Origin of the sequence: Natronococcus sp. CG52, from assembly GCF_023913515.1 — an archaeon.
GTDB lineage: Archaea > Halobacteriota > Halobacteria > Halobacteriales > Natrialbaceae > Natronococcus > Natronococcus zhouii.
In genome coordinates, this window is the sequence record NZ_CP099391.1 from 111,346 (window position 1) to 166,418 (window position 55,073).

General features: G+C 65.7%; 59 protein-coding genes and 1 tRNA gene (2 of these 60 only partly in view). 32 read left to right on the top strand and 28 right to left on the bottom strand.

The genetic code is table 11. The annotated features are described in order from the left end of the window. The 4 genes from NED97_RS00555 to NED97_RS00570 form a co-directional block, all read left to right on the top strand. Positions 1-1,151 carry the 3' portion of an MFS transporter gene (locus NED97_RS00555; RefSeq protein WP_252488800.1) on the top strand. 22 nt of this gene lie to the left of the window's left edge, so 1,151 of the gene's 1,173 nt are visible here — the last part of the coding sequence; its start codon lies beyond the left edge, outside the window; it ends in the stop codon at positions 1,149-1,151. Between the two features lie 126 nt (positions 1,152-1,277). Then, entirely contained in the window at positions 1,278-1,430 is a 153-nt protein-coding gene (locus NED97_RS00560) for a hypothetical protein (protein ID WP_252488801.1), read from the top strand. Between the two features lie 66 nt (positions 1,431-1,496). Further along, the gene (locus NED97_RS00565) at positions 1,497-2,285 is read left to right on the top strand and encodes a TrmB family transcriptional regulator (protein WP_252488802.1); all 789 of its coding nucleotides are present in this window, start codon (positions 1,497-1,499) and stop codon (positions 2,283-2,285) included. A 173-nt stretch (positions 2,286-2,458) separates the two neighbouring features. Further along, positions 2,459-2,782: a 4Fe-4S dicluster domain-containing protein gene (locus tag NED97_RS00570; protein WP_252488803.1), complete on the top strand. Its 324-nt coding sequence runs from the start codon at positions 2,459-2,461 to the stop codon at positions 2,780-2,782. A 25-nt stretch (positions 2,783-2,807) separates the two neighbouring features. Here the strand turns inward: NED97_RS00570 and NED97_RS00575 are convergent, their stop codons facing one another. Both NED97_RS00575 and NED97_RS00580 read right to left on the bottom strand, forming a co-directional pair. Further along, positions 2,808-2,972 carry a DUF6757 family protein gene (locus NED97_RS00575; protein WP_187432865.1) on the bottom strand — a complete coding sequence of 55 codons (165 nt, stop codon included), beginning with the start codon at positions 2,970-2,972 and terminating at the stop codon, positions 2,808-2,810. A gap of 59 nt (positions 2,973-3,031) precedes the next feature. Beyond that, on the bottom strand, positions 3,032-3,808 hold the full coding sequence (locus NED97_RS00580; protein ID WP_252488804.1) for a PHP domain-containing protein: 777 nt from the start codon (positions 3,806-3,808) through the stop codon (positions 3,032-3,034). Between the two features lie 155 nt (positions 3,809-3,963). On the opposite strand from NED97_RS00580, the gene NED97_RS00585 reads away from it, so the two are divergent. Beyond that, entirely contained in the window at positions 3,964-4,251 is a 288-nt protein-coding gene (locus tag NED97_RS00585; protein ID WP_252488805.1) for a DUF5789 family protein, read from the top strand. Between the two features lie 305 nt (positions 4,252-4,556). Here the strand turns inward: NED97_RS00585 and NED97_RS00590 are convergent, their stop codons facing one another. Then, complete coding sequence (locus NED97_RS00590) at positions 4,557-5,564, bottom strand: DUF5784 family protein (RefSeq protein WP_252488806.1); 1,008 nt, start codon at positions 5,562-5,564, stop codon at positions 4,557-4,559. A gap of 181 nt (positions 5,565-5,745) precedes the next feature. Here NED97_RS00590 and NED97_RS00595 point away from each other — a divergent pair, with 181 nt between their 5' ends. Beyond that, complete coding sequence (locus tag NED97_RS00595) at positions 5,746-5,919, top strand: DUF5786 family protein (RefSeq protein ID WP_252488807.1); 174 nt, start codon at positions 5,746-5,748, stop codon at positions 5,917-5,919. Between the two features lie 110 nt (positions 5,920-6,029). Here NED97_RS00595 and NED97_RS00600 read toward each other — a convergent pair whose 3' ends face one another. Continuing rightward, positions 6,030-7,001, bottom strand: coding sequence for a YkgJ family cysteine cluster protein (locus tag NED97_RS00600; RefSeq protein ID WP_252488808.1), 972 nt, complete (start codon positions 6,999-7,001; stop codon positions 6,030-6,032). A gap of 80 nt (positions 7,002-7,081) precedes the next feature. Between NED97_RS00600 and NED97_RS00605 the strand changes: the two genes are divergently transcribed. Then, the gene (locus tag NED97_RS00605) at positions 7,082-7,327 is read left to right on the top strand and encodes a DUF7561 family protein (protein ID WP_252488809.1); all 246 of its coding nucleotides are present in this window, start codon (positions 7,082-7,084) and stop codon (positions 7,325-7,327) included. Positions 7,328-7,419: 92 nt separating this feature from the next. Here the strand turns inward: NED97_RS00605 and NED97_RS00610 are convergent. After that, positions 7,420-7,507, bottom strand: a tRNA-OTHER gene (locus tag NED97_RS00610). A 200-nt stretch (positions 7,508-7,707) separates the two neighbouring features. Here NED97_RS00610 and NED97_RS00615 point away from each other — a divergent pair. Further along, a complete protein-coding gene (locus tag NED97_RS00615) occupies positions 7,708-9,552 on the top strand; it encodes a helicase C-terminal domain-containing protein (protein ID WP_252490666.1) in 1,845 nt (614 codons plus the stop codon). 253 nt (positions 9,553-9,805) lie between these two features. On the opposite strand, the gene NED97_RS00620 is transcribed toward NED97_RS00615, so the two are convergent. The 5 genes from NED97_RS00620 to NED97_RS00640 form a co-directional block, all read right to left on the bottom strand. Next, complete coding sequence (locus NED97_RS00620; protein WP_252488810.1) at positions 9,806-10,612, bottom strand: helix-turn-helix transcriptional regulator; 807 nt, start codon at positions 10,610-10,612, stop codon at positions 9,806-9,808. A gap of 107 nt (positions 10,613-10,719) precedes the next feature. Continuing rightward, positions 10,720-10,833 carry a surface glycoprotein gene (locus tag NED97_RS00625; protein WP_252488811.1) on the bottom strand — a complete coding sequence of 38 codons (114 nt, stop codon included), beginning with the start codon at positions 10,831-10,833 and terminating at the stop codon, positions 10,720-10,722. Between the two features lie 26 nt (positions 10,834-10,859). After that, positions 10,860-12,056: a class I SAM-dependent methyltransferase gene (locus NED97_RS00630; protein ID WP_252488812.1), complete on the bottom strand. Its 1,197-nt coding sequence runs from the start codon at positions 12,054-12,056 to the stop codon at positions 10,860-10,862. After that, on the bottom strand, positions 12,049-13,185 hold the full coding sequence (locus NED97_RS00635; protein ID WP_252488813.1) for a 60S ribosomal export protein NMD3: 1,137 nt from the start codon (positions 13,183-13,185) through the stop codon (positions 12,049-12,051). Before NED97_RS00635 ends, NED97_RS00630 begins: the two co-directional genes overlap by 8 nt. Positions 13,186-13,278: 93 nt before the next feature. Further along, positions 13,279-14,685 carry an outer membrane protein assembly factor BamB family protein gene (locus NED97_RS00640; protein WP_252488814.1) on the bottom strand — a complete coding sequence of 469 codons (1,407 nt, stop codon included), beginning with the start codon at positions 14,683-14,685 and terminating at the stop codon, positions 13,279-13,281. Between the two features lie 415 nt (positions 14,686-15,100). On the opposite strand from NED97_RS00640, the gene htpX reads away from it, so the two are divergent. The 5 genes from htpX to radA all read left to right on the top strand — a co-directional run bounded on the left by htpX (position 15,101) and on the right by radA (position 19,850). Beyond that, positions 15,101-15,982 carry a zinc metalloprotease HtpX gene (gene htpX / locus NED97_RS00645; protein ID WP_252488815.1) on the top strand — a complete coding sequence of 294 codons (882 nt, stop codon included), beginning with the start codon at positions 15,101-15,103 and terminating at the stop codon, positions 15,980-15,982. An 82-nt stretch (positions 15,983-16,064) separates the two neighbouring features. Continuing rightward, positions 16,065-16,622 (top strand): metal-dependent hydrolase, encoded by a 558-nt coding sequence (locus tag NED97_RS00650; RefSeq protein WP_252488816.1) that lies wholly within the window; start codon positions 16,065-16,067, stop codon positions 16,620-16,622. 72 nt (positions 16,623-16,694) lie between these two features. Then, positions 16,695-17,300 carry a PspA-associated protein PspAB gene (gene pspAB, locus NED97_RS00655; protein WP_252488817.1) on the top strand — a complete coding sequence of 202 codons (606 nt, stop codon included), beginning with the start codon at positions 16,695-16,697 and terminating at the stop codon, positions 17,298-17,300. A 271-nt stretch (positions 17,301-17,571) separates the two neighbouring features. Continuing rightward, positions 17,572-18,651 (top strand): outer membrane protein assembly factor BamB family protein, encoded by a 1,080-nt coding sequence (locus NED97_RS00660; RefSeq protein ID WP_252488818.1) that lies wholly within the window; start codon positions 17,572-17,574, stop codon positions 18,649-18,651. A 167-nt stretch (positions 18,652-18,818) separates the two neighbouring features. After that, positions 18,819-19,850, top strand: coding sequence for a DNA repair and recombination protein RadA (gene radA / locus NED97_RS00665; protein ID WP_252488819.1), 1,032 nt, complete (start codon positions 18,819-18,821; stop codon positions 19,848-19,850). A 124-nt stretch (positions 19,851-19,974) separates the two neighbouring features. Here the strand turns inward: radA and sufU are convergent, their stop codons facing one another. From sufU to NED97_RS00680, 3 genes are all read right to left on the bottom strand, one after another. Next, positions 19,975-20,394, bottom strand: coding sequence for a Fe-S cluster assembly sulfur transfer protein SufU (gene sufU / locus NED97_RS00670; protein ID WP_252488820.1), 420 nt, complete (start codon positions 20,392-20,394; stop codon positions 19,975-19,977). A 147-nt stretch (positions 20,395-20,541) separates the two neighbouring features. Beyond that, complete coding sequence (locus tag NED97_RS00675; RefSeq protein WP_252488821.1) at positions 20,542-20,799, bottom strand: hypothetical protein; 258 nt, start codon at positions 20,797-20,799, stop codon at positions 20,542-20,544. Between the two features lie 101 nt (positions 20,800-20,900). Beyond that, positions 20,901-21,533, bottom strand: a complete 633-nt coding sequence (locus NED97_RS00680) for an HD domain-containing protein (protein ID WP_252488822.1) — start codon at positions 21,531-21,533, stop codon at positions 20,901-20,903. A 164-nt stretch (positions 21,534-21,697) separates the two neighbouring features. Between NED97_RS00680 and NED97_RS00685 the strand changes: the two genes are divergently transcribed. After that, entirely contained in the window at positions 21,698-22,357 is a 660-nt protein-coding gene (locus NED97_RS00685; protein ID WP_252488823.1) for a helix-turn-helix domain-containing protein, read from the top strand. A 93-nt stretch (positions 22,358-22,450) separates the two neighbouring features. Next, positions 22,451-22,774, top strand: a complete 324-nt coding sequence (locus tag NED97_RS00690) for a DUF7344 domain-containing protein (protein WP_252488824.1) — start codon at positions 22,451-22,453, stop codon at positions 22,772-22,774. A 321-nt stretch (positions 22,775-23,095) separates the two neighbouring features. Here NED97_RS00690 and NED97_RS00695 read toward each other — a convergent pair whose 3' ends face one another. The 5 genes from NED97_RS00695 to NED97_RS00715 form a co-directional block, all read right to left on the bottom strand. Beyond that, the gene (locus NED97_RS00695; RefSeq protein ID WP_252488825.1) at positions 23,096-24,343 is read right to left on the bottom strand and encodes an aminotransferase class V-fold PLP-dependent enzyme; all 1,248 of its coding nucleotides are present in this window, start codon (positions 24,341-24,343) and stop codon (positions 23,096-23,098) included. 329 nt (positions 24,344-24,672) lie between these two features. After that, complete coding sequence (locus NED97_RS00700) at positions 24,673-25,533, bottom strand: hypothetical protein (RefSeq protein ID WP_252488826.1); 861 nt, start codon at positions 25,531-25,533, stop codon at positions 24,673-24,675. A gap of 61 nt (positions 25,534-25,594) precedes the next feature. Beyond that, positions 25,595-25,888 (bottom strand): DUF424 domain-containing protein, encoded by a 294-nt coding sequence (locus tag NED97_RS00705; protein ID WP_252488827.1) that lies wholly within the window; start codon positions 25,886-25,888, stop codon positions 25,595-25,597. Between the two features lie 3 nt (positions 25,889-25,891). Further along, a complete protein-coding gene (locus NED97_RS00710; protein WP_252488828.1) occupies positions 25,892-26,746 on the bottom strand; it encodes a tetratricopeptide repeat protein in 855 nt (284 codons plus the stop codon). Positions 26,747-26,822: 76 nt separating this feature from the next. After that, on the bottom strand, positions 26,823-28,238 hold the full coding sequence (locus tag NED97_RS00715; RefSeq protein ID WP_252488829.1) for an FAD-dependent oxidoreductase: 1,416 nt from the start codon (positions 28,236-28,238) through the stop codon (positions 26,823-26,825). A 107-nt stretch (positions 28,239-28,345) separates the two neighbouring features. Between NED97_RS00715 and thpR the strand changes: the two genes are divergently transcribed. Next, entirely contained in the window at positions 28,346-28,903 is a 558-nt protein-coding gene (gene thpR / locus NED97_RS00720; protein WP_252488830.1) for an RNA 2',3'-cyclic phosphodiesterase, read from the top strand. A 142-nt stretch (positions 28,904-29,045) separates the two neighbouring features. On the opposite strand, the gene NED97_RS00725 is transcribed toward thpR, so the two are convergent. Further along, complete coding sequence (locus NED97_RS00725; protein ID WP_252488831.1) at positions 29,046-30,029, bottom strand: TackOD1 domain-containing metal-binding protein; 984 nt, start codon at positions 30,027-30,029, stop codon at positions 29,046-29,048. Between the two features lie 366 nt (positions 30,030-30,395). Between NED97_RS00725 and NED97_RS00730 the strand changes: the two genes are divergently transcribed. The 3 genes from NED97_RS00730 to NED97_RS00740 are packed head-to-tail and all read left to right on the top strand — an operon-like array spanning position 30,396 to position 31,497. Continuing rightward, positions 30,396-30,548, top strand: coding sequence for a 50S ribosomal protein L39e (locus NED97_RS00730; protein ID WP_148856948.1), 153 nt, complete (start codon positions 30,396-30,398; stop codon positions 30,546-30,548). 2 nt (positions 30,549-30,550) lie between these two features. Further along, complete coding sequence (locus NED97_RS00735) at positions 30,551-30,829, top strand: 50S ribosomal protein L31e (RefSeq protein ID WP_252488832.1); 279 nt, start codon at positions 30,551-30,553, stop codon at positions 30,827-30,829. Positions 30,830-30,831: 2 nt separating this feature from the next. Then, positions 30,832-31,497 carry a translation initiation factor IF-6 gene (locus NED97_RS00740; protein WP_252488833.1) on the top strand — a complete coding sequence of 222 codons (666 nt, stop codon included), beginning with the start codon at positions 30,832-30,834 and terminating at the stop codon, positions 31,495-31,497. 235 nt (positions 31,498-31,732) lie between these two features. Here NED97_RS00740 and NED97_RS00745 read toward each other — a convergent pair whose 3' ends face one another. Beyond that, entirely contained in the window at positions 31,733-32,044 is a 312-nt protein-coding gene (locus NED97_RS00745; RefSeq protein WP_252488834.1) for an ASCH domain-containing protein, read from the bottom strand. Between the two features lie 196 nt (positions 32,045-32,240). On the opposite strand from NED97_RS00745, the gene pfdA reads away from it, so the two are divergent. From pfdA to NED97_RS00780, 7 genes are all read left to right on the top strand, one after another. Further along, positions 32,241-32,696, top strand: coding sequence for a prefoldin subunit alpha (gene pfdA, locus NED97_RS00750; RefSeq protein ID WP_252488835.1), 456 nt, complete (start codon positions 32,241-32,243; stop codon positions 32,694-32,696). A gap of 23 nt (positions 32,697-32,719) precedes the next feature. Further along, entirely contained in the window at positions 32,720-34,072 is a 1,353-nt protein-coding gene (gene ftsY, locus NED97_RS00755) for a signal recognition particle-docking protein FtsY (RefSeq protein ID WP_252488836.1), read from the top strand. A gap of 110 nt (positions 34,073-34,182) precedes the next feature. After that, positions 34,183-35,025 (top strand): NmrA/HSCARG family protein, encoded by an 843-nt coding sequence (locus NED97_RS00760; protein ID WP_252488837.1) that lies wholly within the window; start codon positions 34,183-34,185, stop codon positions 35,023-35,025. Between the two features lie 398 nt (positions 35,026-35,423). Further along, complete coding sequence (locus NED97_RS00765; protein WP_252488838.1) at positions 35,424-37,139, top strand: nitrite/sulfite reductase; 1,716 nt, start codon at positions 35,424-35,426, stop codon at positions 37,137-37,139. Beyond that, positions 37,129-38,733, top strand: coding sequence for a Coenzyme F420 hydrogenase/dehydrogenase, beta subunit C-terminal domain (locus tag NED97_RS00770; RefSeq protein WP_252488839.1), 1,605 nt, complete (start codon positions 37,129-37,131; stop codon positions 38,731-38,733). Before NED97_RS00765 ends, NED97_RS00770 begins: the two co-directional genes overlap by 11 nt. 96 nt (positions 38,734-38,829) lie before the next feature. Next, a complete protein-coding gene (locus NED97_RS00775) occupies positions 38,830-39,720 on the top strand; it encodes an alpha/beta fold hydrolase (RefSeq protein WP_252488840.1) in 891 nt (296 codons plus the stop codon). A gap of 65 nt (positions 39,721-39,785) precedes the next feature. Then, positions 39,786-40,400, top strand: a complete 615-nt coding sequence (locus tag NED97_RS00780; protein ID WP_252488841.1) for a GNAT family N-acetyltransferase — start codon at positions 39,786-39,788, stop codon at positions 40,398-40,400. Positions 40,401-40,452: 52 nt separating this feature from the next. Here NED97_RS00780 and NED97_RS00785 read toward each other — a convergent pair whose 3' ends face one another. Beyond that, positions 40,453-41,142, bottom strand: coding sequence for a haloacid dehalogenase type II (locus NED97_RS00785; protein WP_252488842.1), 690 nt, complete (start codon positions 41,140-41,142; stop codon positions 40,453-40,455). 335 nt (positions 41,143-41,477) lie between these two features. On the opposite strand from NED97_RS00785, the gene NED97_RS00790 reads away from it, so the two are divergent. The 4 genes from NED97_RS00790 (at position 41,478) to NED97_RS00805 (ending at position 44,904) form a co-directional block, all read left to right on the top strand. Continuing rightward, complete coding sequence (locus NED97_RS00790; protein WP_252488843.1) at positions 41,478-42,623, top strand: S8 family peptidase; 1,146 nt, start codon at positions 41,478-41,480, stop codon at positions 42,621-42,623. A gap of 66 nt (positions 42,624-42,689) precedes the next feature. Beyond that, positions 42,690-43,358: a thiamine phosphate synthase gene (gene thiE / locus NED97_RS00795; protein ID WP_252488844.1), complete on the top strand. Its 669-nt coding sequence runs from the start codon at positions 42,690-42,692 to the stop codon at positions 43,356-43,358. Then, entirely contained in the window at positions 43,355-44,185 is an 831-nt protein-coding gene (thiM, locus tag NED97_RS00800; protein WP_252488845.1) for a hydroxyethylthiazole kinase, read from the top strand. Before thiE ends, thiM begins: the two co-directional genes overlap by 4 nt. A 305-nt stretch (positions 44,186-44,490) precedes the next feature. Further along, positions 44,491-44,904 (top strand): response regulator, encoded by a 414-nt coding sequence (locus NED97_RS00805; RefSeq protein WP_252488846.1) that lies wholly within the window; start codon positions 44,491-44,493, stop codon positions 44,902-44,904. Positions 44,905-44,995: 91 nt separating this feature from the next. On the opposite strand, the gene NED97_RS00810 is transcribed toward NED97_RS00805, so the two are convergent. Next, positions 44,996-45,625 (bottom strand): rubrerythrin family protein, encoded by a 630-nt coding sequence (locus NED97_RS00810; RefSeq protein ID WP_252488847.1) that lies wholly within the window; start codon positions 45,623-45,625, stop codon positions 44,996-44,998. A gap of 221 nt (positions 45,626-45,846) precedes the next feature. On the opposite strand from NED97_RS00810, the gene NED97_RS00815 reads away from it, so the two are divergent. Next, entirely contained in the window at positions 45,847-47,064 is a 1,218-nt protein-coding gene (locus NED97_RS00815; protein ID WP_252488848.1) for a polysaccharide deacetylase family protein, read from the top strand. A gap of 71 nt (positions 47,065-47,135) precedes the next feature. Here the strand turns inward: NED97_RS00815 and NED97_RS00820 are convergent, their stop codons facing one another. Further along, positions 47,136-47,996, bottom strand: coding sequence for a sulfurtransferase (locus NED97_RS00820; protein WP_252488849.1), 861 nt, complete (start codon positions 47,994-47,996; stop codon positions 47,136-47,138). 283 nt (positions 47,997-48,279) lie between these two features. Between NED97_RS00820 and NED97_RS00825 the strand changes: the two genes are divergently transcribed. After that, positions 48,280-49,095, top strand: a complete 816-nt coding sequence (locus NED97_RS00825) for a sulfurtransferase (protein ID WP_252488850.1) — start codon at positions 48,280-48,282, stop codon at positions 49,093-49,095. Between the two features lie 36 nt (positions 49,096-49,131). Here NED97_RS00825 and NED97_RS00830 read toward each other — a convergent pair whose 3' ends face one another. The 5 genes from NED97_RS00830 to NED97_RS00850 form a co-directional block, all read right to left on the bottom strand. Next, entirely contained in the window at positions 49,132-50,754 is a 1,623-nt protein-coding gene (locus NED97_RS00830) for a sensor histidine kinase (protein WP_252488851.1), read from the bottom strand. Positions 50,755-50,786: 32 nt separating this feature from the next. Continuing rightward, entirely contained in the window at positions 50,787-52,211 is a 1,425-nt protein-coding gene (locus NED97_RS00835) for a dihydrolipoyl dehydrogenase (protein ID WP_252488852.1), read from the bottom strand. Between the two features lie 241 nt (positions 52,212-52,452). Then, positions 52,453-53,493: a DMT family transporter gene (locus tag NED97_RS00840; protein WP_252488853.1), complete on the bottom strand. Its 1,041-nt coding sequence runs from the start codon at positions 53,491-53,493 to the stop codon at positions 52,453-52,455. Positions 53,494-53,797: 304 nt separating this feature from the next. Beyond that, positions 53,798-54,016 (bottom strand): type II toxin-antitoxin system HicB family antitoxin, encoded by a 219-nt coding sequence (locus NED97_RS00845; protein ID WP_252488854.1) that lies wholly within the window; start codon positions 54,014-54,016, stop codon positions 53,798-53,800. 206 nt (positions 54,017-54,222) lie between these two features. Then, positions 54,223-55,073: the final stretch of a PQQ-binding-like beta-propeller repeat protein gene (locus tag NED97_RS00850; RefSeq protein WP_252488855.1), read on the bottom strand. It continues 853 nt past the right edge of the window; 851 of the gene's 1,704 nt are visible here — the last part of the coding sequence; its start codon lies beyond the right edge, outside the window; it ends in the stop codon at positions 54,223-54,225.

The following is a 55,073-nucleotide window of genomic DNA, read 5'->3' on the forward strand; positions in this document are numbered from 1 at the left end:
CGGTTCTCGCGCTGTGTACGCTCGCGTTCTTCGCGACGATGGCCGGCCGGCTGGCGATCAGCCCGGTCGTCGGACAGATCACCGCGGAGTTCGACGTCTCCAACTCGCTGATCGGCGTCGCGCTGACGGGGATGTGGATGTCCTACTTCGCCTCCCAGTACCCGAGCGGCATCCTCGCGGACCGGTTCGGCGAGCGCCCGGTCATCCTCGTCGCCGTCGGCGGAACGGCGGTCGCGTGTCTCTTCCTCGCCGTCGCGCCGGTGTTCGCCGTCTTCGTGGTCGGAACGATCCTCCTCGGCGCCGTCGCCGGCCTCCACTACAGCGTGGCCACGACGCTGTTGACCCGAACCTACGACGAGATCGGCGCGGCGATCGGGGTTCACAACAGCGGCGGCCCCGCGGCCGGCCTGATCGCGCCGCCCATCGCGGCCTGGGTCGGCGTTCGCTACGGCTGGCGGCCCGCCGTCGCGATCGCGGTCCCGATCGCGGTCCTGATCTTCGTGCTGTTCACCTGGCGCATCGAACCCACGGAACCGCGCCGGCCCGACCAGCCGATGGGCGATCGCGTCGATCTCGAGGCCATCCTCGAGTTGCTCTCGCGACCGCAGATCGCCTTCCCGGTCGCGCTCGCGATCGGCGGAGCGTTCGTCTGGCAGGCGACCTCCTCGTTCCTGCCGCTCTTTCTCATGGAACACCGGGGCCAGTCGGAGGAACTCGCCGGCCTGGTCTTCGGCGGCTACTTCGTCGTCCAGGCGACGACCCAGGTCGGCGTCGGCGCGGTCTCCGACCGGTACGGGCGGGACCTCGCGACCGCAGGTTGTATGATTCTCGCGTCGGCCGGGTTCGTCCTGCTCGTCACCGTCCCCGGCACCGCTGCCATTCTGGCGGCGGTCGTGCTGGTCGGAACCGGCCTCGGCTGGGGTGCGGCGCTCCTCCCGCGATTCATGGACGTCCTCTCCGACGCCGAGCGCGGCGCCGGATTCGGTCTCATTCGAACGGTGTACGGCTTCATCGGCGCGCTGGGTTCGGTCGTCACCGGAGCGCTGGCCGACGTCTTCGGCTGGGGCGTCGCGTTTACGGTTCTGGCAGGGCTGCTCGCACTGGTCTTCTGTGCGCTCGTCGTCAACGGGCTGCTCTCGCTCGGTTACTGACCGGTATCCGGTCCACGTCAACGCGTTTCGGCGCGCCGAACGCTGTTGTTACTGCCGGAGTAACAGCACGTGTGTCCCTGTTGTATTCACAAATCCCCTAAATACCTGTATAAACTACCGCTAATCATGTCCAGTGAGTCTCGACAGAAAGCGGCGGCGTGCTGTACCGACTGCGGTCGGGCGCTGGCCGTCTGGCTGTCGCCGTCGGGTGAGATGAATCCGATCGGAAGCGCGGAGGGCTGTCCCTGCGGCGGAACCGAATTTCGGATACTGGAGTGAGAGCGACCGATCCGAGGTCGGCTCCGAAACGGCTGACTTTTACTCGTCAGGTCCCGTGGACACAGTATGTCTAAAACTGAGGAGGCAGTCTCAGCGCTGGCGGAACTCGGGCTCACGGAGTACGAGGCCCGCTGTTTCGTCGCGCTGACGAAAATCTCGACGGGGACGGCGAAGGAGATCAGCCAGGTCTCGGACATTCCTCGGTCGCGGGTCTACGACACCATCGAGCGACTCGAGCGAAAGGGGCTGGTCAGTGTTCAGCAGTCCGACCCCCGCGAGTACCGGGCGACCGAGATCGAGACGGCCTGCGAGCGCATCCGGGAGGATTACGACTCGCGAATCAACACCGCGGAGAACGCGCTACAGCAGATCGAGACGCCCGACTACACGGAGGACGAGGGTGTCTGGTCGATCTCGAGCACAGACCACGTCACCGATCGCATCGTCTCCTTCCTCGAACTCGCCGAGGAGTCGATCCACCACATTATCGCGAACGACGAGGTAGTCATGGACGACATCCGCGCGGCCCTGCGCGAGGCTACCGGCCGCGGCGTCGAAGTCGTTCTCGAGGTGCCGACCGATGAAGACCGCGACGAGCTTCGGGAGGCGATTCCGGACGCGACCGTCGTTGTCGCACCGGACCTCGAGACGACGAATGCCGTCTACTCGGAGTGGCCGGCTCAGCTCCTGCTCATCGATCACGAGTCGGTCGTCGCGGCCGCGACCAAAAACAGCGACCTTCCGGACGTGGTCCAGGAGACGGCGATCTGGACGTACGGTCACGACCACGGCTTCGCCGTCTGGATCCGCGAGTTGCTCGACGACCGGCGCGCCTTCAAGGATCGAGACGAGTGAGTCCGGGTGTGATCCCTCGCTCGTCTATATATACTTTCGATACGGATCGATACTGTCGTCTCGAGGACCACAACTTCGTTTCGTCCGCTGAATTTCGTCGCTTCCCGGTCCCGAAGCCCCGAGAAACCGGTACATACTTTTAAGTGTTCACCGCACGTTTGCAACTGTTAGCAATGGCCATAGATCCACAGTTCACCGAGAACCGGGAGAACGTCGACGAGCACAACGGTCACGCCGTCTGGGGTCCCGTCGACGAACCCGACGAACTCGGTATCCACGGCACCCACGTTGCGGTCGACTTCGATCTCTGTATCGCCGACGGCGCCTGTCTCGAGGACTGCCCCGTCGACGTCTTCGAGTGGGTCGACACGCCGGGACATCCCGAGAGCGAGGAGAAGGCAGATCCCGCGAACGAGGCGCAGTGTATCGATTGTATGCTCTGTGTCGACGTCTGCCCGGTCGACGCGATCGACGTCGACGCCGGACGAACCGCCTGACGAGTACAAAACGCGGAGACCGAAACTATTCAGCGCGGTCGACGTCCACTTGCTCCTTGAGCGTCTCGAGTCCGTCGGCTTCGGCGAGTTCCTGCAACCGCTCCCGGAAGTGTTCCTCGCAAAGACCGACCTTGAGCCCGTCCGAATCGGCGGCGAAGGCGGCCTCACGGTCGCAGTAGTGGCAGTTCATGTACGCGTGTACGGGCCACGGTGCATTGAACCCTCCGCTATCGGCCGTCTTCGCCTCAGTCAGCTGTCAATATTCAGCCGTCGATACGCGTCCCGCGAGAGTCCCGCAACGCCGAGCCTGTCGTCGTGAGCGTCGCTGCCACCGGTCGCGAGCAGGTCGTAGCGGTCGATCGCGCGCTCGACCGGGCGGCGGTCGACCTCGCGGCCGTACGGGTAGTGTAGTTCGACGGCGTCGAGGTCGGCCGTCAGCTCGAGCGCGCGCTCGGAATCGCGGTACCGCAGGGGGTGAGCCAGGGAAACGAGTCGCCCCGCTTCGGCGAGCACCCGTCGGCCGCGCTCGAACGACGGAACGTCCCGCGGGACGAAACAGGGGTCGCCGTTCCCGATGAGGCGGTCGAACGCGCCCTCGTAGTCGCAGTCAGCGTCGGGGTGGTCGGCGATCGCTCGCGCGACGTGCGGTCGGCCGAAGCCGTCGTCGACCGTCACGCCGAGATCGATTCCGAGCCGATCCTCGACGCAGTCGACGATCGCCTGCCCGCGTTCGACGCGGTTCCTCTGGATCCGTTCGGTCACCGCCTCGAGTTCGGTCGTCGGTTCGATTCCGTAGCCGAGCAGGTCGACGCGCTGTCCGCACTCGGTTTCGACCCGGAGCTCGATTCCGTGAACGATCGTCACGCCGTCGCGTTCGATCACCGACTCATCGAACGGCTGTCGCCGGTCGTGGTCCGTGAGCGCGACGACGTCCACGCCGTCGCGGCGGGCGGCTTCGGGGACGTCCGTCGGCTCGAGTTCGCCGTCGGACCGCGTCGTGTGGACGTGCAGGTCGGCGTAGGGCATGCCTTACTCGAGCCAGCGCGGGGTGGTAAACGCACTGTTCTCGCCGTCTCCACCTCGTCTCGAGCGCTCCGTTCTAGGTGTATAAGGTGTAGGTGAGTGCTAGTAATCGATTATGGAAAATGTTTATAATCATTGTTCACGCAGGATGTGGTGTAATGTTGCTAAACGGCACCGGCGAGGTCATCGACGACCACGAGTACCCCGCGACCACCGAGGAACTGATCGCAGATTACGGCGACCGCACCCTCGAGCTCCCGAACGGGACCGAGACGGTCGAGGAGGTACTCGCCCGCCTCGCGTCCGAGACCTTCGAGAATCCGGAAGAGGCGCGGTTCGCCGTCTACTCCGCGGTGAGCAACAAGGCGGTCGGCCGCGTCGGCTACAGCGACCGCGATCCGACGCCGCCCGGCAGCCCGTACTCGCCCGAGTCGGTTTCGTTCTAAGAACGAACTTTTTTACTCTCGGATCAGCCTCCGGCCGACCGCGTGGCGGCGAAGCCGCCACGGACTCGGTTGCGGGCTAACGGCCCGCAACCCGCTCGAGCAAAAACTTCGATGAAAAACGCCGGGAGAGCTTGCTCTCCCGAGCTCTCGTCCGCTCCTCCGGAACTCACGAGAAACGCCGAGCGCGCCATCGGCGCGCTCGGTACTTCCGTGGACCGCTGACAGCAGTGAGGTCCGGCGATGTACAAAGCGCTTGCTACGGGCTATTCACGGTCTGGAGTCTCCGTCGGCGAAAGAGTACCCGTTCAGTCGACGAACTCGAGTTCGTCGTCCAACTCGAGCGGCACCGAACCCTTCGTGTAGCCCTCGATCCGTCCGTCCGGTCGGGCGCGGTAGACGACCGCGGGGCGGTGGCGGACGTCGGGCTGTTCGCCGCGAACGGCGTTCCAGGCGTCGTCGCGGAAGCTCGAGCAGTCGACGAACAGCACGGCGCCGCCGCCGTGTTCGGCGAGCTGGCCGTTGGTCTTCGTCTCCGCAGTGTCTCGGACCGCGGCGACCGGACCCGCCGCGGCGCGATTCGCCGGCGGCTGGGGTCGCGTCACTTCGACGAGCACGTTCGTCTCGTCGTCTTCGGCCCGGTAGTCGAGCGAGTGACCGGTCGTCACCTCGATCTCGGGCGTGACCTCGTAGCCGGCGTCGGTGAGGAGCTTCGCGGCGATGAACTCACCCATCGCGGCGCTCATGCGCACGCGGTCGACGTGGTCGCTGGTACCGAGTTTTCCGGCCATGGTCGGCCGGTACTCGTCGAACACGCCCGTCTCGAGAAAGGCCTCGAAGTAACGCGTCGCCTCTCGACGACCGGCGTCGGGGAAGCCGGCCGCGTGCTCGCGGAAGAACGCGCGCGTCGACTCGCGGCCGTCCTTGGACATGAAGACGGGGAGGAAGAACCACGAGAGGTGCGGGTAGTCGGCGAGCCAGGGATCCTCCTCGTGGAGCGTTGCGAGGAGCTCTCGCTGTGCCCATCGGGTGATATGGTAGGGAACTTCCTCCCAGCCGAACTTGTCGGTTCGCCACAGCGACGAGGGCGTTTCCGTGTTTCCTAACCAGTAGGCCTCGTCGTCGTTGCGGGCGAAGAGCGCGATATCGCCGTTCTGCATCTCGAAGCGGTGCGTCTCCCAGTCGGCGCCGATCTCGAACCGCGGTGTAACGGCTCGAGCCCCGATATTCGACCGGAGCGGTTGCAAAATCTTCTGTCGAACTCGTTGCTCGCTCCAGTGTTCTGGCGAGTAACGAAAGCGAAGCGGCCGTGCCACGTCTGTCGGTACGGGGCGCGGGTGCATATACTGTTCGCTGTCTCGGTCAGCAGCCTTTCACCGAATCCGGTCGACGATCAGCCTCCCGTTTTCCGGCGATCGATTTCCCTTCAGCGGGATCCGCGGTGTGAGGGACCGTTACATTGATATGCGTCAGCTCCCTACTATGTGTGTACTTGCCATGTCAATGGGTGCCTATGACGAAGACGAACACGAGCGGCGCGAAGCGCAAGCCTCACGGGTGGACGCCGATTTCGACGACGAGCGGACGATCTACCACGGGAAAGTGGAGTACGACTCGGGTGATTCTGCGGAGGAACTCCTGAGCAAGTTCGAGGAGATCAAATCGAACTAGCGGCGGTCGACCGATCACGATTCCGCTGTTATCGAACGCCACTGGAGGAATACCGAGAGCGCTGCCTCTGCATCGCCGAGGAGGACGTGTCCGAGTAGCCCCGCGAGACACTACTCGAGGGCGTCCCAGCCCGGCGTTTCCGGTGCGCCCCGCCGGTCTTCTACCGCCTTCGCGATCGAGGACGGGGGAACCGTTTCGTCCCCGTCAGCTCGACGCTGGTGCCACTCGTCGATCGCAGGGCCGACCCACTCGCCGTCCTCGACAGTCGCCGAGTCGCCAGCGGCCGCGCTATCTCCTCCTTCGAGCGTCTCGAGTGCGCGCTCGTAGTGGTGTGGCGAGGTCGCGAACGTACCCGGACTCGAGGCGGCGGCGACGGCGAGACACTCCGCGCGATCGGCCGGCGCGAGTTCGTCCCGTGCGAGTCGGCCGACGATCCCCTCGAGATCGTCGGGCCGGGGATGACAGAAGAGCTTCGCCCCGAGCGCCTGCGGGCCGAGCAACAGCCCCTCGGGGTCGTCGTGGCCGTCGTCGAGCAAGCGTTCGCCGCCGAACCGCGACTCGACGCGCTCGCACTCGGTTTCCTGCTCGAGCGCGAGGTTGTGCTCGGGGTAGGCGCCGCACTCGTCCGGGAAGCGGTCGCTCCCGTGGATCCGACACTGTAGCGTCGTCGGGTCGAGAAAGGCGCAGGTCGGCAGCCACACCGGCTCCTCGCGGTCGAACGGAGCGACGGGTTTCGGCGGCTTCCGAATCCCGACGAAGAAGACCGGGCGGCCGGCGACGGCGGCGACGTGGTGGCCGTCGATCTCGACGCCTTCGCGCTCGTCCTCGACCCGCCAGAATCGCGGCGTCAGCGCCGCGCCCGCGCCGCGCTCGAGGAAGGTCCGCACCTCGTCGCGGGTGAGCGCGACGAAGTTGTAGCTGCCGCCGAGCGGGACGCGACCGGATGCCACTCGTTCGTTCTTTCCGTCGATCGATGCGGATCGGGCGGCTCCGCGCCCGCTCACGTCGCGTCCGGCGTCGGACTCGAGCAGCGGCCGCCAGTCGAGGCAACAACCGGCACAGCCCTGACAGTTCACCTCCATGGGAGGGGGTATCACGCTGGACCGTATAACGACTGGGTCACGGGGGAACGACTTTCAGCGCTCGGAACCGATACTCGGGTATGGCACGGGACTCCTGTAACGGCTGCGGGCGACCGGTTACGGTCGCCGGCGGCATCGCGAACCTCTGGGCGTTCGGCGAGGACGCCGGCAGCGGGGGGTCCGCGATGCTGCTCGAGTTCGAGGACGGGTCGGATCACCTGCTGTGTTATCCCTGCATCGCGGCCCTTCCGGACGAACCGACCGCTGCGGACGTCGCGCGACTGGAACAGGTCGACGGGGAAACGTCGCGACTCGGACCTGCGTAAAAACAGTGTCGGAGAGACAGGGGAAGTTGCGTGAAAGCGTGTGACACACCACTGACACCACGTTTGCAACCACGGTGGGACGACACTGTGAGCGGAAGGGGTGGGATTTGAACGCCACGAGGCACGAAGGCCGCCGCGGGCCGAGGGCACCGCGGTGCTCTACCGCTGAGCGACCCTTCCGCACTCGAATCCGACGGGAGATTCCGTATTTGTAATCGACCAGCTACCCGGCCGTATCCCCCTCCTACGTCCCGATAGGCGGTGGTTTCTCGGGCTCGAGCGGACCTCGAGCCGGGTCGAGAGCGGTGCGTTCGAGTCACCGCTGCACGGTGCGAAACGGTTCGCAGCCTTTAGGACGCGGCCGGTCCGTGCATCGAACGGTGAACCCCGAGCGGATCTTCGAGTCCTTCCCCGCGCCGAGCTACCGCGGGACCCAGGAGCAGGCCCTCCGCGACATCCGCGACGCGTTCGCGACCGGCAACGATGTCGTGTTAGTGCGCGCGCCCACGGGCAGCGGAAAGTCCCTGCTCGCGCGGGCCGTCGCCGGCTGTGCGCGGACGGTCGACGAGGCGGAGCCGAGCGAGGCCGCCGGGGCCTACTACACGACGCCGCAGGTCTCGCAGTTGGACGACGTCGCGTCGGACGATCTGCTCGCCGATCTGAACGTCATCCGCGGGAAGTCGAACTACAGCTGCATCCTGCCGGACGAACGGAACACGCCGGTCAACCAGGCGCCCTGCGTCCGCGAGCGGGGGTACGACTGTTCGGTCAAGCATCGCTGTCCGTACTTCTCCGACCGTGCCATCGCGTCGAACCGATCGATCGCGGCGATGACGCTCGCCTACTTCATGCAGACCGCCGGCAGCGAGGTCTTTCGCCAGCGGGACGTCGTCGTCATCGACGAGGCCCACGGTCTCGCCGAGTGGGCCGAGATGTACGCGACCATCCAGCTCGGCCCCCGAACGGTGCCGTTCTGGGACGACCTTCGCGTTCCCGAGCTCGACGGCCTGGACCGGGCGGCGCGCTACGCCGAGAACGTCGCGCAGATCTGCACCCGCCGGAAGGACGAACTGCTCTCACAGGAGTCGCTCACGCCCCGCGAGGTCCGCGAGCGCGACCGCCTGCAGGAGCTGATCGGCGAACTCGACTGGTTCGTCTCCGATTACCGGGATCCCCAGAGCGCGACGACGTGGCTGGTCGACCAGTCCGAACCGCGCTCCGGCGAAAGCGACGGCGACGCCGATGCTGATGCCGATGCGGACGACGAGCCCCAGGGTGGGCCGCTCACGATCAAGCCGATGGACCCGGAACGGTACCTCAGACACACCGTCTGGGATCGCGGCAACAAGTTCGCGCTGCTCTCGGCGACGATTCTCAACAAGGACGCGTTCTGCCGGCAGGTGGGGCTCGACCCCGCGAAGGTCGCGCTAGTCGACGTCGAACACACCTTCCCGGTCGAAAACCGCCCGCTGTACGACGTTACGCAGGGGAAGATGACCTACGAGCAGCGCGACGAGACGACGCCGAAGATCGCCCGGACGATCGTTCGGCTCATGCAGAAACACCCCGACGAGAAGGGGCTGGTTCACGCTCACTCCTACGACATCCAGGAGCGTCTCGCCGACCTCCTCCGGGACTTCGGCGTCGGGGACCGTATTCGAATCCACGACCGCGACGGCCGCGACGCCGCCCTCGAGGAGTGGAAAGCCAGCGACGGCTCCGACGTCTTTCTCTCCGTGAAGATGGAGGAGGCGCTCGATCTCAAGGGCGAACTCTGTCGCTGGCAGGTGCTCTGCAAGGCCCCCTTCCTCAACACCGGCGACTCGCGCGTCGCCCACCGCCTCGAGGACGGCCAGTGGGCGTGGTACTACCGGACCGCCCTGCGAACCGTGATCCAGGCCTGCGGTCGAGTCGTCCGCGCGCCGGACGACTACGGCGCCACGTACCTGGCGGATTCGAGTCTCGTCGATCTGTTCGACCGCGCTCGGACGGATACGCCGGACTGGTTCGCGGCCCAGGTCGATCGAATGGGTCGGCCGGAACTGCCGGCGTTCGATCCGGGGGCGGCGCTCGGAAACTCGGCGGCGGAGACTCCAGGATCGACGGCGGCAGCGGAGAGCGATCGAGGCGACGACCGCGACGGCCCCCGCTCCCGGCGACGGAGTCGATCCGGCCGCTCGTCTCGCTCGAGTCCGCTGGCGGACGTCTGGGAGACGGACGGCTGAGGATCTCGAGGCTGGTATCCGACACAGGCAGAAGGATCGGGGAGCGTCTCTCTCGCCAAACGCAGTTATCAGCACACGCAACGATGGGGTCAATAGACAGGAGGGACTCGGCGTCCGTGGATCCTCGGTGACATTCCGACACCCTCTGACCTACCGAAGCCGATCAGTTCGTACGTTCAGCGGGCGAAGATCCACAGAACAGAACGAGAAACGAACGTAGGATGTGCACCCGATAACGAGGTGACGACCGGCGTCAGCCCGACTTCGGAACCGCATCGGCAGTGACCCGCCGCGCATCTTCACGGTGCTCCCGGTATCGATCGGCCGCCCACGCTCGGAGCCGGTCGTTCCCGCTCTCGAGGATCGCGACGAGCTGTCTCCCCTCGCCGTACGCGCCGAGAAAGACCGCCGAGTCGATGAGCGTGAGCCCGACCGACGGACTTTCGCGTGCGACGTACAGCTCGTAGTTCGGAAGCGAGACCGACGCTCGAAGCGCGTCCGGATAGCGGTCGGCGACGGCACAGTAGGTCGACTCGTCGATGACGAGTTCGGTCGGCGTCCCCCGCTCGATGACCGGCGCGTGGACGCCGATGAATTGGCGACTGATGACCGGCGCTACGCCGCGAAGGCGCTCGGGATCGGCGGCCTCGAGCCGATCGGCGTACCACTCCAGCGGCTGGTGCGGGTTCGATTCCGTCACGGTCGACAGCTCCGCCGTCCGGAACCACTCGATCTCGAGGTCGTCGACGGTCGCGTCGACGCGGGCGAGAAACGGCTCGACGCGATCCAGGGTCCGAAACTCCGTCTGGGCGTTCCGGTAGGACTCGAGCGCGAGCGCGCCGACGGCGGTGGCGGCGTACCCTCCGTCGACGCGCTCGACCCAGTTTCGATCGACCAGGTCGGTCAGCGTCCGGTGGACGGTCGTCCGGGAGACGTCGGTCGCGTCGACGAGGGCCGCAGGGCTGGTCGCCTCGTCGCACACCTGCTCGAGAACGGCGACGCGGGTCGGGGATCCCGAGAGGTAGCGGATACCGCGCTCCGGCTCCGGAACGTCTGTCATCGAACTGTCCGTTTCGGGCAACCGAAGTAAATCGTTTCGTTTGTCCTGCGGCCGGATACAAGACCGATCTTGCGGGCTATTCGTCGGGCCCCGTTTCGTCGCGCAAATCAGAGAATCTGCATCGCGCCCCAGGCGACCATCGATGTTACCATGAGAAACGCGAAGAGAACCGCGATGATCTGGTTCTTGTCCATGCGCGGAACCACTCGCTCCGAAAGCATGAATGTCACGACCGCTTCACGACCGGCTACCCGAACCGGGCATCGACGACGACGTGTGCCACGCCCGCGCTGTGACTCTTGACGCGGCGACGGTCGCGGATCTCGAGGTCGCGTCCGACTGCGTCGGCCGCCGTCTCGAGGCGCTCGAGCGGACGCTCCCACAGCCGCGACTCCGGCGTCGCCTCGTGGTAGTGAACCACGCCGCCGGGATCGAGCGCCTCGAGCGCGTCGTCGAGGAACTCGTGGGCCTCGTCGGTTCTGGTGCCGGTCCCGCGGTCGGCGTCACGACCGTCGGAGCGGCCGTAGTAGCCCATGACTACCCGGTCGACCGACAGATCGCTCGCGAGTTCTCGACAGTCGGTCATGTAGGCGTCGACGCGATCGCCGACGTCGTTCAACACGGCGTTCTCGAGCAGGTAGCGGAACGCGGTCGGGTTCAGTTCGGTCGCCGTCACCCGCGCGCCGGTGCGGGCCATCGGGAGGGTGAAGTAGCCGATCCCGGCGAACATGTCGAACACGCGCTCGTCGGCCGCGACCAGGTCCCCCATCCGCGCCCGTTCGGCCTGGTTACCCGGCGAGAACATGACCGTCGCGGGATCGAGACCGTACCGCGTCCCGTGTTCCGTGTGGATCGTCTCGGTATCGCTCTCGCCCGCGAGCAGTCGCGTCCGCGGTTCGCGGTAGGTGCCCGCTTCGCCGTCGTTCGCGATCCCCTCGTCGGCCAGCACGCTCGCGGCGTCGCCGTGTAACTCGAGCAGCGCCTCGGCGAGCGCCCGCTCGTCCGGGCAGTCCTCGGGAACCCTCACGAGTACGACCGAGCCGATCACGGCCCACGAACCCGGCGCTGATTCGAGGGCCGCGTCGCTCCAGCCCCGCTCGGCGAGCAGGTCCTCGAGGTCGCGGGTTCGCGGCTCGGGATCGACCTGCCTGACGACCTCGAGCACCGCCGTCTCCGTCGGCGGTTCGGTCACCGGGAGGGCAACCCTGCCGGGACCGTCCTCACGGGTTTTCGACCCGTTCGCACGGTCCGAGGGCTTCGCTCCGCTTCGCCCTCGCGCCTCGCGGACGCGTCTCGAGTCGTCGTAGACGCCCTCGGCCCGGAGGGACTCGATGGCCGTCTCCGTCCTGAGCTTCTCGACGACGGCGGCGAGCGGCGCGTCGGATCGCTCGAGGACGTCGTCGACGGCTGTACCGGACTCGTCCTCGTCCCTGCCGTCACTCATCGTCGTCGGGAAGGATGTGGACGCCGGCGCGGCTCTTCAGGACGGGCACCGTCTCGGCGTCGGGATCGAAGTACTCCGGTCGGGCGACGGTCTTGGCCTGGTAGGTCTCGGGATCGAGCACCTGGACGGCGTTCTCGTCCTCGACGGTGACGACCGTCGTCTCGACGGCGTCCTCGCGCTCGCCGAGTCTGTGGGCGTCGGGGGCGTTACCTTCCTCGTAGCTCGCTTCGTAGCGCTCGCCGGTCGTCAGCCGGGTTCCCTTCAGGTTGCCGCGGGCGCTCCGAACGAGCACGGGGCCGCCCTCGTCGTCCTCGAGGTCGATGACGTCCCCCGGAATGTACGGCGGGAGGCGGACGGCGAAGGTCACCCGGTAGACTTCGTTGCCGTCCTCGTCCTCGGTGACGAGGGTCTCGGCGTCGTTGACGCTCCCGCCGAACTCCTCGATCATCTTGTTCGATATCTTCTTGCCGATCTTGTTGGTCGAGATCTTGATGTTCAGCCCGTCGGGCGTCTCGTTCATTTCGGTGACGAAGGCGTTGCGATCGCCGGTCGCTTCCATCTCGGCGACGACCGTGTTCGCGATCTCCTTCGCTCGTTCGATCTCTTCGCTCGTGGGTGTCCGGTCCTCGGCGCGGATCTGGACGATGCTGGCGTAGTAGTCGCCGGCGATCCGACCGCAGCGGGTGCAGGTCTGACGGGCGATCTTGACCGGCACCATCACCTGCTCTTCGACCGGGGTCCCGCGGACGATCCCCGTAAAGTAACAGTGCATCCGAATCGAGTTCTCGTCGATCTGCTCCGGTTCGACCTGCCAGGCGACGTCCTCGACGTCGACGTGGACGGCGAGCGCCTCGCTTACTTCGTCGATAGCGATATCGGTGTAATCCTCCGCGCCGACGTCGATCCATCGGTTGCCGCGGTGAACGGCGCCACACCGAGCACAGACGCGAACGTCGATTCGCTCCGGCGCGTCGACGAAGTCGAAATCGTCGAAGTAACAGCTGTCACAGAGTTCGACCTCCGTCCCGGGTCGGAGCGGATCGGGGACCTGCTCGCCGTCCGCGTCGCTCGCCGATCGGTCAGGTACCGGATCCCCGCACCGGGGACAGAACGCACGCGACTCACTCATTGTCCCCGTTTGTGGATTCACGATGTTAAACGACCCGTTCCGGCCGACGCATTCGGAGCGGCGGTTCGACGGCGAGCGTCGAACGCCGCCAGTCTACTCCTCTGCCTCGTCCGCTACGCCCGCCTTGCGACGGAGCCACTCGAGGGTGAGCGCACCGCCAGCGACGCTCGCGCCGGTCGTGAACCCGGGCATACCGTCGTCCTGCCCGTCCTGCCCGTCCTGCCCGTCCTGTTCGTCCTGTTCGTCCTGTTCGTCGTCACTGAGAACGTCGTCGCTTTCGTCGGCGTCGTCGCCTCCCTCGTCGTCCTCGTCCGCTGGTTCTTCCTCGTCCGTTTCGTCATCCTCGCCCGTCTCTTCGTCCTCGTCACCGGTCCCGCCCTCGTCCCCCGCGGATCGGATCGCGACGAGTCCGTCGTCGCTGGCGTAGATCGTTCCGTCGGCGAACGCGAGGTCCTCCGGGCCCGTCTCGGTTTCGACTACCCATTCGAGTTCGTCGGTGACGACGTCGAACGCGGCGACGCCGGTGCCCTCGCTCGAGTCGCTGATACCGACGTAGAGGGTCGGGCCAACACCCACCGGCCGGCCGAAGGTCGCACCTTCGATCGACGGTTGCCAGAACTCGTCTCCCGAGTCCCGATAGTAGCCGACGATGTCGTCTTCCGCCAACGTGTAGACGTGATCGCTAGTGGCTAACCCCACGACGGCCCCGTCTCTCGCCCAGCTGAGATCGCCCGTCTCCGTCTCGTAGACCGCCACCCGGTCGTCGCCGCCGGCCTGGACCGAGACGGCGCGGTCGGTCGCCACGACAGTCTGCTCCCGGTACTCCCCGTGACCGTTCGTCCACCGCTCGCTCCCGTCGTCGATCTCGTGCGCGTACAGCGTCTCTCCGTCCGTCGTGAAGACGGCACCTCCGGCGGCCGCGACGGTCCGTTCGATCAGCCCTTCGCCGTCGGGTTCGAACCGCCAGGCTTCGTCCCCGCCGTCGGCCTCGAGCGCGTATAGCGTTCCGTCCGCGACGACGAACACCGTGTCGTCGACGACGATCGGCGACGGAACGGCATCCTCGGGTTCGAGGTCGACGTCCCAGTCGACCTCCCCGTCTCCGAGGTCGATCGCGGTCAACCGGTCGCCGCCGACGTAGACGGTGTCGTCGACGACCGCCGGAGCGCCGGCCGCACCGACGTCGTCGGTTTCCCCGACCAGTTCCCCGTCTTCCGCGTCGAGCGCGTGGATCGCTCCGTCGACGGTCAAGAAGACGTTCCCGTCGACGACGGCGACCGGCCCGCCGTGGTCGTACTCCCAGGTCACGGTCGCCGACTCGTCCGGCCCGCTCTCGCCCGACACGTAGCCGGTGTTACCCGCGTTTCCGCGTAGCGACGTCCAGGCGCTCGGACCGTCCGATCCGTTTTCGGCGGCGGTCGCCGTGCTCGCCGCGAGCACCCCCCCGGCAGCCGCAAGTCCGGCGTACTTCAACACCTCCCGTCTGGCGTGGATAGACATAGTCGCCCGAAGGTCGGTAACCCCGCCCCTTTCCTATAGGCACGGTAGTATCGTTCCAGCCGGATAACGCAGGCCATACGACCGTTCGAGCAAAGCAACTGGGGGTCGAGAAGCGACCGCCGGACTCCTCCTGACGTTCGGCACGCTCGCCCGTCGTTTCGACCGCTCTCACGATCTGACAATTCCAGGCGAAACGAAGGGGTAGTACCGGCGGGCACACCGGCCGTTCGCCACGTTAAACCGGCAGACGCGCGTCAGACACCGGATCGGTCGACGGCGTGTCAGACGACCGCGTGTCCGGCGGTTTCCAGGCGAAACGAGGGGGTTCCCGTCGTCACGGGCGGTCGACACCGGCGATCGGTCTCGACCGGTGGCGTTGGTGATACTTATTTCGCCGCAGCCCCTCATTCGAGATATGGACTGGCAGCCGGACTGGGGACTACGGGTGAGAATGTTCGTGACGATGTTCTTGCTGTTCGCGCTGTACATCGTCTTCGCCGGCGTACTAACTGCCTACATGCAGGGCGGAATCCTGGTATTCGTACTCATCTTCGGCGGGTTCTCGCTGGTGCAGTACTACTTCAGCGACACGCTCACCCTCAAGAGTATGGGCGCGAAAACGGTGTCGGCCGAGGAGTATCCGCAACTGCACGCGTCGGTCGAACGACTCTCGCAGCAGGCCGACCTCCCGAAACCCAAAGTCGCGGTCGTCGACTCGAAGGTACCGAACGCGTTCGCGACCGGGCGCAACCAGAAAAACGCCGCCGTCGCCGTGACGACGGGGCTACTGCGAACGCTGAACCAGGACGAACTCGACGGCGTCATCGCCCACGAACTCGCCCACGTCAAGAACCGCGATATGATGGTGATGACCATCGCCTCGTTCCTCTCGACGATCGCCTTCATGATCGTCCGCTGGGGCGCGTTCTTCGGCGGCGGCCGCGGTCGCGGCCGCGGCGGCGGCGGGATCGTCGCGGCGATCCTCGTCTCGCTACTCGTCTGGATCATCAGCTACATCCTGATCCGCGCGCTCTCGCGATACCGCGAGTTCGCCGCCGACCGGGGCGCGGCCGCGATCACCGGTAAGCCGTCGGCGCTCGCCTCCGCCCTCATGAAAATCTCGGGCGAGGTCGACAAGGTCCCCGACAAGGACCTGCGCGAAGAGGCCGAGATGAACGCCTTCTTCATCATCCCGCTGAAGTCGGGCATCGTCGGTCGCCTCTTCAGCACGCACCCCTCGACGGAGCGCCGCGTCGAACAGCTTCGCGACCTCGAGCGCGAGATGGAGGCGTTCTGAGACGCCTCGCGCCTTCGGTGTACCCCGCTCAGGTGGACACGTCCGGGTGATTACTTATAGTGATCGAGCGGGCTGAATCAGCATGGTCGAACCGATCGGTCACGTCGCGGCGGCATTGCTATTCGCGGTGCCCGCGTGGATTCTGTGGGGTCGCCGCCCCGCGGTCACGTTCACCGTGTTGACACAGGTGACGACGTTGCTCCCTGATATCGATCTTTTCCTCGAGACGTTTTTCGCACACCCGTTACTCCAGCATCACGGCATCACTCATACGATTCCGTTCGTGTTAGTCGTCGGCGTCGTCTTCGGAGCCGTCGCCGCGCACGCGTTGACTCCCTTCTTGAACGCCAATCGGCTAATTCGCAGCGACTCGATCACGCCGTCGACGACGTTCGTGTTCACGGTGGCCGCGTTCTGGGCTGGCGGTCTCAGTCACATCTTCGTGGACCTGCTCTCCGCCGCACCGGACGCGGCGATCGCACCCCTCTGGCCGCTGTACCGCGGCGAGATCATCATCGACGTCGTCGCGTACGACTCGACGCCAGTGAACCTCGGGTTGATCGTCTGCGCGGTCGTGATCCACGTCGGGCTCTATCGAGCCGAGCGATACCCCTACGAGACGCGCTGGAGCATCGGCTAACTACCCGGATCGAATCCCCCGCTGGCGCGATCAAACGGAATCCTTCTATGGGGTTGTCCGTTTTACACGAGCATGGGACTACTGGACGGACTCCGCGCCGTCCTCGGTATCCGCGCGGAATCCGACGCGAAACGCGACGCCGACCCCGAGGACCTCTTCGGGATGAGCACCGCCTACCTCACGATGGAGGCCGACCTCGGCTACGAGTCGGCGAACGCCGGCGCGCTCTGCTTTTCCGGCGTCGACTCGAGCAGCTTTCGCGACGCCGTCGACGAGGTCGAGGCGATCCTCGAGGCCGGCCGCGAGGATACGGGCACCGAATTCGGGGTCTCCGAAGACGACCACGGCTACCACTGGGTCGTCCTCGAGGACAGCGATCCGGAGGACCTGATCACGAGCCTGCACTTCGCCGCCGACACGTTCATCGAACGCGGCTACGGTTCGCGCCTGCTCGCGGCCGTCTTCGCCTACCGAAACGAGGACGGTCCGGCCTACTGGATCTACTCGTTCCGCCGGGGGCGGTTCTACCCGTTCGCGCCGCGTCCCGGCCGAGAACGGGACTCGAGCGCGGAGTTCAAACTCGAGTCGACGCTGGACGGCGAACTCGAGATCGAGCGCGAGAAAGAGTACTGGTACCCGCTCTGGCCGAGCGAGGGCGGTACCCACCCCTGGGAGTGAGCTCTGACGGGCGTTCACGGCGGCTGACACTCGTCCCAAACATGTTTGGAGCCACTGGTATTGCGGTCCACCTCTTACGTAGAGATACGGCAGGACGCCACATCATCAACTGCGCCATACACCAGTTGTCCTGCCGAAACCCCTACCCACCACCTACCCCCTTCCGCTCCCGATTCCACCTTTCTCGCGGCGGACCGTCCCGTACTCGAGAGCGCCGCGGACGGTTTCCGTGTCGAATCCATTATAGGACCGGAATCGGTACGCTCGACCAGTGACCGACTGGAACCAGTTCAAACGGGATCCACAGCACTCGGGAGTGCGACGCGACCTCGAGGGCCCCCACCGCATCGAGAAGTCCTGGACGGCGGACCTCGTCGGACCCGTGGGATCGCCGGTTCTCGATCGCGATACGCTCTTCGTCGGGACGGAACGCGGAAACCTGTACGCGTTCGACCGCGAGACGGGTCACCGACGGTGGGTCTTCGAGACGACCGCCGGGATCGATGCGGCGCCGGTCGTCACGCGCGACCGCGTCTACGCCGCCACCGACACCGGCGCCGTCTACGCGCTCGACCCCGCGACGGGCGACCGGGCGTGGCGAACCGACCTCCCGGACGCGCTCGAGTCCGCGCTCTCGTTTTCCGACGACCGACTCTACGCCGGCCACGCGTCGGGACTGTCGGCGCTCGAGACCGAGACGGGCGAGGAAGTCTGGACGCACGAGGCCGATTCGCCGGTCGTCGGCTGTCCGGCCGTCGGCGACGACCGACGACGGGTGTACGCCGGTACCGAAGGGGAGCAGGTATCTTGCCTCGAGACCGAGACGGGCGAGGAGGTCTGGACCGCGCCGACCGACGGTGCGGTCACCGACGGTCCGACGATCGCCGACGGCCGGGTCTACGTTGGCGACGACGACGGCACGCTGCTCGCACTCGACGCCGAGAGCGGACAGACGTGGTTCAGTTACGAGATCCAGGGTTCGCTCACGTCCTCGGCGACGGTACTTCCCGACGAGGGAACGACGTTCGTCGGCGCCGACGACGGCTACCTCCACGTTACCGACACGCGGTTCGGCCGGCGGAAGGTTCGCGGCTGGCTCTTTTCGAAGAAGGGCGTCGCGCTCGCCGGCGAGATCTCCGCGAGTCCGGTCGTCGCGGGTGACGTTCTCTGCGTCGGCGACTCGACCGGTTCGGTGTACGGCGTCGACGCCACTGAGTTCGATCTGCTCTGGCACTTCGACGCCGGCGACGCCGTCGAACGCACGCCCGCGCTCGCGCCGGAGCGGCTGTACGTCGGCGGCGGCGACCGGCTCTACTGCCTCGAGTGGACGCCCGGCGAGCCGAGAGTCTGACCCGGCGGAGACCGCGTTTCGTTCGTCGCCCCTCGACGCGAGTGAATTGCGCCTTCGCACCTAAACCTCCCGCCGACCGAGTCGATCGCCCCGTTTCCTTCCTGCACTTTCACTTCCACTCTCCTGTTAACGAGGCTTTATGGGGGCTCCGTTACAACGAGTGAGTAATGCCAGAAGCAGACCTCGAAACTCTCCCGGGTGTCGGACCGGCAACCGCAGACAAGCTTCACGAAGCCGGCTTCGACTCCTTCGAAAGCCTGGCCGTCGCCTCGCCCTCCGAACTCTCGAATACGGCGGACGTCGGCGAGTCCACGTCTTCAGATATCGTCCGTGCGGCTCGCGATGCAGCCGATGTCGGCGGCTTCGAGACCGGCTCGACCGTCCTCGAGCGACGAAACGAGATCGGCAAACTGAGCTGGCACAACGACGCGGTCGACGACCTCCTCGGTGGCGGTATCGAAACCCAGTCGATCACCGAAGTCTACGGCGAGTTCGGCTCGGGCAAGTCCCAGGTCACGCACCAGATGGCCGTCAACGTTCAGCTCCCCAAGGAGGTCGGCGGCCTCCACGGCCGCGCCATCTTCGTGGACAGCGAGGACACGTTCCGCCCCGAGCGGATCGACGACATGGTTCGCGGTCTCCCGGACGAGGTCATCGAGGCGACCCTCGAGGACCGCGAGATCGAGGGCTCGCCCGGCGACGAGGGCGCCATGGACGCACTCATCGAGGACGTTCTCGAGAAGATTCACGTCGCGAAGGCGTTCAACTCCAACCACCAGATGCTGCTCGCGGAGAAGGCGAAGGAGCTCGCGGGCGAACACGAGGAGTCGGAGTACCCCGTTCGCCTGCTCTGTATCGACTCGCTGACCGCCCACTTCCGTGCGGAGTACGTCGGTCGTGGCGAACTCGCGGATCGCCAGCAGAAGCTAAACAAGCACCTCCACGACATCGACAAGGTCGGCAACCTCTACAACTGCGCCGTCATCGTCACGAACCAGGTCGCCTCGAACCCCGACTCGTTCTTCGGCGACCCGACCCAGCCGATCGGTGGCAACATCCTCGGCCACAAGTCGACCTTCCGGATCTACCTCCGGAAGTCCAAGGGGAACAAGCGAATCGTCCGCCTGGTCGACGCGCCGAACCTCGCCGACGGTGAGGCCGTCATGCGCGTCGAGGACGGCGGACTGAAGCCCGAATAACGGCTCGGCACGCTCCCGCTCCCTGACGGGAGGGTAATCTATCCTCTCTCGATTGCTTCTCGAGCAGTTCGATCACTGCGAATAGCTGTGCGCGAAAAACTGGACGTGGGACGAGTCGGACTCGTTAGTCTTCGGTCGTCGTCTTCTCCTTGTCGAGTTCGCCCTGGTAGATCTCCGCGCCGTCCTGGGCGACCTTTTCGGCCAACACTGCACACTTGACTCGCATCGGCGAGATATCGACGCCGAGCATGTCGATGACGTCGTCGCGATCCATCTCGAGGAGTTCGTCGACGCTCTTCCCCTTGAGCTCCCCCGAGAGCATGCTCGCGGAGGCCTGGCTGATCGCACAGCCGTCGCCGGAGAAGGCGACGTACTCGATCGTCTCCTCGTCGTCGGCGAGTTTGACGTCCATCCGGATCTCGTCGCCACACATCGGGTTCTCGCCGACGTGCGTGAAGGTCGGATCCTCGAGTTCCCCGTAGTTCCGGGGGTTCTTGTAGTGGTCGAGGATCTGCTGTCGGTACATATCAGAGCCGAGTCCCATCGTTGGATACGCGTACGGCTGTGCGTTGTAAAAGGGTTCCGGGGCCGTACGGCACGAGACGCTACGGACTCGATTTCGACCGAAAACCGGTTGGCGGGTGCCGGAACGGATCCGGTCCGCGCCGGGTCGATCGTGGGCGGTTGTTGGTCAGTACCGTTCCGTCGAACCCTGGTCGACCGGCGGGTTCACGTAACAGGCGTCGACGATGACGGCGAAACCGACTACCGCTGCGACCGAGAGAGCGTGTAGAACCGACACGCCCAGCGCGTTCGCGACGACCAGCGCACCCAGAAACGCGATCGGAATGATCCCGAGCACGAGATCGTACCGGTTCGCCGCGGCGAGAACGTCGACCAGGGCGTCGAACGGGTCCCGTCCGGAGCGTCCGATCGTGCTCTCGTACATCGTCCTCACCTCGGCGCTCCCCGTTACGAAGGGATAATTGAAAAACTCTTCGCGGGTTTATCGTTGCCCTACTCGATCGGGCGCTCGCTGGACGATCCCGGCTACGCGTCGCCCGCCACTTCCGCGTCGAATCGCTCGAGGTACTCACGAACGAACGCGGCGCGGTCGGCGGCGAGTTCGCCCCCTGCGTCGGTGTACATCCGGGCAGGGAGATCGAGGATCTTCTTGTGGACGTGGTTGTACTGAGTTTTCCCGGCGGGCGTCTCGTCGTCGGCCACCGAAGTCGCCGGATCGTGGATCGGCTGACCGAGTTCGCCACCGTAGGCGAACACCCGGGCGATTCCGATCGCTCCGAGGGCATCTAGGTTGTCCGCGTCGCAGACGATCTCCGCCTCGAGCGTCTCGGGTTCGACGTCGTTCGAGTAGCGGTGTGCGCGGATGCAGTGTCGCACCCGATCGATCGTCTCCTCGTCCGCGCCGACGTCCCGGAGAATCCGTCCGGCCTCTCGAGCGCCCCAGATCGCGTGGTCCTCGATTTCGCCGCGGTCCTCTCGTTCGCGGCCGACGTCGTGGAGGGCGACGGCCAACTGGACGACGCGCTCGTCGACCGACTTCGAGTAGCAGTCGGTGAGCGTCTCGGCGAGCGCCGCGACCCGCTGGACGTGGTGCCAGTCGTGGGCCGGCGGAGCGTCTTCGAAGTACGGGCGGGCGCGGCCTCGAACTGCCTCGAGCATGCCGGTCCTGTTTCGGAGTCGCCGTAATAAGGGCTCCGCAGTCGCTGAGGCGGAAACTTCCCATCATCGGCCAGGTGCGTGAACGATCGGTAGACTTGCTTTCGAAAAGTGACCCCTCCCTTTTCCAGGCAAGCGTAAAAGGGGGTTCCGCTGGTGGACTCCCTATGAGCGTCATCGTCGAGTTCAGCGTCTCGACCGAGGAGTTCATCTTCGGGGCGGCTCTCGCCACGGTCGAGGATATGGACATCGAACTCGAGGCGATCGTCCCGACCGGGAGCCGAATCCTCCCGTACTTCTGGGCGACGGGTGCGGGGTTCGAGGCGTTCGAGGAACACGTCCTCTCGTGCTCGGAGATCGAAGCTATCACGCAACTCGATCGGATCGACGACACGGCGCTGTATCGTGCCGAGTGGGTGCCCGAGGTGAGCGGTCTCCTCACCGGGCTCGCACGAACCGAAGCCGTCGTCCTCGAGGCGATGACGACGAGAGGCGGATGGCACTTTCGCGTCCGGTTTCCCAACCGCGACCTCCTCGGAGAATTCTACGACTTCTGCACCGAGCAGCACCTCTCCGTGACCGTCGATCGGGTCTACACCCTCTCGGAGGCCTCGCGGGCCGGACGGATCTTCGAACTCACGCCCGAACAGCGCGAAGCGATCGTGCTCGCCGTTCAGCGCGGCTACTTCGAGGTCCCGCGGGGAACGGATCTTTCGTCGATCGCCGACGAACTCGGCATCTCCCAGCAGGCTACCTCCAAGCGCGTCCGGCGAGGTGCCGACAAGGTGCTGCGGGGCGCCTTGCTCGCTCCGAGTGAGCGTTCGTGACCGGCCCGCGCTGGCGGCGGCCCTCGATCGCTTATAAAACGGTTGTTATAACCACCTGGCTTCCGAAAGGGCGGTATCCTGTACTCGTCCCTAATGAGTATCGGAGGCGGCAGCGACTGTTCGCTCGAGAGGACGTACGAGATCCTATCGCATCCAACGCGACGATCGCTCCTCCGGCGACTGCGGAACGTCGAGACGACGACGGTACGGACTGCCGCGGACAACCTCGCCGAGGCCGAACGGATCGAGAAGGCGGAGCGAGGCGAGGTGATGCTCCACCACGTCCACCTGCCAAAGATGTCGGACGCCGGGATAATCGACTACGACCCCGATACGGGAACGATCCGGACGAACGAGACTACCGACGCGATCTGCGACGTGTTGAACGGCGTCTCGAGCGCTTACGACGAACCGTGACGAGCGACGAGTACCTCGCTACCCTTCGTTCACTCCCGCGCTCGCGGTTTCGCCGCTCTCCTCTCCCGCGGTTCTCGCTCGCGCCGTTCGCTCCGCCTCAGCTTCGTTCGCGGAACGGTTACGCGAACAGCTGCCGCGCATCTCCGAAGCGGCTTCGCCGCTTCGAGCCTTGCCTCGCGTTGCTCGGTAAAACGACTCTCGCACGTCAGCTAAAGAGCTGACGCGCCGAGCGAAACCGGGTCTCGCTGGCTTTTCCTCGCTTCGCGTTGCTCGCTCGGAAAAACGTTGTCGAGCGCAGTCTCCTCGCACTCCGTTGTTCGCTTACGCGAACAACTGTCGTGCGTCGTCGAGAGCGGCGACCAGCTTGTCGACCTCCTCGCGGGTGTTGTAGAGGTAGAAGGACGCTCGAGCCGACGCGGCCACTCCCAGTTTGTCGTGAAGCGGCTGAGTACAGTGGTCGCCCGCGCGGATCGCGACCGTGTGGTCGTTCAGAATCGAGGTGAGGTCGTGGGCGTGAACGCTCTCGAGGTTGAAACTGACGAGGCCGCCCCGGTCGGGGCCCGGTTCCGGGCCGTAGATCTCGACGTCGCCCTCGCCTTCGAGTTGCTCGTAGGCGTAGCGGGCGAGGTCCTGCTCGTGAGCCCGGATGCGCTCCATCCCGACCTCCTCGAGCCAGTCGACCGCGGCGTGGAGGCCGACGGCCTCGGCGATCGGCGGCGTGCCGGGCTCGAACTTCCACGGGAGGTCGCCCCAGGTCGACTCCTCGAAGGTGACCTTGCGGATCATCCCGCCGCCGTAGAGGTAGGGCTCCATCTCCTCGAGCAACTCTTTCTTGCCGTAGAGGGCGCCGATTCCGGTTGGGCCGGCCATCTTGTGCCCCGAGAACGCGTAGAAGTCGGCGTCGATCTCCTCGACGTCGACCGGTTGGTTCGGGACGGCCTGGGCCCCGTCGATAAAGGAGAGCGCGTCGTGCTCGTGGGCGAGGTCGGTCAGTTCGCCGACGGGGTTGATCGTCCCGAGGGTGTTCGAGACGTGGACCGCCGAGACGATGGCGGTGTCGTCGGTGATACACTCCTCGGCGTGGTCCATATCGAGACGCCCCGTCTCGTCGACGCGGATGTACTTCACGCTCGCGCCGGTGCGCCGCGCGATCTGCTGCCAGGTCACGAGCGAGGCGTGGTGTTCCATCTCGGTGAGGACGACCTCGTCCTCGGGGCCGAGTTCGTTCAGCCCCCACGAGTAGGCGATGAGGTTCTCGCTTTCGGTCGTGTTCTTGGTGAAGATGACCTCCTCGCGGCCGCCGCTCGCACCGATGAACTCCGCGACGCGGTCGTGGGCTTCCTCGTAGGCTTCCGAGGCCTCCTGGCTCAGGTGGTGTATCCCTCGGTGGACGTTCGAGTTGGACCGCCGGTAGTAGTCGCTCATCGCGTCGACGACCGGGTCCGGCGTCTGGGTCGTCGCCGCGTTATCGAGATAGACGACCTGCTGGCCGTCGAACTCCCGCTCCAGGATCGGGAACTCCTCGCGGATGGCCTCGACGTCGAGGGCCTCGAGATTCTGGTGACTCATTGGTGACTAGCAAGGTTCCCAGACAAAACACTCCTTCGGTCCGGGTTTGATCGACACGGACACTCGAGTGCTGCTGCCGTTGCAGTCGCTCGCCGGCGACGTAGCGAGAGGGGAAAAGTGGGTGGTGGTGGTGTGTCACGACAGGGGGTGTTGAACGACTCAGTGTGGTGGTGGGGATGGGGATGGGTGGGGGCCCTGTCGTACTACACCGTAGAGGGGCATCGCCAATACCCTTGTCTCCAATACACTTTGGTATTTCTCGACCGCCGACCGACGGTGGAGAATTTCCGGGAGAGAGACACTCTCGTTTCCGCCAGCAGTGACGGCGACTACTGCTGGACTTCGAGCACCCGTGCGCTGCAGTCGTCGCAGGTGATCGCGTACACCTCGTAGGAGCGACAGCAGGATTCGACGGTCTCGGCGTCGAGCGATACCGGTCCGTCGCAGGCGGGGCAGCGCTCGGCGAACGCCCGCAGCCCGCTCGCGAGCTGACTGCGCTGCTCGAGCGCCAGCGACTCCCAGTTCGGGAGCCGATCCGCGAGCGTTCTCGAGCCGGCGAGATCGGCGACCAGCGCGGCGTCTGACTCCCACCGGGCGGCCAGTTGGCCGTCGGCGCGGGCGAGGGCGTGGCCGTTCGTCTGCGTGACCGTCACCGTCTCGGATTCGGACTCGAGAAACGCCGCGACCTGCTGCTCTCGGTCTCCATCGCGGATCCCCTCAATCGCGTCCCGCCACGCCGTTCGGACCCCCTCCGCGAGACAGAGGTCGTCCGCGGCGTCGCTCGGAGTCGTGCCGCCGTCCGTCGTCCCCGCACACGGTGTGACCACGTCGTGCTCGAGGAAGAACTGCTCGGGGTCGACAGGCCCGTCGTCACCCTCGGTCTCCTCGTCGCGCTCGTTCTCGATGGCCGTCCCCGTCGGCTCGGGTGCCTTGTCGAACTTCGCGAGCAGCCGGTCCGGGAGATACCGCTTCGTCAGACTCGGAGTTCCCGGAACCAGGTATCCCCGAAGGTAGATCGCCGCAAGCGAGAGACCGAGGACGATGGGTGCCAGCGGAGCGGAGAGGACGGCGACGCCGACCGCGAGGACGCCCGCGATTGCGACGTTGACCGCCGTACACGGTATACAGCGGTTGTCTCCCGTGTACTCCGGCTGCCGAAGCCGTTCGGTGAACCCTGCGATATCGACCATTGTTCGTCAGATCATCCCACGAATCAAAAAGTGTTCCGTCGGCTTAAGGTCGGAACGGGCGTCAGTACATCCGCAAGAGCTGCGCGTGGCGGGTCGATCCGACGTCGAGAACGTTCGCTTCGTCGATGAACCCTTCCTCGATTGCGAGTTCGACCGCACGGCTGCCGACGATGTTGGCGACGGTCGCCCGCGAGAGGCTGTCGACGACCGCGCTCTCGTCGACCGTCTCGCCGCCGTAGAACTCCTCGGTGACGGTCAGCGATAGCTCGTCGCTCTCGAACGTTTCGCCGAGAACGTCCGCGTCACAGACGGCGACGAGCAGTCCCTCTTCGGTTTCGCGTTCGTTGACGATCATGCGTTACTCGAGTTGCCACTCGCCGTCGCGCTTCGACACCCGCCCCGGATCCGTGATGTCCACGTCGTCCTCGTCCTGGGGCCGTCCGCCGGCGCCCGAGGGTTGTCCGGCCATCTCTTCGCGTTCCTCGACGAGCCGCTGCTCGGCCCGTTCGCGCATCTCGTTTGCCTCCTCGGCGATCTCCTCTGCCTCGTCGTACTCGCCGAGTTCCTCCAGGATCTCGGCCTTTTCCTCGAGCACTTTCGCGTTGCGCATTCCGAGTCGGACCGTGTTGTCGATGCAGTGCAGCGCCTCCTCGGCCAGCCCGCGCTCGGAGAGGAAGAAGGCGCGGTTGAACCAGCCCTCGGCGAACCGCTCGTCGATCTCGACGGCGCGCTCGGCGTGTTCGAGGGCCTGTGCCGTTTCGCCGAACTCCCAGAGCGCGTACGCGAGGTTCGTTTCGGCGGTGGCGGCGTGTTCGCTCTCGTCGTCGATCCGCAGCGCTTCGCGGTAGGCGCCGATCGCCTCGTCGTACTCCTCGAGTTCGGCGTGGGCAACGCCCTTGTTCACCCAGGCCTCCTGCTCGAGGCGGTCGTCCTCGGCGAACTGGGCGGTTCGGTCGAAGGCCTCGGTCGCCTGCTCGTAGCGGTTGATCTGCATGTAGTTCAGCCCGACGTCGAGCAGGTCGCTCGCGTCGACGTCGTTACTGTCGATGCTGTGTTTGTCGAGCGTGTCGGTGACGACGCGAGAGTCGACCGGATCGACCTTCGCGGGGTCGACGCCTAGCTCCGGCGGGTCCAGATCGAACTCGTCGTAGTCGTCTCCGAAGCCCTCCCCTTCGGAGAACGGATGGTCGCTATCGCCCTCTCGATCAGTCATTACTGGAATGTGGCAGCGACGACTGTTAAGGGCTGCGACCCGGTACGAGCGCTCTTTCGACGGACGACCGGTACTGCTACCGCATCGTCCCGGCGACCACTTTCGCGGCGACGAGGACGGGATCCCACGTCGTGTTGAACGGCGGGGCGTACGCGAGGTCGTAGTTCTCCAGGTCGGAGACGGTGGCGTCCGCCTCGAGCGCCGCGACGATCGCGTGGCTCCGGTGAACCGCGCCCTCGCCGTACTCGCTGACGAGGCTCGCGCCGAGGACGCGGCCGGTGTCGCGGTCGGCGGTCAGCGTGACGGAGACCGTTCCGCCTCCGGGGTAGTAGCCCGCCCGCGACTTCGCGTCGATCGTCTCGCTTATCGGGTCGAAGCCGGCCTCGCGCGCATCGTCGTGATCCAGAATACCCGTTCGTGCGGCCTCAACTTCGAACGCCTTGATCGCCGCGGTTCCCGCGATGGCGCCGCCCGTCGTCGGCCGTCCGGCGACCGTCTGGCCGACCGCACGGCCGTGACGGTTGGCCGTCAGCGCGAGCGGTACGTACGCCGGTTCGCCGGTGACGGTGTGGACGGCCTCCGCGCAGTCGCCCGCCGCGTAGACGTCGGGAACGTTCGTCTCGCGGTAGGAGTCGGTCGCGACCGCGCCCGTCTCGCCGAGTTCGACGCCCGCCCCCTCGGCCAGGTCGGTCCGCGGCCGGACGCCGGTGCCGAGCAGCACCATCTCGACGCCGACGCGCTCGTCGTCGGTGACGACCGCGTCGACGACGCCTTCGCCGGCGAGTTCGCGAACCTCGCTGTCCAGATACGGGACGACGTCCCGCTCGCGCAGGTGCTCGGCGACGGCCTCGCTCGTCGCCTCGCTGAACCCGGTCAACAGCCGATCGCCGCGCTGGAACAGGTTGACCTCGAAGCCGTTCGCCGCGAGCGCCTCGGCCATCTCGATACCGACGTAGCCGCCGCCGACGACGGCGACGGGACCGGTGCAGTCCTCGAGATACCGACAGGCCGGGCCCCGATCGGGCTGCTGGAATCCTTCGCTGTCGCGCGCTCGAGCGACGTACTCGCGGAGCTCTTTCCCGTCGCTCATCGAGCCGAGCGTGTAGACGCCCTCGCGGTCGGTGCCGTCGATCGGCGGCACCACCGCCTCGGCGCCGGTCGCGAGCAGCAGGGAGTCGTACGACTCCGTCACCGTTCCGGAGTCGCGCTCGGCGGTGACCGTCCGCTCGTCGGGGTCGATCGAGACGACCTCGTGGCCCGTCCGCAGGTCGATGTCGCGCTCTTCGCGGAACTCCTCGGGGGTTACCGAGACGAGTTCCTCGAGCGACTGGATCTCCCCTTTGACGTAGTACGGCAGCCCGCAGGCGCCGTAGGAGACCCACTCGCCTTTCTCGAAGACGACGACCTCGAGGTCGGGATCGTCGCGCTTGGCCTTGCTCGCCGCGGACATGCCGGCGGCGTCGCCGCCGACGACGACGAAGGTATCGGACATGGCGGGACGTTCGGGACGCAGTCGCTTAAGGAGGATCCAGTCGCGGAATCTCGCTGGCCCCGGCGGTGACCATCAGTGTTGAGTACCGTCCCGCCCAAGGAGCGGGTATGCGACTGTTCGTCAGCGTCGACCTGCCGGAGGACCTCGCGGAACCGGTCGCCGAACTGCAGGCGGAGTTCGCCGAGGCGAGCGGGCTGAACTTCACCGACCCCAAGCAGGCCCACCTCACGCTGAAGTTCCTCGGAGATGTCAAAGAGGATCGCGTTCCGACGCTTTCACGTGAGCTTCGAGCCGCGGTCGACGAGGCCGACGTGGCGCCCTTTACCGTCCGATTCGACGGGCTCGGGGTGTTCCCGGACCTCGACTACATCAGCGTCGTCTGGTTCGGCACCGAGGCGGGAGGCGAGGAACTCACGCGTCTCCACGAGGCCATCGAGGAACGGACGACGGCGATGGGGTTCGAGGCGGAGTCTCACGACTTCACCCCGCACGTCACCCTCGCGCGGATGGAACACGCCGGCGGGAAGGAACTGGTCCAGGACGTCGTCCGCGAGCGAGAGCCGACTATCGGTGAGATGCGCGTCGACGAGGTTCGACTCACCGAGAGCACCACGACGGCCGACGGCTCCGAGTACTCGACGGTCGAGCGGTTCCCGCTCGAGTGACGGATCTCGTCCCTTCGGGAGGTCCGCTCGCGCTCTCTAGGGTCCACGTCGATCCAGTCGTTGCGACCACTGAGTCGGTCCGTAGCGCCGCAGAAAACCAGGTCGTCTCGCTTTCTCGATTCAGTACCCTCCGCCGAACAGGTCACCGCTGCTCCTTTCGGACGGGAACCTCCAGGGCGGCGGTGAGCCGTTTGAAGAATCCTTGCTGGTGGGCACCGGCGCGCTCGACGGTATCGTACTCCGTCTCGAGCGTCCCGTCCCCTCCGAAGGCGAGCACCGTCAGTCCGGGGCTCTCCGCACGCGCTGCGACGTCCTCCTCGACGGCTCCCGAGGTCGTCACGACGACCGGATGTGCGCCGATCGAGTTCGCGAATTCGCAGAACGCGTCGACGCTTTCGGCGTCCGGCGTCTCGTGGATGCTCACGATTCGCTGCTCGCCCATCAGGGCGTCCTCGGCGAGGACGTGAACCGACCGGGACTCCGATTCGTCGGTGACGGTCGCGTCGATCTCCGTCTCGAAGCGGCGTTCCTCTAACGCCTCCGCGACCGTCCGCAGGGCGCCCTCCTGACGATCGAGCCACTGCTTCCCGTCGGGGGTGAGACTGTACCGATACAACGCCTGCTCGATCGCTTCCAGCGGCGGGAACCTGGAGAAGCACTCTCGACACCAGAGGCGATCGTCGGGGATATCGAATACCTCCGGGCACTCGTTACAGACGTAGCGCTCCGTCTCGTCTACGTCCTCGGACTGGAGTTCCATCTCGCAGTCCGGACAGCGGTAGCCGTCCTCGAGTTCGAACTCCGTTTCGGGACCGGCGTATCCGCAGACGTGTTCCAGGATGGTCGTCTCGATGGCGTGTGTGGCCTCACACGACGGACAGACGGTGGTGTACTGCAGACCTTCGGTAGCACACTCCGGGCAGACGTACACCTTCGAGACGAACTCGTCTGCCAGCACGCCGCGGGTGGCGAATCGCTCGAGGACGTCGGCCGGATCGCCGTCACCATCGTCGAGGAGTCGCGTCACGTCCGGATAGCTGACGGAGCCGTTGTCGGCGATTTCCGGCTCGAACGCGTCTTTTTCCGTTAGTGTCTCGATTAACCGAAGCTCCCCTGGTGAAACCATAGATATCTATCTACTTTGCGTTTCCAACCGGCCTATATTTTCGCCCTGATTCCCGGTCGTGCTGCGTCCGTCGCCCCGTCTCAAACGGCGACGGACTCGAGCCACGATTTGGCGGGCTGTCGACCACAGTCCAGCGGCCGTCGATCACGTTGTGGGCCGGTCGCGGACTGCTTTCCGCGGAGGTTTGGCACCGACCGTCTCGAACTCTCGAACGGCTCCGACGTCGACAGTCCGGCGAGACCGAGTCGAACGTCGAGTTCCATCGACCGAGCCGAAGATCAACCCCGCTCACGGTTCAGGCCCGACTGAACACCGCTCCGCAAGATGGACAAGATTTTAAGCCAGCGTGGGCTACGTCCGGCCACTATGGGTAAGAAGTCGAAGGGCAAGAAAAAGCGTCTTGCCAAACTCGAGAACCAGAACAGCCGCGTGCCGGTCTGGGTCATGATGAAGACCGACATGGAAGTCCAGCGGAACCCGAAGCGACGCAACTGGCGGCGCAGCGACACTGACGAGTGATCATGAGTGCAAGCGATTTCGAGGAGCGGGTCGTCACCGTTCCGCTGCGCGACGTCAAGAAGGGTCCCAACCACCAGGCCGCCGATTACGCCATGCGACTGGTCCGCGAGCACCTCGTGAAACACTTCGCGGTCGACGAGGACGCCGTCCGGCTCGATCCCTCGATCAACGAGGAGATCTGGTCGCAGGGCCGATCGAACCCGCCACGGAAGCTCCGCGTCCGTGCAGCCCGTTTCGACGAAGAGGGTGAGGCCGTCGTCGAAGCCGAGGTCGCCGAGTAAATTTGCAACGCCTCGCATTCGCCGGGTCGGCCTACGTCGGCGTCTTCGCCCGTGCGACCGACTCGTGCGTACTCGTTCGCCCGGACGTCGACGACGACGTCGTCGCCGACCTGACCGACGAACTCGAGGTGCCGGCCGTCCAGACGACCGTCGGCGGCTCCTCGACGGTCGGCGCGCTAGCGACGGGTAACGAGAACGGGCTGCTCGTCAGTTCGCGGGTGCTCGAGTACGAACTCGAGCGCCTCGAGGAGGCGGTCGACGTTCCCGTCGCCGAACTGCCGGGGAACATCAACGCCGCCGGAAACGTCGTGCTCGCCAACGACTACGGCGCGTACGTCCACCCGGACCTCCCGCGAGAGACGGTCCAGATCGTCAAGGACACGCTCGAGGTTCCCGTCGAACGCGGCGACCTCGCCGGCGTCCGTACGGTCGGGACGGCCGCCGTCGCGACGAACGCGGGCGTGCTCTGTCACCCGAAGGCCACCGACGAGGAACTTGACTTCCTCGAGGACGCGCTCGACGTCCGCGCCGACGTCGGGACGATCAACTACGGCGCGCCGCTCGTCGGTTCCGGACTGATCGCCAACGACGCCGGATACGTCGTCGGCAACGGCACGACGGGACCGGAACTGGGCCGGATCGAGGACGCGCTGGGCTATCTGGACTGACGTTCTGGCTCTTTCAGGCGACCGGTTTTCGACTCTCGAAGGTGAGCACGAGCGCCGTTTTCCGCGCTCGACTCGTTTCGTCCGTCACCGAGTACTGAGCGGCGGGTCCGTTGATACCGGCCGACTCGAGTCACCCTTCGGCGTGACACTGACCGCCTCGAGCGGTGCCGACCGAAGCGGATCGTTGCTCGGCAGCCAACGGCTCGACGACTGACGGGCCGGCGCGATTCCGCCGCTACCGGCGCTCGAACCGATGGCGAACGACCTCGCTGTCGTCGTCCCACTCGAAGTTCTCGTGGGCGTGCTCGAGCAGCCGCTCGTAGGCCTCGAGATCCTCCATCCCCTCCGCTCGAGCGTCCTCGTCGGTGAGATCGCCGAGCGTGCGTTCGGTTACGTCGGTCACCTCGAACGTCGTCCCTTCGACGGCGAACGTGTCGCCCTCCTCGGCGTACCGGTGGCCGCGGTGGATCTGCGTCACGTCTCCGTCCAGGACCTGGTTCTGCATCCGTTCGCTGGGCAACAGTTCGGCGGGATCGAGTTCGCTCACGGGCGCGAGTACGGTGGCACGAGCAAAACCGTTTGGCTCCGATCGAGGTGTTACCGCCGGAGCTCGACGGCGTCGATCCCGACCAGCTCGTCACGCCCGAGCGCGGCCCTGTCCTCGGTTCTGTCGCGGGTTGTACTCCGACGACTGGCTTCTATGGAAGGGAAGATTCTTCCGACTGCCGAGCAGAAGAACGGTTATGGGACAACAGCAACTACAGCAGCTTTCGCAGGAAATTCAGGAAGTGCAGGAACAGATCGAGACTCTCCAGCAGAACGTCGAAGGAGTTCAGCAGGAACAGGACGAGGTCGACGAGGCCATCGAGGCGCTCGGCACCCTCGAGACGGACTCGACCGTTCAGGTCCCGCTCGGCGGCGGCGCGTACCTTCGAGCGACCATCGAGGACATCGACGAAGTGATCGTCGACCTCGGCGCCGACTACGCCGGAGAGTTCGAGGAGGACGACGCCGTCGTCGCCCTCGAGAACAAGAAGGAGCGACTCGACGACGAGATCGACGAGCTCAACGAGGAGATCACCGAGCTCAAGACGGAGAGCGAGGAACTCGAGCAGCAGGCCCAGCAGATGCAACAGCAGGCGATGCAACAGCAGATGCAGCAGATGCAGGGTCAGCAGGGGCAGGGCCCGGACGAGTAGCGTAGGGACCGCCACCGATACCCATGTTCGACAACCTGAAGGAGAAGCTCGGGAGCTTCCGTGAGGACGCCGAAGAGGCCGCCGAAGAGAACGTCGAGGAGGTCGACGACGACGAACTCGCGGACGCGGAACCCGACGACGGTGCACGGCCCGAAGCCGAGGCCGAGACCGACGTCGAAGCCGCCCCAGCGTCCGAATCGGAGTCCCCCGATACTACCGGTGAACCGGTCGACGAGAGCGTCGCCGACCCCGAGAGCGAACTCGAGGCCGAGATGGCGGCGCCGACCGAAACGGCGGAGGCGAGTGCGGAGACGGACGCGTCGACCACCGACGGAGCCGACGATCGGGAACTGGAGCCGGAGCCCGACCTCGAGGACGGCGCGGCCGAATCCGAACCTGGTCACGGATTCGAGGACGAGACCGACACAGCCCCGGAACCCGCAGACGCCGCCGCAGAAGTGGACGAAGACGAGCCTGAGGACAACGGCGGGACCGGATTCGGCGCCAAGGCCCGCTCGCTCGTCAAGGGGAAGTTCGTCATCGAGGAGGAAGACCTCGAGGGACCGCTCCGCGAACTCGAGATGGCGCTGCTCACGAGCGACGTCGAGATGGGCGTCGCCGAGGAGATTCTCGACAACATCCGCGACGAACTGGTCGGCGAAACCCGCACCTTCACCACGTCGACCGGCGAGGTCGTCGAGGAGGCGCTTCGCGACGCGATCTACGACGTGATCAGCGTCGGTCAGTTCGACTTCGAGGAGCGCATCGCGATCGAGGACAAACCCGTCACGATCATCTTCACCGGCGTCAACGGCGTCGGGAAGACCACCTCGATCGCCAAGATGAGCCGCTACCTCGAGGAACGCGGTTACTCGACGGTGATGGCCAACGGCGACACCTACCGCGCCGGCGCGAACCAGCAGATCCAGGAGCACGCCGACGCGCTCGAGACGAAGTGTATCAGCCACGAGCAGGGCGGTGACCCCGCCGCGGTGCTGTACGACGCCGTCGAGTACGCCGAGGCGAACGACATCGACGTCGTGCTCGGCGACACGGCCGGCCGACTGCACACCGACGAGGGGCTGATGGACCAACTCGAGAAGATCGATCGCGTCGTCGGCCCCGATATGGCGCTGTTCGTCGACGAGGCCGTCGCCGGCCAGGACGCGGTCAACCGCGCCCGCGAGTTCGACGAGGCCGCCGAGATCGACGGCGCGATCCTCTCGAAGGCCGATGCCGACTCTAACGGCGGCGCGGCGATCTCGATCGCGCACGTCACCGGCAAACCCATTCTGTTCCTCGGCGTCGGGCAGGGGTACGACGACCTCGAACGGTTCGATCCCGACGAGATGATCGACCGACTGCTCGAGGGGTAACGCGTCGCCGCGTTCCCGTTCGCGCCACGTCGTTTCTCCTGTCTTCTCCGTGACCTGTCTCAACTGCCCGTGTGAGATTCTTATCCCCCTCGGTAGTAGCGCGGGTGACTATGATCGATTCCGTACTCGTCGTCGGCGCGACCGGGACGCAGGGCGGCGCCGTCGCCAGACACCTGCTCGAGCGAGACGTGGAGGTCCTCGCGCTGACGCGCGACAAGGACGGCGAAAACGCTCGCGACCTCGCCGAGCGCGGCGCGGAAGTCGTCGAGGCCGACATCAGCGAAAAAAATTCCGTCGAGCCGCTTCTCGAGGACGCCGACGGCGTCTTCCTGATGACGAACTTCTGGGAGCATGGCTACGACGACGAGGTCGAACAGGGGACGAACGTCGTCGAACTGGCCGATAAGGTCGGTGTGGACCACCTGGTCTTCTCCTCAGTCGGCGGCGCCGAGCGCGACACGGGCATCTCGCACTTCGACTCCAAGTTCGAGATCGAGGAGTTGATCGACGACCACGGACTCCCGGCGACGGTGGTCCGGCCGGTCTTCTTTACGCAGAACTTCGAGGGCTTTCGCGAATCGATCGAGAACGGAACGCTCGCGATGGGTCTCGAGCCACACGTCCCGTTGCAGGTGCTCGATATCGAGGACCTCGGCGCGTTCGTCGCCGAAGCCTTCGCCGATCCGGATCGGTACGTCGGCGAGGCGTTCGAACTCGCGAGCGACGAACTGCCGCTGCGGGCGATGGCCGTCCGGTTCGCCGACGCGCTCGGGACCGACGTCCGCGCACACCACCTCCCGATCGACGACGTCCGCGAGAGCCAGGGCGAGGAGTTCGCCGTGATGTTCGAGTGGTTCAACGAGGCCGGCTACGAGTCGCCGATCGACGAGCTCCAGGCCGACCACGACGTCGAGTTCCACCGACTCGAGGACTCCCTCGAGCGAGCGTGGTGAGCGGGTCGCGAGCACTCGATTCCGGTGTTCTCGGGTCGACGTGGCCGTCCTCGCCTCGAGTGCGGTGATCGGACTCGAGCCGCCGGCGTCCCGTCTCGACTTCTTTCGAGGAATTGCCGATCGGCGCGTATGCCGTACCGGAAACGCTTGCCTCTACCACCGGCTCGCTCGTTTGTCCGTCGAAACCGGAACCGCGCCGTCGAGCACTGTGTTTGTGTTTCTCACGCTCGAGCCGATTCGACGATGGCAAGCGTTGCCGGATCGGACTAGTTCCGTCAGGGTTCGCCTATTTACGGAGTCGTATACGTGTCGGGTCTGATTACCCCTCAAAGAATGCTCCTCGAACAGATCCCAATCGGCGCACCGGCTGCCGATACGCCTCTCCGACGGTGGTACAGATGAATACGACGGAACAGTACAAACAGAACAAACATCCGCTCGACGTCATCGACGACGTCTACGACTACGCTGAAGAGGGCCTCTCCTTCGACGCGATCGAGGAACGCGCCGGCGGCGGCGAGTGGGAGCGTCTGAAGTGGGCCGGCATGTACGCCCAAAAGCAGGAGGGCTACTTCATGATCCGGACCAAGGTGCCGGGCGGCTATCTCACGCCCGAGCAGGCCGAGGTCATCGGCGAGTGCGCCGAAGATTACGCCGTCGCCCCCGAGGAGTACGGCGGCGAGGAGCAGAACGAACTCTGGGGCGACGCCTACGTCGACATCACGACCCGACAGGACATCCAGAAACACTGGATCCGCGTCGAGGACGTCCCGGAGATGTGGGAGCGCTACGACGAGGTCGGCCTGACGACGGTCCAGGGCTGTGGCGACTCGGCCCGGAACGTGCTCGGCTGCCCGGCCGCGGGACTCGACGACCACGAGTGCTTCGACGCCCAGCCGGTCGTCGACGCAGTCTCGGACTTTTTCACCGAAAACCGCGAGTACGCCAACCTCCCGCGGAAGTTCAAGCTCACGATCACGGGCTGTTCGCACGACTGCGCCCAGTCCCAGATCAACGACGTCGGACTCGTCCCGGCGAAGAAAGAGGTAGGCGGCGAACAGCTCTACGGCTTCCACGCCCGCGTCGGTGGGGGCCTCTCCGACGGCCCGCGGATGGCCTCGCAACTCGACGTCTTCGTCCGGCCGGAGGACGCCGTCGAGTTCACCCGCGCCATCGCCCAGACGTTCAAGGAACTCGGCGACCGCAACAACCGCGGCGTCTGCCGCATGCGGTACCTCGTCGAGCAGCTGGGCCCCGAGAAGTTCGAGGAGGCCGTCCGCGACCGCTGCACCGTCGACCTCCCCACCGCGGGAACCGACATGACGGTCGGCTACCAGGGCGACCACGTCGGCGTCCACGACCAGAAGCAGGACGGCCTGCAGTACGTCGGCTTCAACGTCATCGCCGGTCGGATGGGCGGCGACGAGTTCGCCGAGGCCGCCCGCGCGGCCGAGAAGTACGGCACCGAGGACGCGTCCGTCCGCCTGGCCACCGACCAGAACTTCCTCATCACCCACATCCCCGAGGAGAACGTCGAGGATCTGCTGGCGGAGCCGTTCGCCCAGGAGTACCAGCCGGACCCCGGTCCGTTCTCCCGCGGCGCGGTCGGCTGTACGGGCAACGAGTTCTGTAACTACGCGATCATCGAGACGAAAAAGCGCACCAAGCGCTGGGCCCGCCAGCTCGACGAGCGCATCGACGTCCCCGACGACATCGAGGCCATCCGGATGCACATGTCCGGCTGCTCGGCCTCCTGCGCCCAGCCGCAGATCGCGGACATCGGCTTCCGCGGCGAGACCGTCAAAGTCGAAGACGGCGAGACCCACGGCTCGGAGAGTCCCAACGCGGAAGGCGACAATCTGGTCGAGGGAATGGACTTCGGGCTCGGCGGTTCGCTCGGCGCCGACAACGAGTTCCTGGACTGGGTCGAACACGCCGTCCCCGCCCACGCCGTGATCCCGGCGCTCGAGCAGCTGTTCGACGCCTACGCGGACGACCGCCGGGACGGCGAGGAGTTCCACGCCTGGTGCCGTCGCGTCGACAACGACCGACTTCGCTCTATCATGCAAGGGGCGGACGCGCCGGTTGCAGGAGGTGTTGCCCATGGGGACTGACGACGACGAGCAGGTGTTCCCGGGCGTTCCGGAATCGGACGACGAGGACGACGCTGTCATCGTCCCCGAGACCGGTGGCTCCGCGCCGCGGCCCCGAGACGGAACCGATCACGGCCGCGAGGGTGCCGTCCGAACCGATAGCGGCGAAGGTGAGAGCTGTTCGCCCGACACCTGCACGTGCGGCGAGAAGACCGAGAGTCCCGGTACCGGTGCTGATGGGCAGGGGAAAGAAGTCGCCACGGATGGAGCTGGCGTCGCCAACGTCGACGAGATGGGCGACCTCGGCGACGTCGAGTTCACCGAGCCGGCCGAAAATGTCAGCCAGGACGTCGATAACGGGGAGCCCGACGTTCGCGTCGGCGTCCCCGAGGGCGTCGATCTGGACACGCCGACGTACTCGATCCGCTCGGAAATGAACGACATCGAGACGCCGGACGAGAAGACCTGGTTCATGGAACTGGACGAGGCTGTCATCGACGAGGGCCGCTGTATCCAGTGTGGAACCTGCGTCGCGGCCTGCCCCTCCGACTCGATCGGCGTCGGCGAGGACGACCTCCCCGAACTCGTCAAGATGTGTACCGGCTGTTCGCTCTGCTGGGACTTCTGTCCCCGCGGCGGGCTCCGGTACGAGCGCCAGTGGAAGATCACCGGCGGCGACGACAACGTCAAGGGTGCGGGCGACCCGATCACGGAGTTCTCCGCGAAGGTCGAGGACGACTGGACCGACGGCGCCCAGGACGGCGGCGTCGTCACCGGGATCCTCGCGACGCTGCTCGAGGAGGGCGAGATCGACGGCGCGCTCATCGCGACCGAGAGCGAGGAGGAGGCCTGGAAGGCCGAGAGCTACCTCGCGACGACCGAGGAGGACCTCATCGAGAACGCCGGCACGGTCTACAACCAGACGCTCGCGCTGGGCAACCTCGACCTGGAGCAGTGGGAGCACAAGCTCCCCGACGAGGACTGGGAGGACCTCAGTCTCGCGCTGGTCGGCACGCCGTGCGAGATCGAGGGCCTTCGCGCGCTCCAGGACTTCGACTGGGACTACCAGGAGCAGAACGAGGGCATCCGCGCGGTCGACTACACGATCGCGCTGATGTGTACGAAGAACTTCAATTACTACAGCCTCATGGGCGAGCAACTCGAGGAACAGCGGGACATCTCGCCCGACGAGATCGGCAAGATGGACGTCCTCCACGGCAAGCTGATGGTCTACGGCCACGACGGCGAGATGATCCTCGAGGAGGACATCGAGAACTTCCACGACGCCGCGCTCAAGGGCTGCGACGAGTGCGCCGACTTCACCGGCTTCTGCGCCGACGTGACGGTCGGTTCGGTCGGCTCCGCCGACGAGTACTCGAGCGTCATCGTCCGTACCGAGCAGGGGATGAACGCCTGGGAGCTCACCGAGCCGAAACTCGACTACCACGATCTCGAGGACAAGTCGGCGGTCGGCAAGCTCCAGGGCTGGGACAAGAAGAAGGCCTTCGAGAGCCTCGAGCGACCGTTCGACCCCGACGCGCCGCGCTTTATCGACTACACGGATCACGCCGAGAACTACGGCACGGCGATGAACCCGCACGACGAGGGGCACTGATCCGCGTCGGTTCGTCGCTCTTCGTTCCCTTCGATCGATTTTCTGCCGGTTCCAGTTCGCGTACAGATTAGTACGCCGGCCGCGACACGTCGAGTAGTGATCCGAGACGGCATCTACCGATCCGTGCGGGGGGAACGGACGCTCAAACGGCTCTACCGGGAACTTCTCGGGAAGCTCGAGGCGCCGTTCGAGCGTCGGTGGGTCGACACGCGATTCGGAGAGACGCGCGTTCTGGTCACGGGACCGGACGACGCCCCGCCGCTCGTCGTGTTCCACGGCGGCAACGTGGTGAACCCGATCAGCCTGGCGTGGTTTCTCCCGCTGGCCGACTCGTTTCGCATCTACGCTCCGGACACGATCGGCCATCCGGGATTCAGCGCGCAGAGCCGCCTTTCGCCGCGGGACGAGAGCTACGGCGCGTGGGTGACCGATATCCTCGACGAACTCGGACTCGACCGCACGTCGATGATCGGCCCCTCCTACGGCGGCGGTATCGTCCTCCGAACCGCCGCGTACGCTCCTGATCGGATCAGTCGCGCCGCTCTCGTGGTTCCGTCGGGACTCGGAACCGGCTCGCTGCGCCGAATGCTCCTCGAGATCGTGCTTCCGATGCTGGTCTACCGTCTCTCGCCGAACCGGGCGCGCCTCGAGCGCGCCGTCCAGCCGATGTTCTCCGAGCCCGCGGCGGAACTCGACGAGACGCTGCTGGAGGTCGTCGGAACCGTCTTCGAGGAGGTCGAACTCGAGCGATCGTTCCCGAAGACCGTGATCGCGGACGACCTCGCGGGGTTCGACGCGCCGACGCTGCTCGCCGTCGCCGAGAACGACGTCTTCTTTCCGCCGGACGTCGTGATTCCCCGGGCTCGAGCGGCCGTTCCGAACCTGGAGCCCGTTATCCTGCTCGAGGGCGAATCGCACTTTCCGTCACCGGACGCGCGAGCGGCGCTCTGCGATCACCTCCGGACGTTTCTGACGGTCGACCGCTGATCCGTCCCCGCCGCAGTCGGGAGCATCTTCAGCGAATTTATCCACGTCCGCGGGAACCCACTCCTATGGACGCCAGCATTCGAGTCGCGTCTTCCGACGACGCGGCCGCGGTTCGCGACATCTACGCGCCCTTCTGCGAGTCGAGCGCCGTCACCTTCGAGGAAACCCCGACGACGACGAGCGAGATGGCAGACCGCATCAGTTCGACGCTCGAGGAACATCCCTGGCTCGTCTGCGAAATCGACGGCGAGGTGGCCGGCTACGCCTACGCCGGCCCGCTGCGCAAGCGCCGAGCCTACCAGTGGGTCGTCGAACTCTCGGTTTACGTCGCCGACTCCGCCCGCCGGTCGGGCGTCGGCGAGGCGCTCTACGAGTCGCTGTTCGCCGTCCTCGAGCGCCAGGGGATCCGCGACGCCTACGCCGTGACGACGCTGCCGAATCCGGCGACCGTCGGCTTCCACGAGCGACTGGGATTCGAGCGGCTGGTCGACTTCCCGGCGATGGGATACGTCGAAAACGATTGGCAGGACGTCGCCTGGTGGCGGCGCCGGATCGCGGAGAAGTCCGCGGATCCGGACCGGGCCCGTCCGTTCCCGTCGGTGCGCGAGGACGCCGACTTCGAGGAGTTGCTCGAGGCCGGCGAGACGCGTCTCGAGGAGCCGACCCGAGAGCGGAACTGACGCGCCGCGTTCCTCACCCGTTTGTTTCTTTCCTCCCGCGAGCGGTCGCCGCTCAGTTCTCGAGCGCGTCCGCCAGTTCGTCGAGCCCCGTCACGACGGCGTCGGGTTCGGGGCCGAACGGCTCCTCGGGATCGCCCTTTCGATCGAGCCAGACGCCTTGCATCCCGGCGTGGACCGCTCCCTGCACGTCGAACCAGAGCGCCGAGACGTGGACGATTTCCTCGAGCGGCGTTCCCGTTCGACCCGCGGCGTGGCGGTAGAGTTCGGGTGCGGGTTTGAACGTCTCGAGTTCGTGCGCGCTGATCGTGTCCTCGAGGAGGTCGCCGATGTCGGCGCTCTCGACCATCGACTCGAGCATCTCGGGGTTGCCGTTCGAGAGAACGTAGCAGTCGTAGCCGGCGTCTCGCAGTCGCTCGATGCTCTCCCGAACGTCGCCGAACACCTCGAGGTCGTGGTACGCTGCGAGGATCTCCTCGCGATCCTCGTCGCTGCACTCCACGTCGTGTGCTGCGAGGGCGTAGGTGAGCGCCTCGCGGTTGATCTCGTAGAACGTCTCGTACGCCTCGAGGTGGTTCGCGATCAGCGTGTACTGCATCGAGCGCTCCCGCCAGGTCCGGGAGACGGGTGCGGGGTCGTCGAGCGAGGTGCGGCTCTCGAGTGCGGCTTCGACGGCGTCGACGTCGACGAGCGTGCTGTAGGAGTCGAACGTGACGGTACTGACGGCGTCGGGTTCGAGCGTCATAGCTCGAACGAACACCGCTACACTGATGAACGCTTGCTCGAATCGAACCGGAAAACGAAGCGAGCGCTGGCGCCGTGACGCGGATCGGAGTCACCGGGAACCAAATTCCTGGACCGGTCGGTACGTCCGGAACGCTCTCCGAGTCACTGCTCGTTCGGCTCCGGTATCTGCGAAGTGTACTACTTCTATTACTACATCGATACTGTTGATTATTTTATTACTTAGAAATCACTGGATTTATATATCAATTCAAAAAATACGAATCTATGCCAGAGGATGACACTCAGCCTCGGCGGATTGCTTCTCACGGCTATCGGTCCGTTTCCCGTCGGCGAATGCTTCAGGCAACCGGTGCCGTTGGGATGCTCGGCACCGTCGGTATCGCCAGCGGTAACGAGGGATCGGACTCCGAGCCCTATATCGTCGGAACGAGCGGGCGGAAGGGTCGTGACGAGGCCCGGCAGCGGGCCGACTCGGTACGGCACGTTCTCCACTTCGGCGATACCGGCTGGGCCGTCGCCGGCGAGTTCTCGGAGGAAGCGCGAAAGAACCTCCGTCGTCGAAACGACGTCCGGTACGTCGAGGAGGACGGGGAGGTGGAGGCCATCGGCCACTCGACGGACGAAGACGACGGCGATCCCGCCGAGGAACAGGTGCTCCCGTGGGGAATCGACCGCGTCGACGCCGACGTCGCCCACCACGACGGCGAGACCGGCGGCGGATCGAGCGTCGCGATTATCGACACGGGGATCGATCCGGGACACGAGACGCTCGAGGTAACCGGCGGAGAGGCGTTCGTCTCGTGTCTCGGTCTCGGCTGTGAGGAGGACTGGGACGACGACCAGGGCCACGGGACGCACTGCGCCGGAACGGCCGACGCGCTGGACAGCGACGTCGGCGTCGTCGGCGTCTCGACGGACGCCGACCTGTACGCGGTGAAAGTGCTGGACGCGCTCGGGACGGGCTCGATGTCGGACGTCGCCGCCGGTATCGAGTGGACCGCCGACCAGGGAATCGACGTCGGCAGCCTCAGCCTCGGCGGCGGCGACTCCGAGACGCTCAGGGACGCCTGCAAGTACGCCCAGCGAGAAGGCACGCTGCTCGTCGCCGCCGCCGGCAACGACGGTCCCGACGAGGACAGCGTCTCGTACCCCGCGGCCTACGACGAGTGTCTCGCCGTGAGCGCGACCACCGAGGACGACGACATCGCCTCCTTCTCCTCCCGCGGCGAGGAGGTCGAACTCGCCGCGCCGGGTGCGGACGTCCTCTCGTCGCTACCCGGCGACGACTACGACCGGTGGGACGGCACCTCGATGGCCTGTCCGCACGTCAGCGGGGCGGCCGCTCAGCTGATGGAAGACGGGTACGCGAACGGGGAGGCGCGCGAGCGGCTGAACGAGACCGCCGAGGACATCGGCCTCGCGGACACCGAGCAGGGGAACGGACTCCTCGACGTCGCCGCGGCGCTCGGGATCGAGTGACCCGGTAACGATCAAAGGGGATCCAAATCCTGATCTCTTTTATTATCGACGCGCGGAGTGTTACCCATGGACCCCTCGAACTGGCGGGCCTACCTCGTCACGCAGGCGTCGCTCTCGGCGGACCGTTCGACGCTCGAGATCGTTCGCGCGGCGATCGACGGCGGCGTCGACGTCGTCCAGCTCCGCGAGAAGGAGACGAGCGCGCGCTCCCGGTACGAACTGGGGCTCGAGCTACGCGAACTGACCGCCGACGCGGGCGTCGATCTGATCGTCAACGACCGGGTCGACATCGCGGAGGCGATCGGTGCCGACGGCGTCCACGTCGGGCAGTCGGACCTCCCGGTCACGGTCGCACGAGAGCTGCTCGGCCCGGACGCCGTCGTCGGCTGTTCGGCCTCGACCGTCGAGGAGGCAGTCCGGGCGGAAGCCGACGGCGCGGACTACCTCGGCGTCGGCTCCGTCTACGGAACGACGTCGAAGGACGTCCCTACGCAGGAGGATCGGATCGGTCCCGAGCGAATCGCCGACGTCGTCGACGCCGTCTCGATTCCGGTCGTCGGCATCGGCGGCATCACCGCCGACAACGCCGGTCCCGTCGTCGAGGCGGGCGCCGCCGGCGTCGCCGTCATCAGCGAGATCACCGCAGCCGACGACCCGGCGGCGGCGACCGCGGATCTCGTCCGAACGGTCGAAACCGCGAAGGCACTCGAGAACGGAGAGGCTACCGAACGATGAGTGCGATTGACACGAACGACGCGACCCTCGAGGACTCCCTGCGAACGCTCGCCGACGCCGAACCGCTGGTCCAGCACCTGACCAACGAGGTGAGCATGAACGACGTGGCGAACCTGACGTTGCACTGGGACGCGCTCCCGGTGATGGCCGACTCGCCGGGTGACGCGGGCGAGATGGCCGAACTCGCGAGCGCGCTCCTGTTGAACATCGGGCAGGTGCCGGAGCGAAAGGTCGAGGCCATGCACGAGGCGGCCGAGACGGCCAACGACCGCGGGATTCCGGTCGTCCTCGATCCGGTCGGCGTCGGATCGACGCCGACGCGCGACGGCGTCGCGGAGGCGCTCCTCGCGGAGACCGAGTTCGCCGTCATCAAAGGAAACTACGGCGAGATCAGCGCGCTCGCGGGCGTCGAAGCCGAGGTGAAGGGCGTCGAGTCCATCGGCGACTACGAGGCGATCGAGGAGACGGCCCGCTCCGTCGCGGAGTCGACCGGAGCCATCGTCGTCGCCTCCGGCGTCGAGGACGTCGTCGCGGACGCCGACCGGGCCGTCCGCATCTCCGCCGGCCACGAGATGCTGGGCGAGGTGGTCGGCACCGGCTGCATGCTCGGCGCGACGATCGCCGGATTCTGCGGCGCGCTCGAGGACGCCCACACGGCGGCGCTTCACGGCACCCTGGCGTTCGACCTCGCCGGCGAACGTGCCGCGGAACTGCCCCACGAAGGGCCCGCGAGCTACCGGACGAACTTTCACGACGCGGTCGCCGGGTTCTCGCCGGATGTCGTCGCGGAGTTCGAGCCGGAGGAGCGACTCGAGCGCGTCGACTGACCGTTTTTCGCTCGGGTTTGACGACTTCCCTCTCCGACGGCCGTTGGGCTTTTCGGCCTGGATTCGATCCGAGACCGGCCCGAGTTGATCGATCCGGTACGTAGACATGCGAACGGCGCGTTCGAACCATCTTACTCGCGACCGTCTCGCGCTCACTTCGTGACCGGTCTATCCGCAGTACGTCCGAGGGTGTTATCGGGAGAACTACTCGGAAGCGTTCGACGGCAACCGATTATCAGTAGCTGTAGTTGATACTCACGGTATTTTAAACCAATATTTATATGCGGACAGTTCAAGAATGTGTTGTGAGTGAGCCAAAGCATGTGGGGAAAATACTTTTAACTGAAGACAATCCGGGAGACGTTCTTCTATTAAAGGAGACGTTTGTGGAAGCGGACTTGTATGGCTCCTACTACGTCGCTACGGACGGTGACGAGGCGTTGGACTTCCTCCATCAGCGCGGCGATTACGCCGACGCACCTCGCCCGGATATCGTCTTTCTCGATTGGTATCTCCCCAAGAAGAGCGGGAAAGAGGTGCTGACGGAGCTGACGACCGACGAGACCCTCGAACAGATCCCGGTAGTCGTTATGACGGGAACACAACCGGTGTTGGACGACCTGAAATCGGAACGCCCCCGAGCAGACGCGTACGTCCTGAAACCGCTCCAACCGGACGAGCTCATCGGTATCGTTGACGAATTTTCTTCTGAACAGTAGCTGGTGTGGTCACAACTCGATACCGGTATGCGCTTCATCTGTACGGAACGGCCGTTCCACAGGCCGGACCGAACGACGGACCCGGTTCTCGTTAGCAGACCGGCTTCGGATTCGCGCCCAGTTCCTCGAGCGAGTCGACGTACTCGCCGTAGGCGGCCTCGATAGCGCCGCTTGCGGCATCGACGGCGCGCTCGTAGTCGTCCTCGTCGGCACAGACGTCCTCGAGCAGATCGGTCCCGCGCTCGAGTTGGCCGTCCAGATCGTCGCCGAACTCTCTGAACAGGTTCGCAGTCTGGGGGTCGGCGTCGCCGACGAAGTAGCCGACGACCTGCTCTTTCGAGCGCTTGCTCGCGAGGATTCGACCGAGGAACGCCCCCGCGCGCTCGACGGTGTCCTCGCGGTCTCGCAGGTACTCGTGGAGTGCGGGTACCGTCTCGGGCTCGTACGCCTCGAGTCGTTCGCTGACCGTTTCGTAGTGCTCCCGTTCCTCCGCCGCCGTCGTCTCGAACGCGTCGCGGGCGGCGTCGTGATCCTCGTCGTCGGCCCACGCGCGGAAGGTCTGCCAGGCGGCGTATTCGGCGTCGGCGGTCGCCCGCAGGACGGGCTCGGTGTCGATATCGCCGCCGGTCTCGGCGTACAGCGACTTCGACGAGCCGAGTCGCGAGAGCGCGGTGTCGTTCTCTTCGCGAACGGTCTCGAGTACGGCCTCGGTGTCGGTCATGATTCGTCCCACCGTTCGTTCGGAGGTGGGTTATGGTTGCCGTTACAGGCATCGTTCCGTCGGTTTGTGTCTCGACTCGAGCGAACCCGGCCGAACCCGTCTCTCCCCGGAGAACCCCGCGGTAGGCGGTCGCTAACGCAATTCAGGCCGCAGCAACCACCGCGGACCGAACCGGTACGATCACTATAACAATCACCGTTGCTGGAATTTCGTCAACCGGAATGAAACGACGAGCACTTCTTGCAACGACGGCGGTGGCCCTCGGGGGCTGCTCTTCCCTGACCGGCTCCGATTCGGAGGCGAGTGACGACGATCCGAACGGAAACGAGGACGACAACGGCAACGGTTCCTCGGAGCCGATCGACGAAGAACCCGGCACGTTCGACGACTTCGAGGACCTCTCGAAGTGGACGGTGATGGCCGGCTCCCTCGACGCCGACACGGATCGCACGTACACGGGGAGTCAATCCGCGCGCGTCACGGCCGACGAGTCGGACGAGCGCGCGATGATCAAACGCGAGTTCGACTCGCCGCGGGACCTCTCGAACGAGTGGCCGGCGCTGGCGATGGCGGCGGATCGGGACGTCAACGCGGTCGTCCAACTAACCGACGCCGACAGCAACCGGTACCTGCTCCGTAGCTCGGTCAAGGGCGACCTCCCGCTCGCACCCCACGACCTCGGCGTCCACGACACGGTCGGTGAGCCGGACCTGAGCGAAATCGTCCACCTCAAGATCTCGTTCTGGGCCGGCGAGGATCGCAGCCTGACGCTGTGGTGTGACGACCTGCAGTTCGTCTCGCGTCCGGACACGGGGAAGGTGATGATCCAGTTCGATGACGGGTTCGAGACGACGACGGCCGCCCACTCGATCCTCGCGGAGTACGACGTCCCGGCGACGGCGTTCGTCAACACCGGCCGCGTCGGCGACGACGGTCGCCTCGACACCGACCAGCTGCGGGCGCTCGCCGACGACGGCTGGACCGTCGCCAGCCAGGGTGCGACGGGTAGCAACCTCACGCAGTGGGACGGGGACGGCCAGGCGGAGGACTTCGAGGCGGCCAAGGCGTGGCTCGACGACAACGGCTTTGGGGACGGTGCGGCCTACTTCGCGTATCCGCTCGGCCGGTTCGACGAAACGACGCTCGACCTCGCCGCGGACCACCACGAACTCGCGTTCGCCGGCGGCTACCCGGTCCACGGCGAGATCGCGAACCCGCACCGCGTTCCGCGGGCCGTCCACCCGAGTGCGGACGAGGCTCGAGCGCTCCTCGACCGGACTGCAACGATGCGCGGCATCACGACGATCACCTACCGCGAACTCGACGGCGACGGACTGGACGCCCTCGAGTCGACGATGTCCCACCTCGCGGAGCTCGTCTCCGCGGGCGAACTCGAGGTCGTCCTGCCGGCGGATATCGCGGCGAACCACCTCCACTAAAACCGCAGTCGGAGAAAAGAGCCCCTCCGTTCACGACCCGAAATCCAACACGGCCTCCGCGACGCTTCGCCTCACTCGCCGGTTTCGACCGGCGCGTTCACGAGGTTCCCCCACTCGGTCCAGGAGCCGTCGTAGTTGACGGTGTCCTCATAGCCGAGCAACTCGTGCAGTGCGAACCACGCGACCGACGACCGTTCGCCGATGCGACAGTAGGCGACAGTCGTCTCGTCGCCGGTGATGTCCTCCTCGGCGTAGAGCTCTTCGAGCTCCTCGGGATCCTTGAACGTGCCGTCGTCGTTCGTGACGGCCGACCACGAGATGTTCACCGCGCCGGGGATGTGGCCGCCGCGCTGGGCGGTCTCCTGCAGGCCCGGCGGGGCGAGGATCTCTCCCGAGAACTCCTCGGGCGAGCGAACGTCGACGAGCGGCACGTTGCGTTCGATCGCCTTCTCGACGTCGTCGCGGTAGGCGCGAATGTTCTCGCGCGGTCCGGCGGCGTCGTACTCGACTTCGGGGAAGTCGGGTTCCTCTGCGGTCGTCGGGTAGTCGTTCTCGAGCCAGTACTCGCGGCCGCCGTCGAGCAGGTAGACGTCGTCGTGGCCGTAGTACTTGAACTGCCAGTAGGCGTAGGCGGCGAACCAGTTCGCGTTGTCGCCGTAGAGGACGACCGTCGAGCCCTCGGTGATACCGTGGCTGCCCAGCAGTTCCTCGAACTCGTCCTTGTCGAGGATGTCACGTCGGGTCTGGTTCTGGAGTTGCGTCTCCCAGTTGAACCCGACCGCGCCGGGTGCGTGTTCCTCCTCGTAGGACTCCGTGTCGACGTCAACCTCCACGAGCCGGAAGCCTGGATCGTCGCTCTGGAACTCCTCGAGTCGGTTCTCGACCCAGTCGGCCGTGACGAGCGCGTCGGTGGCGTAGTCGTTCGATGCCATGTGCGACCCATCGAACGCGGACGACATAGGGGCACGCGAACCGGTCAATTCGGTCGTCGCTCGACTGTGTCGGTCACTATTGCCGCTACCTCGGTGGCGTCGATCGCGCCCCGCCCCGTCAGCGGTGCCGCTGGCGTCGATTTCCGATCCCTCCCTCACATCTGCGGGCGACTCTCACTCAGTCGACGGCGAATAACCTGCAAAGGTTGCCACGACCTCGGGACCCAGGGGAGTCGTGCCGGGACCGGTGTCTACTCGGGTATCCGCCGGTACGTGCCGATTGATGGACGAATCCGTCGCCGTTGCCCCCGACTGGCTCGCCGCCCGACTCGAGGATCCGACCGTCCGCGTCGTCGACGTTCGAGACACCTGGGAGTACGACGGGATCGGTCACGTGCCCGGCGCCGTGAACGTCCCGTTCGACAGCTACCGCGACGAGGCCGCCGACGATCCGGGAACGTTGCCCGGCGCGACGGCGTTCGGCGACCTGCTCGGCCGCGCAGGCGTCGATCCCGACGACACGATCGTCGCTTACGACGACACGCACGGCGTCTTCGCGGCCCGCTTTCTCGTCACCGCGCGGGCGTACGGCCACGACGACGTTCGGCTGCTCGACGGCGACTTCAGCGCCTGGAACCGCGAGTACGAGACCTCGAGCGACGAGCCAACCGTCGAGCCGACCGACTACGCGGCCGAGCCGTTCGCCCTCGCCGAGAGTCCGCTCGTCGACCGGCCGGCCGTCGTAGACGCCCTCGAGCGCGACGCCGTGCTGGTCGACACCCGCGATCCAGAAGAGTTCGCCGACGCTCACCTGCCCGGCGCGGTCCGGTTCGACTGGCGGGCGGTCGTCGACGACGAGACGCGACGGCTGAAACCCGAGGCGGAACTCGAGTCGCTGCTCGCCGACCACGGCATTACCCGCGACCGCGAAACCGTCCTCTACTGTAACACCGCCCGGCGGATTAGCCACACCTACGTCGTCCTCCGGGCGCTCGGCTACGAGGACGTGGCCTTCTACGAGGGAAGTTTGACGGAGTGGCTCGCGAACGACGGTGCGATCGAAACTGGACTGGAGTCGGCGGAGGCGTCGAACCGGTAGGGTCGACCTCGACTGGGGCGTGTGAGTGCGACGTCGTCACGGATCGTGCGTCGATGCGTCCGGCAGCGTGAACCGGAACGTCGTCCCCTCGTCCGAATCCGAATCGATCCAGATCTCGCCGCCGTGGCGCTCGACGATCCGCTGACAGAGCGCGAGCCCGATCCCCGTTCCGGCGTACTCCTCGTTGCTGTGAAGTCGCTCGAATACGTCGAAGATGCGCTCTCTATCGTCGGGATCGATGCCGATTCCGTTGTCGCTAACCGAGATTATCCATCCGCTCTCGTCTCGAGAGTCGGCCGAATCTCGGGAATCGTCCGCGGAGAACGCGGCGGACCCTCGCTCCGCCGCGACGTCGATTCGCGGCGGTTCGTCCCCGCTGTAGGTGATCGCATTGCTCAACAGGTTCTGAACCACCTGCCGTAACTGGTCGTCGTCACCCTCGATGCGGGGGAGCGGCCCCACCGAAAGCTCCGCGTCGGTCTCCTCGAGTTTGAGCTGGAGGTCGTCGATCACGTCGTCGAGTACGGCGTTCAGGTCGACCGGCTCGAACGGATCGCCCTGCGTTTCGACGCGCGAGTACGCGAGCAGTCCGTCGACCATCTCGCGCATTCGATCCGCGCCGTCGACGGCGAACTCGAGGAACTCCTCGGCCTCCCCGTCGAGATCGTCTCCGTACCGTTCCTGGACGAGCGAGAGGTAACTCGAGACCATCCGCAGCGGTTCCTGAAGGTCGTGGGAGGCCGCGGAGGCGAACTGTTCGAGTCGCTCGTTCGACGCCTCGAGTTCCCGCCGGTATCGTTCCCGTTCGATCTTGTATCCGACCCAGTTGCCGAGCAGTTCGACGAACGTAATCTCCCAGTCGGAAAACTCCGTGCGTGCGTCCGTGCCGTAGAAACAGAACGTTCCGTACACCTCGTCGTCGACGACGACGGGCGTCCCGAGATAGCAGGAGATGCCCCATTCCGCGTTCCCGGCTCGGTCGGCCAGCTCCGGCGCGTCCGCCTCGATATCACCGACCGCGAGCGTCCGTTCGGTGTCGACGACTCGCTCGCAGTTCGTCGTCTCGAGCGGGACCGTCTCTCCCGCCTCGAGGTCGGCGTCGTCGGGCGCGTCGACGGCCTCGAAGGTGTACTCATCGGTGTCTTCGTGCACGCACGACAGCGCCGCGTAGTCCGTCCCGACCGTTTCCCGGGCGACTCCCAGGAGCGCGTCGATCTGGTCGGCGAGCGGTCGATCGGGGGCCGCGATGACTTCGTACGCGTCCTGCAGCGCTTGCTCTCGCGTCCGGAGTCGTTCTTCCCGACGAACGCGATCGGTGATGTCACGAAAGTAGACCGTGAGTCCGGACTCCGAGGGATACGCGCGCACCTCGAACCGGGTGTCGAGTGAACCGAGGTACTCCTCGAACGTGACCGGCTCCTGTGTTTCGATCGCGCGCTCGTACTCTCGCTGGAACGTCGATCCGATCGCGCCGGGAAACGCGTCCCAGACGACGGTCCCGAGGAGTTCCTCCTCGTCCCGCCGAAGGACGCGTTCGGCCCGCTCGTTGAGGAACGCAAATCGCCACTCCTCGTCGAGCGCAAAAACGGCGTCGGTGATCCGATCGTAGACCCTCGTCGCGTCGTCGGGCGGGATCGGCGACCCCGATTCACCGTTCATTGGAAAGGGACAACGGCGTTCCGATGGATAAATCACTCGTCGCTCGCGTCCCGCCAGTCCGGCGCCGTCGAGTACGGACTCGAGGAGAGTTCGTCGAACGCCGCGTAGACGACCTCCGAGAGGGCCGGGTGGACGTGAACCGGATTCGCGACGTCGTCGACGGTCCCGCCGCCGTCCATCACGACGACGACCTCCTGAATCAGGGTCGAGGCCTGCGGACCGACGATGTGACAGCCGAGGATCTCGCCGTCCGACGCCGCGAGCACCTTGACGAACCCGTCGTCGGCTTCGAGGATCAGTCCGAGCGGCGCGGCGTCGTAGCCCACGCGCGCCGACTCGTACTCCCGACCCTCCTCCTCGAGTTCCGCCTCCGTTCGGCCGACGCTCGCGACCTGCGGCGAGGTGAAGATCGCGTGAGGCATCGCCTCGTAGTCGACAGCCCGATTGACCGTGTCGAGCACGTTCGTCGTCACGATCCGAGCCTCGTAGTCGGCCGCGTGTTTGTACGGCTCGTCGCCGACGACGTCGCCGAGCGCCCAGATCCAGTCGACGCCGGTCTCGAGGAACTCGTCGGTCTCGACGTAGCCCGTATCGTCCGTCTCGACTCCGACGTTCTCGAGGTCGAGCGTATCGGTGTTCGGTCGCCGACCGGCCGCGACCAGCAGTTCGTCGGCCGCGAGGTCGACGGAATCGTCGCCGTCGGTCGCCTCGGCGGTGACGGTAACGCGCTCGCCGTCCTCGCCGACCTCGGCGGCCTCGTAGCCGGTGTACAGTTCGCAGTAGCGCTCGAGACCGTCGGTTACCGCGGCGCTGACGTCGTCGTCCTCGCGCGGAACGAGCCGGTCGCTCCGGCCGACGATCGAGACGTCCGTCCCGAGCGCGCCGAAGAAGTAGCCCAGTTCGGCCGCGATGTAGCCGCCGCCGACGACGACCAGTTCGTCCGGCCGCTCGTCGAGAAAGAGCGCGTCGTCGCTGGTGAGGAAGTCGACGGCCTCGAGGCCGTCGATCGGCGGCGCCGTCGGCCGGCCGCCGACCGCGATGACGACGGTGTCAGCTTTGATCTGTCGCGAATCGCCGTTCTCGAGATCGATCTCGAGTTCGTGGTCGCCGACGAACCGTCCCTCGCCGCGGAAGAGGGCGACGTGCTCGTCGTCCTCGAGCGATTCCTCCTGCCGGTCGGCCTTCCCGTAGACCGTCTCGCGGATCGACGACGTGATCTCGGCGTAGGAGATTCCCTCGAGGTCGGCCTCGACGCCGAACTCCTCCGCGCGGCGGATCTCGTCGACGACGTCGGCCCGGTGGATGAGCGCCTTCGAGGGAACGCAGCCCCTGGTGATACAGGCGCCGCCGAGCGGTCCGGGTTCGATCACGGCGGCCTCGAGTCCCTCGTCGGCCGCCGCGGTGGCTACTTGACTCCCCGATCCGCCGCCGATCACGACGATATCGAACTCGTCCATACCATCTATACGACGGCGAATACGATCGTAAAACGGCGGGGTGCGTGTGAAACGACGTGCGAACGGCGAATCGGGCAGCGACGGTGTCCGGATCCAAACTCAGCTACGACTCGGCGGGACGAGACGACACGAACGACCGTCTGCCACCGAAATCGCGTGCATTAGACGCTTCGGTGCTGGCTCTGTCTTTCGGCCGCCTGCTCGAGAAAAAGTATCCGACGCTGTCTCCCGGCCCGGTCTGTTAATCGTCTGCGATCGGGTGCTCGTCACGCGTGTGGGGAGGAGACGAGGTGTACTCGTTCCCGCGATACGTGCGGGAGTAGTCGTTCCCGTGAACTCGTACTGTCGTTGCTCCGGGCACGGGTGGAGTCTGTCGCGAGCGCTGGACGGTACGAGCGAGTTTCCAGAGCGGACGGATCTTACAGAGTGCGAATCCGACGACGATGAGCGCGAAGCCGAGTACCATCGTACTCGTAATCGGTTCTCCGAGGACGGCCATACCGAACACTGCGGCGACGATCGGCGTTGCGTAGCTGATGAGGTTCGAATTGGTCGCCCCAATACGGTCGAGCAACGTGAAGTAGAGCAGGAAGCCGCCGACGGTGCAGACGATCCCCAGGTAGAGTATTGCGGCGAGGGCGGATGCAGTCCAGTCTACGTGAGAGACGGATTCCAGCGGGTGGAGGTGACTGGTTGCGTGGAGGGTCGCTGCGCCGACCAGCATCGACCAGGCTTGCAGTGAGACGAGCGGAAGGGTTCTGGATAACCGTTGCGTGAGCACGGATCCGAGCGCGAACGCGACGGCCGCTGCGAGCAGGAGCACGACACCGATCAGTCGGCCGCCGAAGGATCCCCCGGCGGTGGCGATGGCGATAACACCGGCGAACCCGACGAGTAAGCCGAGAACGTCCATTGCTCGGACGCGTTCCGCCGGAAGGAGTTTGAGCGCGAGTGCAGGGGTAACGATCGGCGTAAAGCTCAGCACGATCGCTGCGACACCACTGGTCACGTAGCTTTGCCCGAGAAACAGGAGTGCGAAGTGCACACCGATAAGCAGGATTCCTGTCGTCAGGACGAGTCCGACGTCTTCGCGTGTCCGTGGGAGCCACTGCGCGCGGCTTGCGACGACCAGTCCGAAGAAGACGAGTGCAGCGATATCGAAGCGGAGCGCTCCAAAGAGAAGTGGTGGAAGTGAGTATAGCCCAATTTCGATTGCAGTGAATCCTGATCCCCACACGACAGCGAGCACACCGAACAACGTCATATTCTGCACCTTTGTCATGTCTTCGAACCTCGCGCCTACCGCAGGAAAGGCGACATAGTGGATAGCAGGATCTAAAATAAACGACTTTCGGGAACCGTGATATCACGAATCACCCGAACGGATACCGTTCGACCCGTTCTCAGAGGAGGAACGCGGCGTACTGCAGTCGCGCCTCGTATTTGTTACGACTCTGCCATCACCGCTGGTAGCTGCTAGAGATACCAGCGTTGGGTTCGCACTCTCTACGCAACAGTCGTTTCAGACGAAACCACAGCTACAGAATTGGAGTTCGACGGGGTTGCAGCGACCGGTTCGGGAGTCGTTACAGCCAGTCGTCGCCGGTGTCGTCAGACTGGCCGTCGGTGTAGGTGTCGACGGCTTCGGCGAGGTTCGCGATCGCTTCCTCCTCGGTGGGACCTTGACTCGAGACACCCGTCACCTCGTCGTCGGCGATGTACAACCCGCTCTCGACGCGGACGGTGACGTCGGCGTCCTCGAGGGCGGGGTACTCGCTGACGTCGATCTCCGGATCGGTGGTCATACCGTACCGTTGTTGGCGGGCGGGTGAAATACGCTCCGACACCGCGATACCACAATTCGCGACGAAAGCGCCCGGAGTATGTGTTACGTAGAGAGTGCAAACCTAACGCGGTTCCTTCTATCAGCTACCGGTGACTTTGGTAGCGACGTGCCGACTACATAGCGCGAATTCGGCACGAGTCGGCGGTCAATTCGAACGATGGGCCCTTACTCGGCCGGTTCGTCCGCGACGGTCGATTCGTCGACGCCGGCCTTCCGGCGCAGCCACTCGAGGCCGAGCGCACCGCCGAGGAGTCCGGCACCGGTCGTGAAGCCGGACGTGCCGTCGTCCCCGTCCGGTTCGGTCGCGCCGTCGTCCGCTCCGGCGTCGTCGGGTTCGTTCGATCCGTCGTCGGTGTCGTCTCCGTTCCCGCCGACACCGTCGTCCTCGTCGCTCTCGCCATCGTTGCCGATACCGGAATCGTCATTCCCGTCACCGATCTCGGAATCGTCGCTCCCGTCGCCGGCATCGGAATCGCCGTTATCGTCTTCGTCCTCGCAGCAGGGGTCATCTTCGGCGTCGTCGTCCTGGGGCGATTCGTCGTCGTCCGGATCGTCCTCGTCGTCCGGATCGCTCTCGTCCGGTTCTTCATCGGAGGCGCGGAACGCGACGAGTTCGGAATGAATCTCGGCGTAGACCGTGTTCTCGTCGACGGCGACGATCTCATCGATCCAATCGACTTTCAGATCCCACTTTATCGACCCGTCTTCCAGGTCGAATCCGAGAATTGCAGGGTCGGGATACTCCGACTCCTGCCAGTCTTCTTGCAGCCAGTGGTAGACCACCAGCGTCTTCCCGACTACGAGTGGGACGTTCCAATGAAGTCCATTGGAGGTGATGGTCCAGTTCTCCCCGGAGTCGTACGAGTGTGCGCTGATCTCGCCGGGGAATGCAGTGATTCGAACGTCGGACGTTCCGGCCACCGTCCGCTCCGAATCTCCCAGGTGCTCACCTGTGTCAGGATCGAGCAGGGGTCCGGTCTCTCTCCCACCCGACAGGTACGGCGCGTAGACGAACT

What these genes read in the sequence shown, in the direction of transcription:
- htpX (WP_252488815.1), top strand. Translation starts at nt 15,101, where the DNA reads ATGGACTGGCAGCCGGACTGGGGACTACGGGTGAGAATGTTCGTGACG.
- thiM (WP_252488845.1), top strand. Translation starts at nt 43,355, where the DNA reads ATGAGTGCGATTGACACGAACGACGCGACCCTCGAGGACTCCCTGCGA.
- NED97_RS00640 (WP_252488814.1), bottom strand. Translation starts at nt 14,685, where the DNA reads ATGTCTATCCACGCCAGACGGGAGGTGTTGAAGTACGCCGGACTTGCG.
- NED97_RS00560 (WP_252488801.1), top strand. Translation starts at nt 1,278, where the DNA reads ATGTCCAGTGAGTCTCGACAGAAAGCGGCGGCGTGCTGTACCGACTGC.
- NED97_RS00600 (WP_252488808.1), bottom strand. Translation starts at nt 7,001, where the DNA reads ATGGAGGTGAACTGTCAGGGCTGTGCCGGTTGTTGCCTCGACTGGCGG.
- NED97_RS00685 (WP_252488823.1), top strand. Translation starts at nt 21,698, where the DNA reads ATGAGCGTCATCGTCGAGTTCAGCGTCTCGACCGAGGAGTTCATCTTC.
- NED97_RS00580 (WP_252488804.1), bottom strand. Translation starts at nt 3,808, where the DNA reads ATGCCCTACGCCGACCTGCACGTCCACACGACGCGGTCCGACGGCGAA.
- NED97_RS00765 (WP_252488838.1), top strand. Translation starts at nt 35,424, where the DNA reads ATGAATACGACGGAACAGTACAAACAGAACAAACATCCGCTCGACGTC.
- NED97_RS00675 (WP_252488821.1), bottom strand. Translation starts at nt 20,799, where the DNA reads ATGTACGAGAGCACGATCGGACGCTCCGGACGGGACCCGTTCGACGCC.
- NED97_RS00845 (WP_252488854.1), bottom strand. Translation starts at nt 54,016, where the DNA reads ATGACCACCGATCCGGAGATCGACGTCAGCGAGTACCCCGCCCTCGAG.
- NED97_RS00650 (WP_252488816.1), top strand. Translation starts at nt 16,065, where the DNA reads ATGGTCGAACCGATCGGTCACGTCGCGGCGGCATTGCTATTCGCGGTG.
- NED97_RS00730 (WP_148856948.1), top strand. Translation starts at nt 30,396, where the DNA reads ATGGGTAAGAAGTCGAAGGGCAAGAAAAAGCGTCTTGCCAAACTCGAG.
- NED97_RS00830 (WP_252488851.1), bottom strand. Translation starts at nt 50,754, where the DNA reads ATGAACGGTGAATCGGGGTCGCCGATCCCGCCCGACGACGCGACGAGG.
- NED97_RS00825 (WP_252488850.1), top strand. Translation starts at nt 48,280, where the DNA reads ATGGACGAATCCGTCGCCGTTGCCCCCGACTGGCTCGCCGCCCGACTC.
- NED97_RS00710 (WP_252488828.1), bottom strand. Translation starts at nt 26,746, where the DNA reads ATGACTGATCGAGAGGGCGATAGCGACCATCCGTTCTCCGAAGGGGAG.
- NED97_RS00620 (WP_252488810.1), bottom strand. Translation starts at nt 10,612, where the DNA reads ATGACAGACGTTCCGGAGCCGGAGCGCGGTATCCGCTACCTCTCGGGA.
- NED97_RS00585 (WP_252488805.1), top strand. Translation starts at nt 3,964, where the DNA reads ATGTTGCTAAACGGCACCGGCGAGGTCATCGACGACCACGAGTACCCC.
- NED97_RS00635 (WP_252488813.1), bottom strand. Translation starts at nt 13,185, where the DNA reads ATGAGTGAGTCGCGTGCGTTCTGTCCCCGGTGCGGGGATCCGGTACCT.
- NED97_RS00810 (WP_252488847.1), bottom strand. Translation starts at nt 45,625, where the DNA reads ATGACCGACACCGAGGCCGTACTCGAGACCGTTCGCGAAGAGAACGAC.
- NED97_RS00625 (WP_252488811.1), bottom strand. Translation starts at nt 10,833, where the DNA reads ATGCTTTCGGAGCGAGTGGTTCCGCGCATGGACAAGAACCAGATCATC.
- NED97_RS00570 (WP_252488803.1), top strand. Translation starts at nt 2,459, where the DNA reads ATGGCCATAGATCCACAGTTCACCGAGAACCGGGAGAACGTCGACGAG.
- NED97_RS00780 (WP_252488841.1), top strand. Translation starts at nt 39,786, where the DNA reads ATGGACGCCAGCATTCGAGTCGCGTCTTCCGACGACGCGGCCGCGGTT.
- thpR (WP_252488830.1), top strand. Translation starts at nt 28,346, where the DNA reads ATGCGACTGTTCGTCAGCGTCGACCTGCCGGAGGACCTCGCGGAACCG.
- NED97_RS00790 (WP_252488843.1), top strand. Translation starts at nt 41,478, where the DNA reads ATGCTTCAGGCAACCGGTGCCGTTGGGATGCTCGGCACCGTCGGTATC.
- NED97_RS00680 (WP_252488822.1), bottom strand. Translation starts at nt 21,533, where the DNA reads ATGCTCGAGGCAGTTCGAGGCCGCGCCCGCCCGTACTTCGAAGACGCT.
- NED97_RS00700 (WP_252488826.1), bottom strand. Translation starts at nt 25,533, where the DNA reads ATGGTCGATATCGCAGGGTTCACCGAACGGCTTCGGCAGCCGGAGTAC.
- NED97_RS00785 (WP_252488842.1), bottom strand. Translation starts at nt 41,142, where the DNA reads ATGACGCTCGAACCCGACGCCGTCAGTACCGTCACGTTCGACTCCTAC.
- NED97_RS00695 (WP_252488825.1), bottom strand. Translation starts at nt 24,343, where the DNA reads ATGAGTCACCAGAATCTCGAGGCCCTCGACGTCGAGGCCATCCGCGAG.
- NED97_RS00760 (WP_252488837.1), top strand. Translation starts at nt 34,183, where the DNA reads ATGATCGATTCCGTACTCGTCGTCGGCGCGACCGGGACGCAGGGCGGC.
- NED97_RS00840 (WP_252488853.1), bottom strand. Translation starts at nt 53,493, where the DNA reads ATGACAAAGGTGCAGAATATGACGTTGTTCGGTGTGCTCGCTGTCGTG.
- ftsY (WP_252488836.1), top strand. Translation starts at nt 32,720, where the DNA reads ATGTTCGACAACCTGAAGGAGAAGCTCGGGAGCTTCCGTGAGGACGCC.
- NED97_RS00815 (WP_252488848.1), top strand. Translation starts at nt 45,847, where the DNA reads ATGAAACGACGAGCACTTCTTGCAACGACGGCGGTGGCCCTCGGGGGC.
- NED97_RS00820 (WP_252488849.1), bottom strand. Translation starts at nt 47,996, where the DNA reads ATGGCATCGAACGACTACGCCACCGACGCGCTCGTCACGGCCGACTGG.
- NED97_RS00725 (WP_252488831.1), bottom strand. Translation starts at nt 30,029, where the DNA reads ATGGTTTCACCAGGGGAGCTTCGGTTAATCGAGACACTAACGGAAAAA.
- NED97_RS00705 (WP_252488827.1), bottom strand. Translation starts at nt 25,888, where the DNA reads ATGATCGTCAACGAACGCGAAACCGAAGAGGGACTGCTCGTCGCCGTC.
- NED97_RS00770 (WP_252488839.1), top strand. Translation starts at nt 37,129, where the DNA reads ATGGGGACTGACGACGACGAGCAGGTGTTCCCGGGCGTTCCGGAATCG.
- NED97_RS00735 (WP_252488832.1), top strand. Translation starts at nt 30,551, where the DNA reads ATGAGTGCAAGCGATTTCGAGGAGCGGGTCGTCACCGTTCCGCTGCGC.
- radA (WP_252488819.1), top strand. Translation starts at nt 18,819, where the DNA reads ATGCCAGAAGCAGACCTCGAAACTCTCCCGGGTGTCGGACCGGCAACC.
- thiE (WP_252488844.1), top strand. Translation starts at nt 42,690, where the DNA reads ATGGACCCCTCGAACTGGCGGGCCTACCTCGTCACGCAGGCGTCGCTC.
- pfdA (WP_252488835.1), top strand. Translation starts at nt 32,241, where the DNA reads ATGGGACAACAGCAACTACAGCAGCTTTCGCAGGAAATTCAGGAAGTG.
- pspAB (WP_252488817.1), top strand. Translation starts at nt 16,695, where the DNA reads ATGGGACTACTGGACGGACTCCGCGCCGTCCTCGGTATCCGCGCGGAA.
- NED97_RS00835 (WP_252488852.1), bottom strand. Translation starts at nt 52,211, where the DNA reads ATGGACGAGTTCGATATCGTCGTGATCGGCGGCGGATCGGGGAGTCAA.
- sufU (WP_252488820.1), bottom strand. Translation starts at nt 20,394, where the DNA reads ATGGGACTCGGCTCTGATATGTACCGACAGCAGATCCTCGACCACTAC.
- NED97_RS00565 (WP_252488802.1), top strand. Translation starts at nt 1,497, where the DNA reads ATGTCTAAAACTGAGGAGGCAGTCTCAGCGCTGGCGGAACTCGGGCTC.
- NED97_RS00715 (WP_252488829.1), bottom strand. Translation starts at nt 28,238, where the DNA reads ATGTCCGATACCTTCGTCGTCGTCGGCGGCGACGCCGCCGGCATGTCC.
- NED97_RS00595 (WP_252488807.1), top strand. Translation starts at nt 5,746, where the DNA reads ATGTCAATGGGTGCCTATGACGAAGACGAACACGAGCGGCGCGAAGCG.
- NED97_RS00605 (WP_252488809.1), top strand. Translation starts at nt 7,082, where the DNA reads ATGGCACGGGACTCCTGTAACGGCTGCGGGCGACCGGTTACGGTCGCC.
- NED97_RS00630 (WP_252488812.1), bottom strand. Translation starts at nt 12,056, where the DNA reads ATGAGTGACGGCAGGGACGAGGACGAGTCCGGTACAGCCGTCGACGAC.
- NED97_RS00575 (WP_187432865.1), bottom strand. Translation starts at nt 2,972, where the DNA reads ATGAACTGCCACTACTGCGACCGTGAGGCCGCCTTCGCCGCCGATTCG.
- NED97_RS00690 (WP_252488824.1), top strand. Translation starts at nt 22,451, where the DNA reads ATGAGTATCGGAGGCGGCAGCGACTGTTCGCTCGAGAGGACGTACGAG.